The sequence below is a fragment of the Kaistella sp. genome, assembly GCF_041824135.1.
In the GTDB taxonomy this organism is placed as follows: domain Bacteria; phylum Bacteroidota; class Bacteroidia; order Flavobacteriales; family Weeksellaceae; genus Kaistella.
In genome coordinates, this window is sequence record NZ_JBGZYM010000085.1 from 1 (window position 1) to 57,671 (window position 57,671).

The 57,671-nt window shown below is 35.7% G+C and carries 59 protein-coding genes (1 of these 59 running past the window's edge); 40 read left to right on the top strand and 19 right to left on the bottom strand.

The window, feature by feature from the left end; genetic code table 11:
• The 6 genes from ACEYOS_RS10940 to ACEYOS_RS10965 all read left to right on the top strand — a co-directional run.
• The coding region (locus ACEYOS_RS10940) for an NAD(P)/FAD-dependent oxidoreductase (protein ID WP_373797574.1) at positions 1-440 on the top strand (440 nt) is incomplete at its 5' end.
• Positions 437-1,111: a tRNA (guanosine(37)-N1)-methyltransferase TrmD gene (trmD, locus tag ACEYOS_RS10945; protein WP_373707840.1), complete on the top strand. Its 675-nt coding sequence runs from the start codon at positions 437-439 to the stop codon at positions 1,109-1,111. The genes ACEYOS_RS10940 and trmD, both read left to right, overlap by 4 nt.
• 73 nt (positions 1,112-1,184) lie before the next feature.
• Positions 1,185-2,132, top strand: coding sequence for an endonuclease (locus ACEYOS_RS10950; RefSeq protein ID WP_373707839.1), 948 nt, complete (start codon positions 1,185-1,187; stop codon positions 2,130-2,132).
• Between the two features lie 42 nt (positions 2,133-2,174).
• A complete protein-coding gene (locus ACEYOS_RS10955; RefSeq protein ID WP_373707838.1) occupies positions 2,175-2,645 on the top strand; it encodes an Lrp/AsnC family transcriptional regulator in 471 nt (156 codons plus the stop codon).
• 170 nt (positions 2,646-2,815) lie between these two features.
• On the top strand, positions 2,816-3,802 hold the full coding sequence (gene deoC, locus ACEYOS_RS10960) for a deoxyribose-phosphate aldolase (RefSeq protein WP_373707837.1): 987 nt from the start codon (positions 2,816-2,818) through the stop codon (positions 3,800-3,802).
• Positions 3,803-4,080: 278 nt separating this feature from the next.
• Positions 4,081-6,474 carry an aldehyde dehydrogenase family protein gene (locus tag ACEYOS_RS10965; RefSeq protein WP_373707836.1) on the top strand — a complete coding sequence of 798 codons (2,394 nt, stop codon included), beginning with the start codon at positions 4,081-4,083 and terminating at the stop codon, positions 6,472-6,474.
• Between the two features lie 309 nt (positions 6,475-6,783).
• Here ACEYOS_RS10965 and ACEYOS_RS10970 read toward each other — a convergent pair whose 3' ends face one another.
• Positions 6,784-7,863: a PorV/PorQ family protein gene (locus ACEYOS_RS10970; protein WP_373707835.1), complete on the bottom strand. Its 1,080-nt coding sequence runs from the start codon at positions 7,861-7,863 to the stop codon at positions 6,784-6,786.
• Positions 7,863-8,723, bottom strand: coding sequence for a DMT family transporter (locus ACEYOS_RS10975; RefSeq protein ID WP_373707879.1), 861 nt, complete (start codon positions 8,721-8,723; stop codon positions 7,863-7,865). Before ACEYOS_RS10975 ends, ACEYOS_RS10970 begins: the two co-directional genes overlap by 1 nt.
• A 345-nt stretch (positions 8,724-9,068) precedes the next feature.
• On the opposite strand from ACEYOS_RS10975, the gene ACEYOS_RS10980 reads away from it, so the two are divergent.
• The 3 genes from ACEYOS_RS10980 to ACEYOS_RS10990 are packed head-to-tail and all read left to right on the top strand — an operon-like array spanning position 9,069 to position 11,802.
• Positions 9,069-10,697, top strand: coding sequence for an acyl-CoA carboxylase subunit beta (locus ACEYOS_RS10980; protein ID WP_373707834.1), 1,629 nt, complete (start codon positions 9,069-9,071; stop codon positions 10,695-10,697).
• Positions 10,698-10,718: 21 nt separating this feature from the next.
• Positions 10,719-11,168: a DUF2059 domain-containing protein gene (locus ACEYOS_RS10985; protein ID WP_373707833.1), complete on the top strand. Its 450-nt coding sequence runs from the start codon at positions 10,719-10,721 to the stop codon at positions 11,166-11,168.
• Positions 11,169-11,193: 25 nt separating this feature from the next.
• Entirely contained in the window at positions 11,194-11,802 is a 609-nt protein-coding gene (locus ACEYOS_RS10990; RefSeq protein WP_373707832.1) for a hypothetical protein, read from the top strand.
• A gap of 50 nt (positions 11,803-11,852) precedes the next feature.
• Here ACEYOS_RS10990 and ygiD read toward each other — a convergent pair whose 3' ends face one another.
• Positions 11,853-12,680, bottom strand: coding sequence for a 4,5-DOPA dioxygenase extradiol (ygiD, locus tag ACEYOS_RS10995; protein WP_305518863.1), 828 nt, complete (start codon positions 12,678-12,680; stop codon positions 11,853-11,855).
• A gap of 65 nt (positions 12,681-12,745) precedes the next feature.
• Complete coding sequence (locus tag ACEYOS_RS11000) at positions 12,746-13,255, bottom strand: YceI family protein (RefSeq protein ID WP_373707831.1); 510 nt, start codon at positions 13,253-13,255, stop codon at positions 12,746-12,748.
• Between the two features lie 113 nt (positions 13,256-13,368).
• Here ACEYOS_RS11000 and ACEYOS_RS11005 point away from each other — a divergent pair, with 113 nt between their 5' ends.
• The 3 genes from ACEYOS_RS11005 to ACEYOS_RS11015 all read left to right on the top strand — a co-directional run bounded on the left by ACEYOS_RS11005 (position 13,369) and on the right by ACEYOS_RS11015 (position 16,792).
• Entirely contained in the window at positions 13,369-14,076 is a 708-nt protein-coding gene (locus tag ACEYOS_RS11005) for a phosphatase PAP2 family protein (protein ID WP_373707830.1), read from the top strand.
• Between the two features lie 112 nt (positions 14,077-14,188).
• The gene (locus ACEYOS_RS11010; protein ID WP_373707829.1) at positions 14,189-16,330 is read left to right on the top strand and encodes a DPP IV N-terminal domain-containing protein; all 2,142 of its coding nucleotides are present in this window, start codon (positions 14,189-14,191) and stop codon (positions 16,328-16,330) included.
• 3 nt (positions 16,331-16,333) lie between these two features.
• On the top strand, positions 16,334-16,792 hold the full coding sequence (locus tag ACEYOS_RS11015; protein ID WP_373707828.1) for a DUF1801 domain-containing protein: 459 nt from the start codon (positions 16,334-16,336) through the stop codon (positions 16,790-16,792).
• 97 nt (positions 16,793-16,889) lie between these two features.
• Here the strand turns inward: ACEYOS_RS11015 and ACEYOS_RS11020 are convergent, their stop codons facing one another.
• From ACEYOS_RS11020 to sbcD, 3 genes are read right to left on the bottom strand one after another with little or no spacing between them, the layout of a single operon-like run.
• Positions 16,890-17,438 carry an L-threonylcarbamoyladenylate synthase gene (locus tag ACEYOS_RS11020; protein ID WP_373707827.1) on the bottom strand — a complete coding sequence of 183 codons (549 nt, stop codon included), beginning with the start codon at positions 17,436-17,438 and terminating at the stop codon, positions 16,890-16,892.
• A gap of 42 nt (positions 17,439-17,480) precedes the next feature.
• Complete coding sequence (locus tag ACEYOS_RS11025) at positions 17,481-20,522, bottom strand: AAA family ATPase (RefSeq protein WP_373707826.1); 3,042 nt, start codon at positions 20,520-20,522, stop codon at positions 17,481-17,483.
• Between the two features lie 3 nt (positions 20,523-20,525).
• Entirely contained in the window at positions 20,526-21,731 is a 1,206-nt protein-coding gene (gene sbcD, locus ACEYOS_RS11030; protein ID WP_373707825.1) for an exonuclease subunit SbcD, read from the bottom strand.
• Positions 21,732-21,873: 142 nt separating this feature from the next.
• Between sbcD and ACEYOS_RS11035 the strand changes: the two genes are divergently transcribed.
• Positions 21,874-22,122, top strand: a complete 249-nt coding sequence (locus tag ACEYOS_RS11035; RefSeq protein WP_373707824.1) for a VF530 family DNA-binding protein — start codon at positions 21,874-21,876, stop codon at positions 22,120-22,122.
• 195 nt (positions 22,123-22,317) lie between these two features.
• On the opposite strand, the gene ACEYOS_RS11040 is transcribed toward ACEYOS_RS11035, so the two are convergent.
• Genes ACEYOS_RS11040 through ACEYOS_RS11050 form a run of 3 tightly spaced genes read right to left on the bottom strand, consistent with a single transcriptional unit; the run spans position 22,318 to position 24,457 of the window.
• Positions 22,318-22,695 (bottom strand): YchJ family protein, encoded by a 378-nt coding sequence (locus tag ACEYOS_RS11040; RefSeq protein ID WP_373707823.1) that lies wholly within the window; start codon positions 22,693-22,695, stop codon positions 22,318-22,320.
• Positions 22,696-22,706: 11 nt separating this feature from the next.
• Positions 22,707-23,219: a DinB family protein gene (locus tag ACEYOS_RS11045; protein ID WP_373707822.1), complete on the bottom strand. Its 513-nt coding sequence runs from the start codon at positions 23,217-23,219 to the stop codon at positions 22,707-22,709.
• A 53-nt stretch (positions 23,220-23,272) separates the two neighbouring features.
• Positions 23,273-24,457 (bottom strand): cystathionine gamma-synthase, encoded by a 1,185-nt coding sequence (locus tag ACEYOS_RS11050; protein WP_373707821.1) that lies wholly within the window; start codon positions 24,455-24,457, stop codon positions 23,273-23,275.
• A 176-nt stretch (positions 24,458-24,633) separates the two neighbouring features.
• Here ACEYOS_RS11050 and ACEYOS_RS11055 point away from each other — a divergent pair, with 176 nt between their 5' ends.
• On the top strand, positions 24,634-26,094 hold the full coding sequence (locus ACEYOS_RS11055) for a T9SS type A sorting domain-containing protein (RefSeq protein WP_373707820.1): 1,461 nt from the start codon (positions 24,634-24,636) through the stop codon (positions 26,092-26,094).
• Positions 26,095-26,173: 79 nt separating this feature from the next.
• Here ACEYOS_RS11055 and gldC read toward each other — a convergent pair whose 3' ends face one another.
• Both gldC and ACEYOS_RS11065 read right to left on the bottom strand, forming a co-directional pair.
• Positions 26,174-26,500, bottom strand: coding sequence for a gliding motility protein GldC (gene gldC / locus ACEYOS_RS11060; RefSeq protein ID WP_034717117.1), 327 nt, complete (start codon positions 26,498-26,500; stop codon positions 26,174-26,176).
• Positions 26,501-26,735: 235 nt separating this feature from the next.
• Entirely contained in the window at positions 26,736-27,716 is a 981-nt protein-coding gene (locus ACEYOS_RS11065) for a gliding motility protein GldB (RefSeq protein ID WP_373707819.1), read from the bottom strand.
• 42 nt (positions 27,717-27,758) lie between these two features.
• Between ACEYOS_RS11065 and ACEYOS_RS11070 the strand changes: the two genes are divergently transcribed.
• The 4 genes from ACEYOS_RS11070 (at position 27,759) to ACEYOS_RS11085 (ending at position 30,160) form a co-directional block, all read left to right on the top strand.
• Complete coding sequence (locus tag ACEYOS_RS11070) at positions 27,759-28,307, top strand: GNAT family N-acetyltransferase (RefSeq protein ID WP_373707818.1); 549 nt, start codon at positions 27,759-27,761, stop codon at positions 28,305-28,307.
• Entirely contained in the window at positions 28,308-29,099 is a 792-nt protein-coding gene (nadE, locus tag ACEYOS_RS11075; protein ID WP_373707817.1) for an NAD(+) synthase, read from the top strand. It abuts the gene before it with no gap.
• Between the two features lie 112 nt (positions 29,100-29,211).
• Positions 29,212-29,736: a ribonuclease domain-containing protein gene (locus ACEYOS_RS11080; protein WP_373707816.1), complete on the top strand. Its 525-nt coding sequence runs from the start codon at positions 29,212-29,214 to the stop codon at positions 29,734-29,736.
• Positions 29,737-29,854: 118 nt separating this feature from the next.
• On the top strand, positions 29,855-30,160 hold the full coding sequence (locus ACEYOS_RS11085; protein WP_373707815.1) for a barstar family protein: 306 nt from the start codon (positions 29,855-29,857) through the stop codon (positions 30,158-30,160).
• A gap of 54 nt (positions 30,161-30,214) precedes the next feature.
• Here the strand turns inward: ACEYOS_RS11085 and ACEYOS_RS11090 are convergent, their stop codons facing one another.
• Both ACEYOS_RS11090 and ACEYOS_RS11095 read right to left on the bottom strand, forming a co-directional pair.
• The gene (locus ACEYOS_RS11090) at positions 30,215-31,438 is read right to left on the bottom strand and encodes a hypothetical protein (protein WP_373707814.1); all 1,224 of its coding nucleotides are present in this window, start codon (positions 31,436-31,438) and stop codon (positions 30,215-30,217) included.
• A gap of 36 nt (positions 31,439-31,474) precedes the next feature.
• On the bottom strand, positions 31,475-34,066 hold the full coding sequence (locus ACEYOS_RS11095; protein ID WP_373707813.1) for a TonB-dependent receptor plug domain-containing protein: 2,592 nt from the start codon (positions 34,064-34,066) through the stop codon (positions 31,475-31,477).
• Positions 34,067-34,258: 192 nt separating this feature from the next.
• Here ACEYOS_RS11095 and ACEYOS_RS11100 point away from each other — a divergent pair, with 192 nt between their 5' ends.
• From ACEYOS_RS11100 to ACEYOS_RS11155, 12 genes are all read left to right on the top strand, one after another.
• A complete protein-coding gene (locus tag ACEYOS_RS11100) occupies positions 34,259-34,936 on the top strand; it encodes a response regulator transcription factor (RefSeq protein ID WP_373707812.1) in 678 nt (225 codons plus the stop codon).
• Between the two features lie 26 nt (positions 34,937-34,962).
• The gene (locus tag ACEYOS_RS11105; RefSeq protein ID WP_373707811.1) at positions 34,963-35,994 is read left to right on the top strand and encodes a sensor histidine kinase; all 1,032 of its coding nucleotides are present in this window, start codon (positions 34,963-34,965) and stop codon (positions 35,992-35,994) included.
• A gap of 129 nt (positions 35,995-36,123) precedes the next feature.
• Positions 36,124-36,699 (top strand): hypothetical protein, encoded by a 576-nt coding sequence (locus ACEYOS_RS11110; RefSeq protein ID WP_373707810.1) that lies wholly within the window; start codon positions 36,124-36,126, stop codon positions 36,697-36,699.
• 246 nt (positions 36,700-36,945) lie between these two features.
• Positions 36,946-38,220 (top strand): alpha-amylase family glycosyl hydrolase, encoded by a 1,275-nt coding sequence (locus ACEYOS_RS11115; RefSeq protein WP_373707809.1) that lies wholly within the window; start codon positions 36,946-36,948, stop codon positions 38,218-38,220.
• A gap of 66 nt (positions 38,221-38,286) precedes the next feature.
• The gene (locus ACEYOS_RS11120; RefSeq protein WP_373707808.1) at positions 38,287-38,859 is read left to right on the top strand and encodes a transposase; all 573 of its coding nucleotides are present in this window, start codon (positions 38,287-38,289) and stop codon (positions 38,857-38,859) included.
• Positions 38,860-38,914: 55 nt separating this feature from the next.
• Positions 38,915-39,355: a hypothetical protein gene (locus tag ACEYOS_RS11125; protein WP_373707807.1), complete on the top strand. Its 441-nt coding sequence runs from the start codon at positions 38,915-38,917 to the stop codon at positions 39,353-39,355.
• A 22-nt stretch (positions 39,356-39,377) separates the two neighbouring features.
• Positions 39,378-40,073: a hypothetical protein gene (locus tag ACEYOS_RS11130; RefSeq protein ID WP_373707806.1), complete on the top strand. Its 696-nt coding sequence runs from the start codon at positions 39,378-39,380 to the stop codon at positions 40,071-40,073.
• Positions 40,074-40,147: 74 nt separating this feature from the next.
• Complete coding sequence (locus tag ACEYOS_RS11135) at positions 40,148-40,942, top strand: thymidylate synthase (RefSeq protein WP_373707805.1); 795 nt, start codon at positions 40,148-40,150, stop codon at positions 40,940-40,942.
• A gap of 70 nt (positions 40,943-41,012) precedes the next feature.
• Complete coding sequence (locus ACEYOS_RS11140) at positions 41,013-41,255, top strand: hypothetical protein (RefSeq protein WP_373707804.1); 243 nt, start codon at positions 41,013-41,015, stop codon at positions 41,253-41,255.
• Positions 41,252-41,557 carry a hypothetical protein gene (locus ACEYOS_RS11145; RefSeq protein WP_373707803.1) on the top strand — a complete coding sequence of 102 codons (306 nt, stop codon included), beginning with the start codon at positions 41,252-41,254 and terminating at the stop codon, positions 41,555-41,557. Before ACEYOS_RS11140 ends, ACEYOS_RS11145 begins: the two co-directional genes overlap by 4 nt.
• A 61-nt stretch (positions 41,558-41,618) precedes the next feature.
• Positions 41,619-41,843: a hypothetical protein gene (locus ACEYOS_RS11150; RefSeq protein ID WP_373707802.1), complete on the top strand. Its 225-nt coding sequence runs from the start codon at positions 41,619-41,621 to the stop codon at positions 41,841-41,843.
• A 46-nt stretch (positions 41,844-41,889) separates the two neighbouring features.
• Positions 41,890-44,400 (top strand): M1 family aminopeptidase, encoded by a 2,511-nt coding sequence (locus ACEYOS_RS11155; RefSeq protein WP_373707801.1) that lies wholly within the window; start codon positions 41,890-41,892, stop codon positions 44,398-44,400.
• 59 nt (positions 44,401-44,459) lie between these two features.
• On the opposite strand, the gene ACEYOS_RS11160 is transcribed toward ACEYOS_RS11155, so the two are convergent.
• Positions 44,460-45,689 carry a dicarboxylate/amino acid:cation symporter gene (locus ACEYOS_RS11160; protein ID WP_373707800.1) on the bottom strand — a complete coding sequence of 410 codons (1,230 nt, stop codon included), beginning with the start codon at positions 45,687-45,689 and terminating at the stop codon, positions 44,460-44,462.
• A 76-nt stretch (positions 45,690-45,765) separates the two neighbouring features.
• Positions 45,766-46,419 carry a hypothetical protein gene (locus tag ACEYOS_RS11165; protein ID WP_373707799.1) on the bottom strand — a complete coding sequence of 218 codons (654 nt, stop codon included), beginning with the start codon at positions 46,417-46,419 and terminating at the stop codon, positions 45,766-45,768.
• A gap of 123 nt (positions 46,420-46,542) precedes the next feature.
• On the opposite strand from ACEYOS_RS11165, the gene ACEYOS_RS11170 reads away from it, so the two are divergent.
• The 8 genes from ACEYOS_RS11170 (at position 46,543) to ACEYOS_RS11205 (ending at position 54,029) form a co-directional block, all read left to right on the top strand.
• Positions 46,543-47,463: a DnaJ C-terminal domain-containing protein gene (locus tag ACEYOS_RS11170; protein WP_373707798.1), complete on the top strand. Its 921-nt coding sequence runs from the start codon at positions 46,543-46,545 to the stop codon at positions 47,461-47,463.
• Positions 47,460-47,723, top strand: coding sequence for a chaperone modulator CbpM (locus ACEYOS_RS11175; protein ID WP_373707797.1), 264 nt, complete (start codon positions 47,460-47,462; stop codon positions 47,721-47,723). The genes ACEYOS_RS11170 and ACEYOS_RS11175 overlap by 4 nt, the downstream gene beginning before the upstream one ends.
• A 142-nt stretch (positions 47,724-47,865) precedes the next feature.
• Complete coding sequence (locus ACEYOS_RS11180; RefSeq protein WP_373797575.1) at positions 47,866-49,380, top strand: GEVED domain-containing protein; 1,515 nt, start codon at positions 47,866-47,868, stop codon at positions 49,378-49,380.
• Between the two features lie 260 nt (positions 49,381-49,640).
• On the top strand, positions 49,641-50,012 hold the full coding sequence (locus tag ACEYOS_RS11185) for a PadR family transcriptional regulator (protein ID WP_373707795.1): 372 nt from the start codon (positions 49,641-49,643) through the stop codon (positions 50,010-50,012).
• A 4-nt stretch (positions 50,013-50,016) separates the two neighbouring features.
• Positions 50,017-51,738 (top strand): PspC domain-containing protein, encoded by a 1,722-nt coding sequence (locus ACEYOS_RS11190; RefSeq protein WP_373707794.1) that lies wholly within the window; start codon positions 50,017-50,019, stop codon positions 51,736-51,738.
• A gap of 302 nt (positions 51,739-52,040) precedes the next feature.
• Positions 52,041-52,607 carry a 1-acyl-sn-glycerol-3-phosphate acyltransferase gene (locus ACEYOS_RS11195; protein WP_373707793.1) on the top strand — a complete coding sequence of 189 codons (567 nt, stop codon included), beginning with the start codon at positions 52,041-52,043 and terminating at the stop codon, positions 52,605-52,607.
• A gap of 21 nt (positions 52,608-52,628) precedes the next feature.
• Positions 52,629-53,048, top strand: coding sequence for a PaaI family thioesterase (locus ACEYOS_RS11200; RefSeq protein WP_373707792.1), 420 nt, complete (start codon positions 52,629-52,631; stop codon positions 53,046-53,048).
• 9 nt (positions 53,049-53,057) lie between these two features.
• Positions 53,058-54,029, top strand: coding sequence for a chorismate-binding protein (locus tag ACEYOS_RS11205; RefSeq protein WP_373707791.1), 972 nt, complete (start codon positions 53,058-53,060; stop codon positions 54,027-54,029).
• Between the two features lie 60 nt (positions 54,030-54,089).
• Here the strand turns inward: ACEYOS_RS11205 and ACEYOS_RS11210 are convergent, their stop codons facing one another.
• A complete protein-coding gene (locus ACEYOS_RS11210) occupies positions 54,090-54,467 on the bottom strand; it encodes a DUF1634 domain-containing protein (protein WP_373707790.1) in 378 nt (125 codons plus the stop codon).
• Complete coding sequence (locus tag ACEYOS_RS11215) at positions 54,468-55,298, bottom strand: sulfite exporter TauE/SafE family protein (RefSeq protein WP_373707789.1); 831 nt, start codon at positions 55,296-55,298, stop codon at positions 54,468-54,470.
• A gap of 94 nt (positions 55,299-55,392) precedes the next feature.
• On the opposite strand from ACEYOS_RS11215, the gene ACEYOS_RS11220 reads away from it, so the two are divergent.
• Together ACEYOS_RS11220 and ACEYOS_RS11225 are read left to right on the top strand one after the other, a co-directional pair.
• Complete coding sequence (locus tag ACEYOS_RS11220; RefSeq protein WP_373707788.1) at positions 55,393-55,944, top strand: DUF1543 domain-containing protein; 552 nt, start codon at positions 55,393-55,395, stop codon at positions 55,942-55,944.
• Between the two features lie 6 nt (positions 55,945-55,950).
• Entirely contained in the window at positions 55,951-57,063 is a 1,113-nt protein-coding gene (locus tag ACEYOS_RS11225) for a 5-(carboxyamino)imidazole ribonucleotide synthase (RefSeq protein ID WP_373707787.1), read from the top strand.
• Between the two features lie 69 nt (positions 57,064-57,132).
• On the opposite strand, the gene dapA is transcribed toward ACEYOS_RS11225, so the two are convergent.
• On the bottom strand, positions 57,133-57,671 hold the 3' portion of the coding sequence (dapA, locus tag ACEYOS_RS11230) for a 4-hydroxy-tetrahydrodipicolinate synthase (protein ID WP_373707786.1). 334 nt of this gene lie beyond the right edge of the window; 539 of the gene's 873 nt are visible here — the last part of the coding sequence; its start codon lies off the right edge, out of view; it ends in the stop codon at positions 57,133-57,135.

Genomic DNA, 57,671 nt, shown 5'->3' on the forward strand with positions numbered 1-57,671 from the left:
TTAGAAATAGATTTAAAACCGACCGTTATAATCGAATTCTTGGCTACGATAATATTTTCGCCATTGGAGATATCGCTTATATGGAAACTCCTAAATATCATACCGGGCATCCGCAAGTTGCGAATGTCGCTATCAATCAAGGTAAGAATGTAGGACGAAATTTCCTGAAAAAATCTGAAAAAGATTGGACGGAATACGAATACAATGACCAAGGAAGTTTAGCAACAATAGGAAAACACAGAGCAGTAGTCGATTTGCCTAATTTTAAATTCCAGGGATTATTGGCCTGGTACTTTTGGATGTTTTTACACTTAATGTTAATTTTGAGTGTTCGAAATAAATTAGCCATTTTCTTCAACTGGATGTGGAGCTATATTAACAAAGACTCGTCTCTAAGATTAATCATCATTCCTAATAAAAAGAACAATACCGAACAATGAGAATAGATATTATAAGTGTCTTGCCAGAATTGATGGAAAGTCCATTTCAAACTTCAATTCTGAAAAGAGCAATGCAGAAAGGTTTAGCAGAAGTACACTTTCACCAGTTAAGAGACTGGAGCATCGGAAAACATCGACAGATTGATGATGAGCCTTATGGTGGCGGCGCAGGAATGATTATGATGATCGAACCGATTGATAAATGCATCTCCGAATTGAAATCCCAAAGAACTTACGACGAAATCATCTACTTAACTCCTGACGGCGAAACATTGACGCAGAAAATTGCGAACACACTTTCTATTAAAGGAAATCTTATTTTTTTGTGTGGCCATTATAAAGGAATTGATCAAAGAGTTCGGGAACTTCATATTACCAAAGAAATTTCTATTGGCGACTATGTGCTCACTGGCGGAGAATTGGCAGCTTGCGTATTGGCGGACTCCATTATTCGCCTGTTACCCGGCGTTCTCAATGATGAGCAATCTGCTTTAACCGATAGTTTTCAGGACAATTTACTCTCACCACCGATTTATACAAGACCTGCGGAGTATAAGGGACTCGCAGTTCCTGAAATTTTACTCAGCGGTAATTCAAAGAAAATAGAGGAATGGCAACACGATCAGGCAGTTAAGATTACTTTAGAAAAAAGACCAGATATTTTAAATTAATTACGAACATAGCTAATTGTTTTTGCTAAGTTTACCATAATGAAAAAGCTGTTAATTTTTTTAAATGGAAAATATGAACGATAAGGAATTAGTTGCCTTCTACAATGTAGAAAATTTATTTAGTCCGGACGTTCCGCGTAAACATAAATTAGATCCAGCGTTTTCTGGAATGCAAAACTGGGACGATAGAAAGTACCAGAACAAACTTCTCAAAATTGCACAGGTTTTTCAATTAATATTGGAAAGTGAAAAGTCGTTACCCATGTTGATTGGAGTATCTGAAGTTCAGGGCAGGCAACCGCTGGAAGATTTGATTAAATTAGAACCTTTCAATGCTACTTACGGAATTGTCCATTACGAATCGATGGATGAAAGAGGCGTAGATGTAGCACTGCTTTATGACAAAAGTAAAATTGAAATTATCTCTTCTGAGCCCATCTCCTATCTTTTTGCGATAGAAAATAAAGATTCCGAATATTATGACACGACCAGAGATGTGCTTTTTTGCAAGGTGAAATATTTGGAAACCATCATGAATATTTTTGTTCTTCATTTGCCATCTAAAAGGGAAAAAGATGTTAACAAACCGAAGCGGGAATATATTCTTAAAGATTTACACCAGAAAGTAGTTGACTTAATTTCTACCAAAGATGAAGGCGTAATTATCTGTGGTGATTTTAACGAAAATCCGGATGAAGAAATGATAGCCAATTTTATCTATGATGGAGATTTCAACAAAATTCTGACTAATCCATCCGCTGATCTGTTTAAAAACGGAAAATTTTCTACATTTCATTATAAAAGTGGCTTACTTTTTGACCAAATGATTTTATCTGCAAGTTTTTTTAATGCGAATAGCCCATTAATATTTAAGGAAGCTAAAGTTTTCAATCATGAAAAATTAAGCAACTGGGATAAGAAATTTGAAGGGCGACCTTTCAGAACTTATGCTGGAACAAGATATTTGGGTGGTTATAGTGATCACTTTCCGATTTTGACCACATTTCTAAAAAAGGAGTAGCAGAGTATTGAATTAGTAATTTAACAGAAAAAATTATTTAAAATGAAAAATGCCATTAATGCCGAATACCATTTAGATAAAATAGATAAGGAGATCATTTATATGTTGATGGATAATGCAAAAACTTCTTTAGCACAAATATCCAAAAATGTGGGGATCTCAACTACAGCCGTACATCAAAGAATTAAAAAATTAGAAAATGCAGGCGTCATGGAAAATTCCATTTCGTTTTTGAATCCTCGAAAAATAGGGTACAAAGTGGTGTCTTACATCGGCGTTTTTCTGGAACAACCAAGTCATTATCAAGATGCGATAAAAGCCTTGAAAGATATTAATGAAGTGGTAGAAGCCCATTATACGACCGGTGATTATACTATTTTTCTTAAAGTATTATGTAAAGACAATGATCATTTGATGGAGATTTTAAATAAAATTCAAAAGCTAAAAGGAGTTACCAGAACCGAAACTTTTATCTCTTTAGAACAAAGCATCAGCAGACAATTGAAAGTTTAAGAAAAGACAATCATAAAGCATTTATAAAAGTACATTTCTCAGGAAGTGTACTTTTTCGCTTAAAGACATGAGTTAACAATTTCCACAAATGCACCCTTGATTCGCAGATAAATGGTTAAATTTACATTTCTTAATTTATAAATATATTTTCTAATTAAATATCGTTATTCATGCAAAAAACATTAGAAAAAGAACATACAATTCCTATGCAAAATCACAATGAACTGTTGCCTTTTAATACCAAATATTTCGACGCAATCAATATCAATCGCAGTGCAGTTGAAAAACGGGTCGCAACTTTAGGCGGACGTAGGAGTGTGAAAAAAGAATTTCAGGCAGCTTGGTTACTCAAAGCAATTTCAATGATTGACCTCACCACTTTGGCAGGCGACGACACGCGCGGCAACGTAATGCGACTTTGTGAAAAAGCGAAAAATCCCGTCCGTGCAGATCTATTGCAAATCTTAGGAATGGAAAACGCCAATTTGACAACCGGAGCAGTTTGTGTTTATCACAATTTAATTCCCTACGCCAAAGAAGCTTTGAAAGGAACTTCGATTCCAATCGCTGCAGTTTCTACAGGATTTCCCGCAGGTAAAATTTCCCTCGAAGATAAGATTACAGAGATCAAAAAATCAGTGGTTGCCGGAGCAACAGAGATCGATATCGTTATTTCCCGTGATTTGGTTTTAGAATCAAAATGGCAGGAATTGTACGATGAGATCAAATTGTGCAGACAAGCTTGTGGTGACGCTCATATGAAAACGATTCTCGCAACAGGCGAAATTCCAACATACACCAAGGTAGCAAAAGCATCTTGGGTCGCGATGATGGCAGGATCAGATTTTATTAAAACTTCTACTGGGAAAGAATCGGTGAACGCAACTTTAGCTGTGAGTTTAGTGATGATGCGTTGTATTCGTGATTATTACGAATTAACCGGCGTGAAGATCGGTTACAAGCCAGCTGGCGGAATTCAAAAAGCAAAACAGGCACTCGATTATTTGATCTTATTAAAAGAAGAATTGGGCAACGACTGGTTGACTCCCGATTTGTTCAGATTCGGTGCAAGTTCACTGTTGGGCGACATCGAACGACAGTTAGAACATTTCGTAACCGGAAGATATAGCGCCGGGTTCAGACATCCGATGGCATAATTGTCATACTGAGCTTGTCGAAGTATGGGCGCCTTTTTCCGCCCTCCGTTCCCGCTTTTTTGCTCCACTTCGTTGCGCAAAAAGAGCTCCACTCAGGTCGGGGCGCAACTGGGAGCCAAGAATTGAAACAGGATTATAAAAACAAGTAGTTAGATTTTTAACAGAGTAAATGCGCATCACTTTTTTGCTCTTTGGAAACCTTAAAAAAATAAAAACTTTTGTGACTTTTGTGGTTAATCAGCACATCACCAAATCATCACATCAACACCTCATCAAAAATGGAAATCAAAGAAATATACGACACCATGGTTTACGGTCCCGCTCCAGAAAGCGCAGCTTCTGCTGTGGAATTTTTAGAAAATCATAACAGAAATTTCGACTTATTTATTGGCGGAGAATGGGTAAAACCGCATTCCAAAACATACATGGATTCCAACAATCCTTCCAACAAAGAATTTTTAGCCAAAATTGCCGAAGCCGACGAAACCGATGTTGACAAAGCAGTGAAAGCTGCCAACAAAGCGCTAGCGGAATGGGCAGCAATCGGTGGATTCGAACGGGCGAAATATTTGTACGCCATCGCAAGACAAATTCAAAAACATTCGAGATTGTTTGCAGTTTTGGAGACATTAGACAATGGAAAACCAATTCGTGAAACCCGAGATATTGATATTCCAATTGTAGCCAGACATTTCTATCATCATGCTGGTTGGGCAAAACTGATGGATACCGAATTTAGAGATTATCAGGAAGTCGGTGTGGTCGGACAGATCATTCCGTGGAATTTCCCATTGATGATGCTTTCCTGGAAAGTCGCTCCAGCTTTAGCAATGGGAAATACGGTGGTTTTAAAACCAGCAGAATATACTTCATTGACCGCTTTGCTTTTTGCAGAGATCTGTGAGAAAGTTGGCCTTCCAAAAGGAGTTGTCAACATCGTAACCGGAAAAGGAACCGTTGCCGGAAATGCTTTGGTCAATCATAAAGACATTCAGAAAGTAGCGTTTACTGGCTCTACCAAAGTGGGTAAAATTTTAAGAACAAATATTGCCGGAACAGGTAAAAAAATATCACTGGAATTAGGAGGAAAATCGCCGTTCATCGTTTTCGAGGATGCTGATTTAGATTCCGCAGTAGAAGGAATCGTAGATGCGATCTGGTTCAATCAAGGACAGGTTTGTTGTGCCGGTTCCCGACTGTTAATTCAGGAATCAGTTTCTGAAGTGTTTTACAAAAAACTTCGCGCAAGAATGGAAACTTTACGCATCGGCGATCCAATGGACAAAGCAGTTGATATGGGTTCTATCGTTGATCCTGTTCAATTAAAAACCATTAAAGAGATGGTTCAGATCGGAATCGATGAAGGTTGTACGATCTACCAATCGAAAAATGGCGTTCCGGAAAATGGTTGGTTTTATCCACCAACATTATTTACTGATGTTCCGACAAGCGCTGTTATTGCGCAGGAAGAAATTTTCGGACCAGTTTTAGTCGCCATGACTTTCCGTTCGCATTCTGAGGCCGTGGCTTTGGCGAATAATACAAGATATGGTTTGGCTTCAAGTGTCTGGACAGAAAACATTAATTTGGCTTTAGATATTGCACCGAAAATCAAAGCAGGAAGCGTTTGGATCAACTGTACGAATCAGTTTGATGCTGCGGCAGGTTTTGGTGGTTATAGAGAATCCGGTTTCGGAAGAGAAGGCGGAAAAGAAGGTTTGTATGAATATATGAAACCAAAAGTGGAAGCCGAATTTACTTCGAAACCAATTGTACCGAAAACTGAAAAACCAAATGAGGCTAAAAAATCAAAAAATACTTTAGCAGAGATCGATCGTACCACAAAAATGTACGTTGGTGGAAAACAGGCTCGTCCAGATGGTGGTTACAGTACCGAGATCAAAAATGCTTTTGGTGAATATATCGGTGAAGTTTCAGAAGGAAACAGAAAAGATATCAGAAATGCCGTTGAAGCAGCCCACGCAGAAAAATCCTGGGGCGGAATGACTGGACATTCAAGAGCACAAGTTCTTTATTATATCGCAGAAAATTTAGCAATCCGCTCAGAAGAATTTGCACAAAGAATTGTGGAAATGACGAATCAATCTTTAGAATCTGCGCAAGATGAGGTTGAAAGATCAATCGAAAGAATTTATACGTACGCAGCTTACGCCGACAAATACGATGGTGCAGCGCATTCTACCGTTCAAAGAATGGTGACTTTGGCAATGCCGGAAGCAATTGGCGTTATGGCAATTATCTGTCCGGAAGAGAATCCTTTGTTAGGATTTATTTCTACGGTGATTCCGGCGATCGCTATGGGAAATAGAGTAGTGGTAATTCCATCTGAAAAACATCCTTTCTCGGCAACCGATTTTTATCAGATCTTAGAAACTTCCGACGTTCCTGCCGGAACGGTAAATATAGTAACGGGACCAAAAGAAGAATTAGCCAACGAACTCGCCAAACATTATAATGTAGAAGGAATTTGGTATTTCGGAACTGCTGAAGGAAGCAAGAATATCGAATTATTATCTACGGATTCGATGAAACGTTCCTGGGTAAATTTCGGTAAATACAGAAACTGGTTGAATCCAAAACATGGTGAAGGTCAGGAATTTTTGAGACATGCGACAGAAATTAAAAATATCTGGATTCCTTACGGAGCATAGAGTTTTTAATTAAAAATAAATGCAAAGCCACGGAAAATTTCGTGGCTTTTGTCAACAAGAAAATCTGCGACATCTGCAAAATCTGCGAGAAATTATTGAATAGAAGATTCGGGAAAATTTTAACCATTAAGATTTATGAAGAAATTAAGATCATTAAGATTTCCTTCGGAAATTGCGTTACGCTAAACGAATATGAACTCTTTACTGAAAAAATTTTAATCAGTATGGCTAATGTGCAAGGAAACATATTGATAAGACACAAATAAACCTTTGTGACTTTGTGGTTTACATCAAGTTTTAAGACAAATATTAATTCCTGAAATCACCCATATCCAATTTCAAAGAAAAGAAATTAGAGTAAAAATTAGAGCCACCGATTCCAGAATTGGTAATCGCGTAATCCAATGTTAAGCCTTGGTATTTGACTCCAATTCCTGCACTGGGCTGAAAAGAAACTTTACGTTTTAAATTTTCTATATCAGTGATATTTTGAAATCTATTTAAACCAACTCTGACAAAAATCATATCCTGAAATTTAAGTTCGGCGCCTGCGTAAGGCGTGATACTTGCAAAATCGGTAGAAATAAGTGCAGCCGTTTTTGCAAAATCAACATTGATCCCAACTTCTGGCATCAATTCTAAATCACGATTAATTTCGAAATTACGACTCATGCCTAAATTTAATTTAGGCATCGTTAGCTCCAGTTTATCTTTCGGAGCGGGATTGAATTCCTCGCCATTCACCACCGCCGAAAGTTCTTTTTGATTGACGGTCCAGAAGTTAACTGTTGTTGTCACATCTTTCATCACCGCACCGTAATTCCAGCCATTGTCTGAGTGATAAATCGCTCCGATGTCAAATCCAAAACCGTAACCACTTGCAAACTTTCCTACATTTCGGTAAACAAGTTTCGCGTTGACCCCAACGTCTAATTTCTGATTTCCACCCGGATTAAAGGCGTACGAAATCAAAGCGGCATAATCGGATTGAGAAAAACTGGTAATTTTATCGTAATCAATATTTCCTTCAGGATCTATTAATTGCGTCGTATTTAAAATATTATCAACACCAAGTCGAACGATAGAAATTGCAAAAACGCCACTGCCGTCCAAAGGTTTTGCATAAGCAATATAGTCATATTTTGCAATCGATTCAAAATATTCAGCATGCATCGCAGCGCCTTGCCAGTCACGGTCAACACCGATTAATCCTGCAGGATTCCACATGGGCGAATACACATCATTTTGATTAGAAATTACCGCGCCACCCATTGCAAGACCTCTTGCGCCAGCTCCGATGCTAAGGAATTCATTGGAGTATTTACGTACAATTTGAGCTTCAGAAAAAACTCCTGAAGTTATTAAAGCGGCAAAGAATAATTTTTTCATCAAATGTTTACTTTTTTCGCAGCTGCGTTTTTCCGTGATTTCAGAATTCCATTAACGATAATTGCCAAAATCATAATTAAAGATGCGCCATAAAAAATGGGACTCATCTGCTCTGATTCTCCAAAGATAAAAAAAGCCAGGATAATCCCATAAACTGGTTCTAAATTTACAGTTAGGATCAAAGTAAATGGCGAAATATACTTCATCAAATTGACTGATTCTAACATAGGGAAAGCCGTAAAAACACTAGCTAATAAGATAACTAACGTTAAATCACGAGTACTTATTTCATTGATCTGAAAAATTTGACCACTCAATAATAAAAAAGCCGTTAAAATAAGAAAGCCTGAGAATATTTCGTAAAAAATAATGTTTCCTGAACTGGTTTTTCCAAATATTTTTCCATTAAAAACAGAGAAAATAGTTCCGAAAAGCGCGGTGAGTATTCCGTAAAAGATTCCCTCTTTATATTGAAATTCAGTTTTGAAAATTAAGCCCATACAAATTACAATCACAACGCCCATGACTACCTCTGAAATATCGACTTTTCTTTTAAAAATAATAGGTTCCAAAATGGAAGCAAATAGAGTAGAAAGCGAAAGACAACTTAAAGCAATTGAAACGTTAGAAACTTTGATGGAATAAAAGAAACAAAGCCAGTGAAAAGCCATAAATCCACCAATCGCAGACAACTGAATAAAAAGTTTTTTAGAAACTTTAATACTTTCTTTTTTTACAAAACGAATGAAAATAAATAAGAAAATGGCAGCAAAAAGCATTCGATAGAATGTTAGCGCTTGCGCATTGGACTCGATCAATTTCCCTAAAATTGCGGTAAATCCCCAAAGGAAGACGATCATATGAAGTCGGAAAAGAGCAGAGTTTTTTACCACTATTTATGTTTTTTAACTTTTGCAAATTTACAAATCCAATTTGTATTTTCAGGATAATTTACGGTCGGTTTTCCCAATAAAAAAAACCCTGAAAACTGTTGTAACTTTCAGGGTCTCCAAATAATAAACTACTAAAAAAATAAACTAGGAATAATTTCCTTCGAATTGTAACGTGGTTATCGTCCTTTTATTTTGACTGATTCTATTTAATATAAATAAATAATTTTCTGTCTTTCAAATCATTAATGCTAATGCATCGCGCTGAAGGTATTATTTGAAAAAATCTTACCTTTAAGAAAATTTTTTTCACGTATGGATTTAGAATTTAATAAAAGAGAAGATCAAAATAAATTAAAGCTTGGCGCAATCAACAGTGTACTTTCTGAAATCAAGAAAGGAGGTGGTGAGCAACGTTTGCAGAAACAAAGAGATGAAGGGAAGTTAACGGCTCGTGAACGAATTGATTATCTTCTTGATAAAAATTCTGATGCTATTGAAATTGGTGCTTTTGCGGGGTATGAAATGTATGAAGAACACGGCGGTTGCCCAAGTGCAGGAGTCGTAGTGAAGATGGGTTATGTTTCTGGTAAGCAATGTTTGGTCGTTGCCAATGATGCCTCTGTGAAAGCAGGTGCTTGGTTTCCGATCACTGCTAAAAAGAATCTTCGTGCGCAGGAAATCTCCATGGAAAATAGATTACCAATTATTTATCTGGTTGATTCTGCAGGTGTTTTTTTACCGATGCAGGACGAGATTTTTCCGGATAAAGAACACTTCGGACGTATTTTCCGTAACAATGCGAAAATGAGTTCTATGGGAATTATTCAGATTTCAGCGGTGATGGGAAGTTGTGTTGCCGGTGGTGCCTATTTGCCAATTATGAGTGACGAAGCGATGATTGTGGATAAAACAGGATCAATCTTTTTAGCTGGAAGTTATTTGGTAAAAGCTGCCATTGGAGAAACCATTGATAATGAAAGTTTAGGTGGTGCGACGATGCATTGTGAAATTTCAGGCGTTACTGATTATAAAGCCAAAGATGATAAAGATGCTTTAGATCGAATTAAAAACATTATGAAATCGATCGGTGATTACGAGAAAGCCGGTTTCGATAGAACTGAAAGTTTCCCACCAAAACAGAAAATAGAAGATATTTTCGGATACATGCCTATTTCGAGAGCGGAGCAATATGATACTTTTGATATTATTAAATCTTTGGTTGATAATTCTGAATTCGAAGAATACAAAGGAGATTACGGCAAAACCATTATTTGCGCGACCGCCCGAATTGATGGATGGAGCGTCGGAATTGTAGCTAATCAAAGAAAATTAGTGAAAAACGGAAAAGGTGAGATGCAGTTTGGTGGCGTTATTTATTCTGACTCCGCTGATAAATCGACCAGATTTATTGCAAACTGTAATCAAAGGAAAATCCCACTGCTATTTTTACAGGATGTTACCGGATTTATGGTCGGTTCAAAATCGGAGCAGGGTGGAATTATCAAAGACGGAGCGAAAATGGTGAATGCCGTTTCTAATTCCGTAGTGCCGAAATTTACTGTCATAACAGGGAATTCTTATGGTGCTGGAAATTATGCCATGTGCGGAAAAGCGTATGATCCACGATTAATTGTTGCCTGGCCCTGGGCTGATTTAGCCGTAATGGGTGGAAGTCAGGCTGCGAAAGTCTTGGCTCAGATTCAAACTTCTACATTAAAGAAACAAGGAAAGGAAATCTCGGCAGAAGAAGAGCAGGACATTTTAGATACCATTTCGAAAAAATATCAGAAACAAACCCAACCCACTTATGCTGCTGCGAGATTATGGACCGATGCTATCATCAATCCAATAGACACCAGAAAATGGATTTCTATGGGAATCGAAGCAGCGAATCATGCGCCAATTACAGAGAAATTTAATTTAGGAGTGATTCAGGTTTAATTTTAAGTTTTAAAAAATAAAATGAAAAATATATTAACTGCGTCTTTATTTCTTTTCTCAGTTTTGGGATTTTCTCAAAGCAAGAGTGAAAATGTTAAAGAAATTATTAGTTTAAGCGGACTGAGTTTCATGTCTACCGATATGAAAAGTCAGTTTTTAAATCAGTTTAAAAAATCATATCCAAAAGTAAAGGATTCATTTTGGAAAAAAATGGAAGCTGAAATTAATACCCATAGTCTTATTGAACAGACTGCTACCTTGTTTGAAAAGTTTTATACAGAAGACGAAATTAAGGAACTTTTATTATTTTACAAATCTCCTCTAGGTAAAAAAATGATTTCAAATATGCCTTTGATTGTGAAGGAAAGTCAAGCTATTGGACAGAAATGGGGCTTTGAGATCGCAAAGAAAATTACTGATCAACTGGAAAAAGAAGGATTTACACAGTCGCCACCTCCACTATCAAATTAATAATAAAACAAAAATAATATTCGATATGAAGAAACTTTTATTACTGCTCGCAGTTCTGAATTTCAGTTTTGGAATTTCCCAATGCACGATTATTGGAGCTGATCAAGTTCAAGTTGGAGAAAGGCAAACTTACAGTGGGGAAGTTTCGAAAGATTTTGCGGCTAGTAATTATGAATGGATTTATTTGGATCAAAAAATGATTCCTCAAAGTGAACTCCATCAAAATTCTCTTACCGTACGAGGTTCAGTTCCCGGAAAATCTGTTTTGTTATTAGAAATAAAAACCGCAGCCGGAACTTTTAAGTGTGAAAAATCGATTGAAATTATTGCGCCATTATCAGTAGCTACGGATGCCAATGCGCAGAAATGTACCATTGAAATCGATTCGTTTAAGGAAGTTAGAGTTTCTGATAAATCGGTGGCTTTTGAAGCAATTGCGCCCGTAAATAATTTTAATTACCAATGGACGGTTCACTACAGAAATGGATTTAAAAAATTTTCAAATGAAAAAGCAGGTACTTTCGATTTTTCCATGGAACAGGTGATCGATTTGGTAGAGTTAACCGTTACAGATAAAAAATGCACTAAAAAAATATTAAAAATGTACAATCCTAATTTCTGGTATTTTTTCTGAATTTCCTAAAATAAGAATGTTCAGAACTAATTTTATGTATTTTTTTTATTTTAACCAATCCTTACACTCGTCATACTCAGGCTTCCGCCAATTAATTCATCATTGAATAATGACAGGTTTTCTGATTTTTCCTTTAAACCTAAAGAATAAATTAAAGGCAGATAATGATCGGGGGTTGGTACAGCAGTTTGCAAAAATGTTCCCTTTTTTTGGTAATGGATTAAATTCTGAAAATTACCGTCGAGAATCCAATTATTGGTTTTTTCGCGTGCTTCAATTGCCCAATCATAACCGTAACCTACGGTATCAATATTCCTGAAATCTACCAATCTTAGATTATGGATGATATTTCCACTTCCGATAATTAAAATCCCTTTTTCTCTTAATTTTGAAAGTTTTTGCGCCAGGTCAAAATGATATTGTGGAGGTTTTGTATAATCAATACTTAATTGAATCACGGGAATATCTGCATTGGGGTAAAGGTGTTTGATCACGCTCCATGCGCCGTGATCTAATCCCCAGTTATGGTCTTCTTCTGCTACATTTTGACCCAGTAATTCTACCGTTTTCTTTGCCAACTCCGGACTTCCTTTTGCCGGGTATTGTACCTCAAAAAGTTCTTTGGGGAAACCGCCAAAGTCATGTATGGTTCTCGGCATATTCATCGCGGTAACAAAAGTTCCGTGGGTCAACCAATGGGCTGAAATGCAGAGAATGGCGTTGGGTGTCGGGATTTCTTTAGAAATGTTTCGAAAGCCGTTTACAAACTCGTTTTCTTCAATAGCATTCATGGGCGAGCCATGTCCTAGAAAAAGAACCGGCATTTTTTCGGTTCGTTGAAAGCTATCGGAAATCTTAGATAAGTCGTTGATATTCATTTAATTTTTTTTAAGAAAAAAGTTCACCGTATAAGGTGAACTCTACTTTTTTATTGGAAGCGAAATTATGCTTTCACAAACTGCAGTTCTCCTGCGATTTTTACGTCGTCGGAAACCATAACGCCACCTGTTTCGAGAGCTGCGTTCCAGTTTAAACCGAACTCACTTCTTTTAATTTTTCCTTCAAAAGAAAAACCTGCTTTGGTTTGTCCCCACGGATCAACATTGATTCCACCGAAATCAACATCAAGTTGAATTGGTTTTGTAAAGCCATTCATCGTCAAGTGACCAGTGATTTCGTTATTTAAAGAATCAGTTTCAAAAGTAATTTGCGGATTTGCTTCTACATTGAAAAATTCTTCTCCTTTCAAATGTGCATCTCGATCTGCACTGTTCGTACTGATAGAATCAGTTTGAATGGTTGCATTAATTTTTGCGTTTTTAAAAGTGTCATCTTCTGCCTGCATTTCTGCTGTGAAGTTGGTGAACGATCCTTTAACATTAGAAATCATCATGTGTCTTACTTTAAAAGTAATTTCGCTGTGACTTTGATCTAAATTCCATTGTGTTGCCATAAGTATAAATTTAATGTTTTTTATTATTTTAATACTACAAAGGTATTGCAGGACAAATAGATAAACATTGATGTAGGTTAAGAAAGGATTAATTTTTATATTTGTTACGCCCTATGAAAAATTTTATTGCCTTCCTATGGTCCTTCTTTTTTATGAGTCTGAATTTTGCTCAACAAAAAGATTCGCTAAAAATTGAAAATCAGCAGTTCGATTTTCAATATAAAAAATTGTATGTTCCTGCTGGATTATTGATTTCCGGAATTATTGTAGATGGAAGCGGAAAAGAATCTCTGAAAAATGAAATTGCAGAAGAGCGAAACGAACATCTTTTCGGTTTTGAAAATCACTTGGACGATTACGCTCAGTTTTTTCCATTTGTGGCAATTTATGGATTTGAAATCGCTGGCATGAAACCTAGAACGGATTATAAAAATCGAACTGCAATTTTAGTTAAAGGGCAATTGGTCAATCTGGGTTTGGTTTATATTCTAAAAAAATCTTTAAAGGAAACGCGTCCAGATGGAACTGCCTATTCTTTTCCGTCTGGTCACACGGCTAATGTTTTTGCGGGGGCAACGATGCTTGCTATCGAATATGGTGAACATCACAAATGGGTGCCGTACGTTGCTTATGGCGTTGCGACTACTGTTGGTGCAATGAGAATGGTCAATAACAAACATTACATTTCAGATGTACTTTTTGGTGCAGGTTTAGGGGTTTTGTCGATGAAAGCTGCGTACTGGACGCATCAATACAAATGGAATCAACCAAAATCTGATCTAGATCCATTCAATAATTTGTACACTTTACCAGAAAATTAATCGGTTTAAAAGAAATCAATTTTATTTATTAATTTTAGCCATCTTTTAATACAGGTTAGAACCTCTGATTTAAAGGATTCTTTTTCTATCTTAAAATATTTATTTATATCTAATGAAAATATCTAAACTCTCTTTTCTATTCCTTTTTTCAGGAAGTTTTTTCTTTGCTCAAACTCAAAAATTTACGATTGCTGAAGCGGTAAACGGTTTAAGAAGCAATCTTGCGATCAAAAATATTTCTCAATTTTCTTGGGCTGATGATGGCAAATCCTACTATCAAGCTACAAAAAATGGTTATTTGGTAACCGAACTTTCAACTCAGAAACAAGATACTTTGGTTTCTTTGCATCAATTGAATACGACGTTATCTTTAGATAAAAAATTAAAATCTTTTCCGAGAATTACTTTCGTAAATAAAGACAAAGGCTATTTCACTCAGAATTCACAAAACTTTTGGATCGAACGTTCTGGTAAAGAATGGAAAATTAAAGAAGGAATAGTTTTAGTTAAAGAAGCTGAAAACACGGAAGCGTTCAGTGATAATCAAGGTTTTGCTTATACCATTAAAAATAATCTTTACTTTAATAAAAACGGAAAAGTAACTCAAATTACCAATGATTCCAACGAAGATATTCTGAACGGTCAAGCAGTTCATCAGCGGGAGTTTGGGATTACAAAAGGAATTTTTATTTCCCCAGATAACTCTAAAATTGCGTTCTACAGAATGGATCAGTCGATGGTGAAGGATTATCCGATCATCGATTGGAGCGTTGTGCCAGCTGTCAATAAAAACATCAAATATCCGATGGCGGGAACGCCTTCTCATCATGTGACATTAGGCGTTTATGATATTAAAACCAATAAGACCACTTTTCTTAATATCGAAGGTGATCCAGAACAATATCTGACTGTCATTACTTGGAATCCAGATTCTAAATCAGTTTTTGTTGGCGTTTTAAATCGTGATCAGAATGATTTAAAAATGAATCAATACAATGCTTCTAGTGGAAGTTTTATGAAAATGTTGTTTGAGGAAAAATCTGATAAATATGTAGAGCCGCAACAGCAATTATTATTTTTTCCGAATTCAACAACGGATTTTATTTGGCAAAGTCAGCGAACAGGATATAATCATCTGTTCCATTATAATGTTGACAAAGGTTTGATTGCGCAGTTGACCAAAGGAGATTGGTTGGTAACGGATATTCTCGGTTTTAATGAAAAGAAAAAAGAGATTTTCTACACTTCTACGCAGGTTTCACCGATGGAAAGACATCTTTATAAAGTGGATTGGACGAATTTTAAAACCCAAAGGTTAGATCAAGGTTCTGGAATGCACTCAGGTATTTTGAGTAAAGATGGAAATCATTTGTACGATACCTACAGCAATGCAACTACACCAAGAACCGTGAATCTCATCAATACAAATACTTCAAAAGTGAAAAACGTATTGACTTCAGAAAATCCTTTAAAAACCTATCAGCGACCGGAAATTAAAAATGTGACTTTAAAAGCCGATGATGGAACACCATTATTTGGGAAAATAATTTTGCCAACTGATTTCGATGCGAACAAAAAATATCCGGTGATCGTTTATTTGTACAACGGTCCACATGCCCAGTTGGTGACGGACAGTTTCCCAGCTTCGGGGAATTTGTGGTATGAGTTTATGGCGCAAAAAGGATATATCGTTTTCACCATGGATGGAAGAGGTTCATCGAATCGAGGATTGAAATTTGAACAAGCTATTTTCAGAAATGCAGGAGAAACTGAAATGAAAGATCAGTTGCAAGGCGTTGCTTATTTGAAGTCGTTGCCTTATGTTGATGGCGACCGATTAGGAATTCACGGTTGGAGTTACGGTGGATTTATGACGACCAGTTTCATGTTGAAAAATCCAGAAGTTTTTAAAGTAGGAGTTGCAGGTGGACCAGTAATCGACTGGAATATGTATGAAATTATGTACACCGAAAGATACATGGATTCGCCACAAAATAATCCTGAAGGTTACAAACAAGCTAATCTTTTAGACAAAGTTCAAAACTTGAAAGGGAATCTATTAATGATTCACGGAGCGCAAGATAATGTTGTGGTTTGGCAACATTCCATGAACTTTTTAAAAGCTGCGGTAGATCACGGTGTTCAAATGGATTATTTTGTTTATCCAGGACATGAACACAATGTTTTAGGGAAAGATAGAGTGCATTTGATGCAGAAAGTAACCGACTATTTCGATGAATATTTAAAAAAATAGCTGATGAAAATCGATGCAAATTCTGTTGAAGATTATCTTAATCAAGTTCCTGAAGAAAGAAGTCTTTCTTTTAGAAAATTGTATGAAACTATTTCACAAAATTTGCCTCAGGGTTTTCAGGAGCAACTCAGCTATGGAATGATTGGCTGGAGTATTCCTTTGGAAACTTATCCAGCCGGTTATCATTGCACTCCAAATACGCCCTTACCTTTTATTAATTTGGCTTCTCAGAAGAATTTTATCGCATTGTACCACATGGGAATTTACGCCGAACCGAATCTGCTCAATTGGTTTGTAGCAGAGTATGCGAAATATTGTTCCCGAAAATTAGATATGGGAAAGTCATGCATTCGTTTTAAAAAAGCTGACGATATTCCGTTTGAATTAATCGCTGAGCTGTGTCAAAAAATAACTCCGCAAGATTGGATTTCTTTGTATGAACGAGAATTTAAAAAAAAGTAGAGTAATTCCTTTTTAAATTTTTCAGAGAAGCAATTTTCACTTTAATAATCATAAAACTTTTGTGACTTTTGTGGTTTTAAAAACTTATCAGTAAAACTTATTCCCGAAGAACTTTAATTCGTCCATCATTCCAAATTCTTATTACAGAAGATCCGGAATATTCCGAAACTTTATCATGGTTTTCTTCGGCTACGAAATCTACAGCGTCGATAATTTCCTGAGAGATATCTGAAAATTTCATTGGCGATTTTTCTCCGCTAAAATTTGCTGAGGTAGATACTAAAGGCTTATTTAATTTGGTGATTATTTTCTTTAAAAATAAATCATCGACCAAGCGAATTCCAATACTTCCGTCTTCAGCTAATATCTCTTTCGGTAAACCTTTCGGATTATCATAAATTAAAGTCACTGGTTTTTCCGATAGATCCATAATTTCCCAAGCCATTTCGGGAACATCAACCAAGTCCTCGAGGCGTTTTGCAGATTCTACCAAGATAATCATCGATTTGTTTTTCTCGCGATTTTTGATTTCGAAAATTTTATTGATGGCGTCAATATTGGTCGCATCGCAACCGATTCCCCAGATCGTGTCGGTTGGATAGAGGATTGTTCCGCCGGATTTTAAAGTTTCTATGATTTTTTCCATGTATTATTTTGGTAGATTTTTTTATTTTATTGACTAGGAAATTTACTGCATTACCTCAATCAAACTTCCTCGTTCTTCGTCTTTCGTAATATTGAGCGACACCGGCATTTTCTCTTTCAACTCTTCCACATGGGAAATAATGCCGACAATTCTATTCTCTTTTTGAAGATTGGTTAAGGTTTCAAAAACCACGTTGACCGATTCTAAATCCTGGGTTCCGAATCCTTCATCGATGAAGAAAAAGTTCTTGGTTGCTTTTGCATTCGATTGTACACTTTCGGCCAGCGCCAAAGCCAAACTTAGCGAAACTTGAAACGCTTGTCCACCAGAAAGCGTTTTTACACTTCTGCATTTTCCTTCATTCAAATAATCGATGATCTCAAAATCATTATTTTCATTCAGCTGCAAACTTAGCTGATTTCTGGTCATGCGATGAAAACGAATATTAGCATGATCACACAATTGTCGCAAGTAAATAGATGAAACGAATTGCACAAATCCCGCTGCTTTAAATAGATTAAACATCACTTTTAGATGGTCTGATCTTTTTTGAAGTTTTGCCAATTCCTTTAATAGAGTTTCTTTTTTCCTAAACTCTTTTTCCAATCTTTCGATTTCAGAATTAGTTTTTACGACGCTTTCATTGGCTAAATTCAATTCCTTTTCAGCAGTTTGAAATTGAGTTTCAACGATCGTAAATTCTTGTGGATAAAAAGAGAAATATTTTAGTTTCAATGTCAATTCGGCAATGCTGTTTTTCAAAGTTTCAAATTCAATTCTAAATTTTTGAATTTCAATTCTGGATTCTGAGACGTTAATTTCTTGACCTAAAATTAGTTCCACCTCGTTGAAATGAATGAAATTTTGAACTGATAACGATTCTGTTAAAGCTTTTTCATTTTCAAATATTTCCTTTTCTAATTCAATGATTCGCTTTTCTAGATGGTTTACGCTCGATTTTTGAGCAGCTAATTTGGGCGAAATCTCTTTCTCTTTTGCGATTAATTGCTGGTAATTCTTTTCTGTTTCAAGATTAACTTTCGATAATTCTTGCAAATACTCATAAACTTCTTTGATGGGTTTTTCCTGAAATGAAGTCCAGTTTAAAACTTTCAGATTAGAAAGATTGGATCTTATTTGGGTTCCTTTTTGCGCTTCGTCCAGTTTAAATTCTTCCAAAGCTTTGTTGTATTTATCCAAATGCTCTCGCTCTTTTTCCAGGTTTTTCTGTTCACTTGAAATAGATTGTCTAAGGTCTTCAAGCTGCTTCTCCAGGGTAAAAGACTGTTCTCGCTTTTGTATAAATTCAGTTTCGTTTTCGGCTTTAAATTCTTGCCAGCTAAAATTCTGCTGATGATTTTCAAGTTGAATTTTTACGTGATTGAATGTTTCCTGTTCCGATTTTAACTGTTCTTCAAAAGTTTTTTTACGGTAGAGAATTTTCTCTATTTCAGTCGATTGCTTCTGAAATTCTTTCTGTTGATTTTCCGTATTTTCAACTTGTTTTAAAATCGAATGCAGTTCTAATTCAACATCTTCAAAAGCCACTATGTTCGGATGTTCCAAAGCGCCACAAAGCGGACAGGATTCGCCGTCGTGCAAGTCATTGGAGAAATGAGCTAATTTTTGTTGAACTTCGAGATGAGTTCTTTTTTCGGAAAGTTCCTTTTTTTGAATTTCTAAAACATCGTTCTTCGCTTTATAATCTTCATTAAAGGTTTCAATATCAATTTCAAAAAGTTTCAATTCAGGTAAAATATCGCTGATTTTTAAATTTAATTCTTCAATTTTCTTGAGTTGAATTTGTTCAACTTCTTTTAATTTTTTGTTTTCGGAAAACCAGTTTCCAACAGTAACCAAAAGATTCGAATCTAATTTTTGTGGTTTCAGTAAATCTGATTTTTCGGAAAGATCTTTAATTTTTTGTTGACGTGCTTTAATTTTTTCTTCAACTTCTTTTACCTTTTCTGAACCATCTTTAGTACGACTTTTCAGTAATTTTATTTCTTCAGAAAACTGCAACATCTGCAAAATCAACCTCAAATCATTTTCCTGAATTTTAGATTCATTTAAAGCTTCGAATTTTGGTAATAAAATTTTCAACTGTTCATTAATCGTTTTGAACTGATTTTCAATTTCTTTTAAAAGATGATTTTGATTTTCCTTATCTTTCTTTTGTGCAGCAATTTCTTTTTGGAGTTTATTTTTCTCTGAAACAATGGGATTGAAAATTCTAAAAACTGTATCAAACAATTCAGTTCTTGCTTCCATATTATCGATTATGGGTTTTCTCTCTGATAATTTTTTAAAGTCTTGTTTTTTCTGCTGGACAACTTCAAGGTCTGATTTTAAGTTTTTGAACTGTTGATAATGTTGGTTTATTTTTTTATAATTGATTTCAGCTTCATTAAATTGCGCTTTCTCTGCTTTTAATTTTTCGGTTTGAGTTAAGATCTGTTCTTCATTAACTTCTTCGAAACCTTTTAACTGACCTTCTAAGTGATCGAGTTCAGATCGGTTTTTAGCATTTAAAGTCGAAACATTATTTTGCAGATCAAAACGCTGGAGACCAAAAATTTCCTTCATCATATTGGTTCGCTCCGTGGCGCCAAGCTCGATGAATTCTTTGAACTGACCTTGCGGAATAATGATTGTCCGTTTGAAATTGGCGTAACTCAACCCAATAATTTCTTCTGTATTGGATCGTTCGAGCGGAATCCATTTCTCATCTTTCCATTCATAGAAAGTAACAAGTGGAGCTTTTACATCTTCGAAATTTTTTGAATTACGTTTAAATTCACGCGTTGCGCGAAATTTTTTGTTTTCGAAATTCATGAAATCAAACGCAATAAAAGACTTGTTCGATTTCAGGTTCATCATATTATAGGCACGTTTGTCCCGCGAATTCAAACGCTCGGTTTCACCATACAAGGCAAAAGTGATCGCTTCCAGAATAGAAGATTTCCCTGAACCCACAGAACCGAAAATTCCAAATAAGCCAGCATCGGTCAATGTTGTAAAATCGATGGTCTGGCGCTCCTGATAAGAATACAAACCTTCTAAAGTCAATTGAATAGGAATCATTTCTTAGGGATTTAAAATTTCATTAAACAAGTCGAGCAGCTCTTCATTCGGTTCCTGAGCGTTATGTTTAGATTTAAAATAATCTTTAAACAAACTTTGAATATCCTGATTGAGATTAATTTCGTGTAATTGATTTTGATTGATTTCTTGATTTTTAACTTTTGGGATAAGATGCACAATTCCGTGATGCGCGTTATAAATCAATTTCCGTTCTTCCGCTTTTAAATACGTTTCGCTTTCTAAAGTGAGCTCAACTAAAGTATTCTGATTTTCTGTCAACCATGCAATTGCTTTTTCAACATCATCAAAAGTTTTTCGTACCAAAGCTTTTCCGTTTTTCAAGGCAATCTTTTCGTAGGTAACCTGTTTATTAGGATTCGCTTCGATAATAGAAACATATTTCGTTTGTCCGGCTTCACTAAAACTATAGCACAAAGGCGACGAAGAGTAAATGACAGGTTTCTCCTTAGTTCCAATATTTTGAAAAGCGTGTAAATGTCCTAACGCCGTGTATTGAATTTGTTTCGGAATGATATCGGAATAAATCAAATCAGCATTTCCAATTTTAATCGGTTTTTCACCCTCAGGTTCTTCCAGAATTGGCGCCCCTTTTTTATTCATATATAAATGAGTCATCAGAATATTGACGCCATTTTCATCACAGAATTCATCAGCAATATCTTTCCAGTTTTCGGCTAAAACTTGATTGAGGGCGTCTTCTTTATTTTCTCCAAAATATTCTTTTAATCGAACTTCGTTTGCAAATGAGGTATGGACAATTCGAATCGGGTAATCGTGGTTTTTCAATTTCAACTCAATCATCCCTTCCACGGAATTTGAGATTTCGAAATTTTCCAGTTCAAAAGGAGTTACTTTTGTCTTCGGATGACCGATTAAAATAATTCCACATTCGCGCGCCAAAGGATTCGGAGCATCGATTAAACTTGGAGAATCATGGTTTCCAGAAATAGCAATGACCGGACGTTTTCCATTTAAAGACAACCTTTTTAAAGTTTTATAAAAAAGCTCGATCGCCTCCACACTCGGATTGAAATTATCGAACAGATCTCCTGCGATCAAAATAAGATCAACGTTTTGTTCATCGGCAATCTGAACGATTTCGTCCATGACCAGAATTTGTTCTTCTAAGCGTGAAAAACGGTCTAAACGTTTACCGAGATGCCAATCGGCGGTATGCAGAATTTTCATATCTCAAATGTAAGAAACAAAAAGAGGATTTGAAATTGGTACTTGAAGTTTTAATGAATTTAAACTGTATTTCTCGAAGTTGAATGTGGAGGAGTTGTTTTTAAAATTGTCAACTGTAAAATCCTTATTTTTACCAATAATTATGGAACAAAAATCGAAAGATCCTTTACACGGAAAACGTCTTGATGCTATTTTGGAAGAATTGGTAGACTATTATGGTGGCTTTGAAAAACTCGGAGAGCAGATTAATATCAGATGCTTCACTGAAAAGCCGAGCATTAATTCGTCGTTGAAGTTTTTGCGAAGAACAGATTGGGCAAGAACGAAAGTGGAAAGTTTATACCTCTACGTTTTAAGACAGAAAAAGAAGCAGGAAAGATCAAAAGAATAACAAATTCTTTTTTTTAACGCAATGACGCGAAGGTTTAAAAATAATTAACGTTTTAAAATTACGTCCGTAAATCGAAGATTCATCGTTTCGATTAAATTCAATAGATAACTGAGATAAAGATGTTTCACTTAGCAAAGGGAAATATTTTTTTGATCAGTTTATCAATCAATTTTTTTGAATTTAACTGTTAAAAATCTAATCTAAAAATTCACCGGAAAGATAATACCAACGATCATTCAGTTTTTGAAATAATGAAAGTTCATGATGAAGTTGCGGATTTCCTTTTTCGTCGATATAAAAAGCTCTGAATTCTACTTCGTTCGCCGAAGGTGCTCGCACAATTTCCAATTTGGTCCATTGATTAATTTCTCCCCATTCCTGTAGATCTTCTTTATTGTGAAGTTTTCTCTTTGTGGGTAAAGTAGTTTCCATTAAATAATCGCCATTTGGAATTGCAAATGCAGAGAATCTTGAACGCATTAAAGTTTCAGCAGTTGGAGCATGTCGTTGGCCGAGGTGAAAAGGTTTGCAACATTCATAGTATGATTTTCCGGAACAGCAGGGACAGTTCATTTTTTTTGTATTTAATTTAAAATAAGATTGGGCAAATATCTTTCTCGAATTATATTTAAATGATGGATATTATGACCAATAATTAATTTCCCGATCGTTTCTACAGAAATTTCATTGCCGTTTGCAACGCCTTTTCTGGAAAGGATTTCTTCTTTTAAATTTCCGAAAAAAAGAATATTTGACTTCCGCAAAAAGTCGAATTCTTCCAATAAAGTTTTTAAAGAAACATCATTCAGAAAATACTCTTTCGCATATAATTCTTCATCCCAACCAGCCAATTCCGTTTGATCATTTCTGGAAAATCGTAAGGCGCGATAAATGAAAATACGTTCTGCATCGATGAGATGTTGTAATAATTCTTTCAAATTCCATTTTCCTTCTTCATAAGCGAAATTGGATTGTTGTTCTGAAAGTTGCTGATAGATTTCTAAAGTGTGACTTGCGGAAATTTTAAGTTCTTCCAGCCAGTTTTCACTTGGAATGAGATTGAGATATCTTTGAATATATTTTTGAAATTCTGTCATCTTTAAAAGTATAAAAAAACCTCCAAGCATTTGGTACTTGAAGGTTAATTATTTTATTTACCAAAAGCTCTTTCTAAATCTGCGATCAGATCTTCTTGATCTTCAATCCCAACACTTAAACGAACTAAATCATCGGTAATCCCAAGTTCTGCGCGTTTTTCGGCGGGAATAGAAGCGTGCGTCATCAAAGCTGGATGATTTGCCAAAGATTCAACGCCACCTAAAGATTCAGCCAAAGTGAAGACTTTTAAATGTTCTAAGAACTTAATTGAATCTTCTTTTTTTCCTGATTTAAAAGTGAAAGATACCATTCCTCCCGGTTCTCTCATCTGTCTTTTTGCCAGTTCGTATTGTGGATGAGACTCTAAACCTGGATAAAAAACTTGATCTACGGCAGGATGACTTTCCAAATATTTAGCTACGGCAATACCATTTTCAGAATGTCTTTGCATTCTTAAAGCCAATGTTTTAATTCCTCTTAAAACTAAGTAAGAATCGTGTGGTCCTAAAATTCCGCCACTTGCAAACTGAATGAAATGAAGTTTCTCACCAAGCTCTGCAGTGTTTGCAACTAAAGCTCCGGCGATCGCATCGGAATGTCCGCCTAAATATTTGGTCGCTGAGTGCATCACGATGTCCGCACCTAAATCGATGGGTCTTTGAATATAAGGTGTTGCAAAAGTATTATCAACTGCAACTAAAATATCTTTTCCTTTTACTAAATCGGTTACGGCTTTGATATCTACCAATTTCATTAACGGATTGGTCGGTGTTTCCAGCCAGATCAATTTTGTTTTATCAGTAATAACATCCGCTATTTTTGAAACATCATCGAAATTAACGAAGGTAAATTTCAACTGGTATTTTTCAAACAACCTGGTGAACATTCTGTAACTCCCGCCATATAAATCATCTACGGAAATAATTTCATCACCAGGATTCAATAATTTTAAAACACAGTCGATCGCTGCCAGACCTGACCCGAAAGCCAATCCTCTCGCGCCGTTTTCGATAGAAGCCAAACTGTCTTCTAAAGCTTGACGTGTTGGATTTGCGGCACGGGAATATTCGTAACCCGAATGAATTCCGGGTGATTTTTGCGCGAATGTTGAAGTTAAAAATACAGGAACATTTACAGAACCTGTTGCTGATTCGTGGTGTTGGCCACCGTGGATTACTTTGGTATTGAAGTTCATCTGCTGATATTTAAATGAATGATTATAATTAGAAAGATACAAAGATAATTCTTTCTGTAATTTAAGACGACTAATTTAGAATACCCTACTAATTTGGTAGATTTGTAATTAGTGATATTTCAAGTAAATTAGCAAATCTTTGTTCATATTTTCTTAATTATTGTTTTTTTTTACGGAAAAATTAGTATTTTCGCGTCAAATCTAAATAAAAGTATATTATGAAAAGAACATTTACTATCGCGGCAATTGCAATTGCCAGTGTAGGATTTTTAAACGCTCAGGAGGCTAAGTCTCCAAATCAACTTCCACAGGGAGCTGTGGTTAAAGAAGTTTTGAAACCAGGTTTCGTTGCCGCTTTTCCGAGTTCAAACTGGAGAGATTTTGCAGACACCAGTTGGTACAATACAGTTGATACTAATTTTGAGATTTCAACTGCAGCAGAATTAGCCGGTTTAGCGAAATTGGTGAAGGCAGGAGATAAAATGGTAGGTAAAAATTTCAAATTGATGCAGAATGTAGATATTCAGTCTCATCAGTGGGATCCAATTGGTTATAATAATACCAACCCATTCTCAGGTAATTTTGACGGTAACTTTAAAACGATCTCAAATCTTCAGATCGATAGAGCAGGTGGCGACTGGATGGGATTATTCGGACAGTTCATTACGGCGACTGTTAAAAACTTAACTCTCGATGGTTCTAAAATGTATGGTAAAGATACTTCTGGTGGGTTTATCGGAAATATGGCGATGAACAGTAGAGCAGACAACTGTCACGTAAAGAATGTTGATCTGGTATTTACTTCTTATAATGTTGGTGGATTTACCGGCGGTGTTCTTTCGGGGTCAGAAGCAACCAACTGTTCCGCTTCGGGTAGTGTGGTAGGAGTTAATCAGATCGGTGGGTTCGCCGGAACTTCGTGGAGCAATTCTCTAATTTCAAAATCGTATTGTGAAGGAACTGTAGCAGGTCAATATATCGTAGGTGGTTTTTCTGGATTTGTAACCTTTGCATTCGGTCCAGCTACCGTAAATAGAATCGAAGATTCTTACAGCCGTTCCAATGTAACCGCTGAAATAGAGACCGTAGGTGGATTTTATGGATTTGCCCAAACGACTGGGAATTTCAAAAATGTATATTCAACCGGTACCGTAACTTTAGTTACTGATACAGGAGGTTTTGTTGGTTCTGTTGGAAATCTTACCGTAGCAAATGCACACTATGATTCTACCAATGCACCTTATGATGCGGTGGGAAGGTTTCTAGGAACACCTGCAACTTTGGATATTACAGGTCATGCAACAGCAGATATGAAAACTGAAGCTTTTAAAATGACGATGAACGGTGGACTTTCAACTGGAGTTTGGTCTATCGATCCAGCGATTAACGACGGTTATCCTTACTTAAATACCCAACCGTTACTAGCGACAAATAATGTAACTGCTGCTAAAGTAGATGTTCAGATTACACCTACACAAGTGGATTCATCTTTAAGAATTATTACACCTGAAGCTAAGGTTTCTTACGAAATTATCGATTTCTCTGGCAGAGTTTCCCGTCAAGGAAATGCAGCTGGAACTCAGAAAGAAATTAATGTTTCTTCATTATTAAAAGGAGTTTACATCATCAATGTAAAAACTGAAAAAGGAAATAAAAGCATCAAATTTATCAAGAAATAGAGGTTAGTTTTTAGCAATAATAAAGCGTCGTTTCCGAGTGGGAACGACGCTTTTCTTTTTCATGATGTTGAAATTGAAATTACATTTTAATCGCAGCTTTTTGCGCAAATTCTTCGGCCATTTGTTCCAGCCAAAATGCAACATCTTCTTCACCAGTCGCTCTTTCATAAGTGTTTCCCATCGAAATTAAAATTTGATGAAGGAACATTTTCATTTGATCCACTGGCATATCTTTCGTCCAAAGATCAATTCTTAAAGCTTCCTTTTTTTCATCATCCCAAACCGAGATCATGGTGGCTTTCGTTTCCTGTTTTTCTACGCCGCCATCTTCCGCATTCCAGGTCATTTTTTCTGGCACGTGATTGTCGTCCAGTTCGATATCTATGGTGATTTGAGTCTTTTTCATAATTTTTTAAATGATATTATTTATATTGAAAATTGATTTATTGATATTTTTTATAACGGCAAAATTGAATTTACAAGCAGATTTTAGTAAGCACACTTTTCAAATGAGAGTATTCGTATTCTTCGCTTTCTTCAGATAAAATATAAATGATTGCAAAACCTTGCGTTTAAAAAAAAGTCACCTCTCAGCTCTATCATCTATCAGCGAAGCGATCTATTATCTATTATCTTTCGTCTTAATTTTTCGGTTTATAATTACTTTGATTAAAAATTTCCTGAGCGCTAATTTTTAGAAAATCTGCTAATTTGGTTTCAGGTTTTTCCTGATAGAATTTTTTACAAATTTGCCAACCGGTATAAATTCCAATTTGTGGTGAAGATTCGTTGTCGATCTCGGTGTAGAATTTTGAAAACGGCGCAGGATTGATAAAACGTTCAGCCAGTCTTTGATCGTCACTGAAAACCAGGTTATTTTCTACGAAGAAATTCCAGACATTCGCTTCATTTGCTTTTGCCCATTCGTATTGTTCGGGCGTGTAATTCATTTTCAAAGCCTCAGTTTCTTGCGGTAAAAAGGCATCTTGCAAAGTCATCAGTTTTCCGTAATAAACGATTTGGTCAATAAATTTCTGCGAATCGCCCGTTGGAGTGATAAAATATTCAGCTAAGATCAAAGAAACTTTCGGCAAGATATTTTTTGGATTCATGCTTTTCTGGAAGTATTGTTCCATTCCTTTATAATTCGGATTATTTTCACCCATAAATGCGGTGATATCTATAAAAAGCATATTCTCTTTAGCGTGATAAAAAATTGGATCAGTGGCGCCTTGTAACGCAGATGAATAGATGAAAACGGTTGGTTCGCTGAAGTCGGGAAAATAATTTTTAATATGTGAAAATAAAGACGACAACTCTTTATTTAATTTAATTAGATCAATTTTGGAAATCGCTTCCTGATAGACTTTGATTTCCTCGGCATCTTTTCTTCGTTCCGCAAAATCCTCATTCGGAACAGTTCCCTGAAAGAAAGGATATATCTGAGTGAAACTTTCCAAAGGAATATTGGGATCGTAAAATTCTTTAGAAATGTCTATCAGTTCAACTTTGTCAACTGGATTTTTAACATCTACTTTCCAAATATTTTCGGAATCTTTTTTACACGAACTCATTCCCATCAGGAATACTACAGAAAATAAGAGATATCTAAAAAACTTCATTATTTTTACATCGATTTTGAAATGCAAAAATAAGTAAAATTAATGGCAAAAATATTCATTGAAACTCCAAGACTTATTCTAAGAGAAATTATTTCTGAAGATCTGGACAGAATGTTTTTATTGGACAGCGATCCTGACGTTATGAAATATATTGGCGTAAAGCCAGTCAAAGCGATTGAAGAGTCGGTAGAAACCATTAAGAAAATCCAAAAACAATATAAAGAAAACGGAATTGCGCGATGGGCAGTTGTTGAAAAAGAATCAAATCTCCTGATCGGTTGGAGCGGTTTGAAATTTTTAACCGAACCAATCAACGGTTTTAAAAATGTATATGAATTAGGCTATCGATTTTTACCGGAATTTTGGGGAAAAGGTTATGCCACAGAATCTGGCAAAGCAGTTTTGGAATATGGTTTTAAAGAAATGAATTTAGATACGATTTATGCTTGTGTCGATGTTGAAAACTTTAATTCTGATAAAATTTTGAAAGATAAATTAGGCTTTGAATTAAAAGGAACTTTCATTGATCCGCTTGATGATGCAACTTGTAATTGGTACGAATTAGAGAAAGAAAAATTTAATAAAAATTAAATGCAAACAGATAAAATAACAGATAAAATAGTTGATTGGCTGAAAGATTATGCCACCAAAGCAAACGTAAAAGGATATGTTGTCGGAGTTTCAGGTGGAGTTGATTCTGCCGTAGTTTCTACACTCTGTGCAATGACAGGTTTAAAAACGTTGTTGATCGAAATGCCGATTCGTCAAAATCAGGATGAGGTGAATCGTGCTTGGGAACACATGGAACATTTGAAAAAACGCTTTACCAATGTCGAAGCAATTTCAGTAAATCTAAGTCCAGCCTTCGAAGAATTATATAAAACGTTTGATGTAAAAGATGAAGATTTTCCAGCAGAAAAATTGGCGTTTGCGAATACCAGAAGCCGATTAAGGATGTTGACTTTATACTATTACGGACAAATCAATAGTCTTCTCGTTTGCGGAACAGGAAATAAAGTTGAAGATTTCGGCGTAGGATTTTTCACTAAATATGGCGACGGTGGAGTAGATGTTTCCCCAATTGCAGACTTGTATAAAACCGAAGTTTATGCTCTGGCAAAATCGTTGGATCTCGTTGAATCGATTCAAAATGCAATTCCGGCAGATGGATTATGGGATGAAGTCAGAACCGATGAACAGCAGATTGGTGCAACGTATCCGGAACTGGAGAAAATTCAAAAAGAATGGGGCACGAAAACAGAAGCATATTATTCGGGTAGAGATTTAGAAGTTTTCAAAATTTTCCAGAGAATGAATCGTGCAGCTCAACATAAAATTCAACCAATTCCTGTTTGTGATATTCCGGAAGAGTGGCGGAATTAATTTAAGAAATTGAGCGTTCTGTAGGAACGTTATCTCTGTAGAATTTAAATAAAACGGAAAGTTGCGTTCCATAGGAACGCTATCTAAAAATAAGAAGAAACATTTGCAAAACATGGACAAAGAAAAAATAAAACTCATTCTCATCTTTATCATCGGATTACTCACCGCTTTTTTGGCAATGCATTTTTTCAACACTTATAAAATTGAAAAGAAAAATAAAGAAGTAACTCCAGCTGAGGTTTCCATTAATGAATATAGAGATGGAGAGTTTAAAGAAAATAAAAATCCGAAATCAGCCAATTTCTCTGCAAACATTGATGAACTGACCAATGAAAACACCATTATTAATTACGTCAAAACCAATCGCCGACTTCCTGATTATTATCTAACAAAAGCTGAAGCGCGCAAAAAAGGTTGGGTTGCTTCCAAAGGAAATCTTTGTGATGTTCTTCCAGGAAAAGCCATTGGTGGTGATCATTTCAGCAACCGAGAAAAAACACTTCCAAAAGGAAATAAATATTATGAAGCCGATGTGAATTACAATTGCGGAAACCGAAATGCTGACCGAATTGTCTTTACAAAAAATGGGGAAGTCTGGCTTACCAAAAATCATTATAAAACATTTGACAAACAGTAAGACAAGCCAAGTGAAAAGTAGAAAGAGCCAAGTGAATTCAGATCAGTTCAAAATTTTAATCTTAAGAAATTTAGAGTTTAAAACCTACCAGCTACCAACTAAAAAATAACCTAAAAATATGAATACTGTATATATTGACTTTATAGAAATCGGCGATATGGAAGATTTCTTCGATCAGTTAAAAGAAAAATTAAAACTGCCGGAAACCTTTGGTGATAATTTAGATGCGCTTTACGATTCGATTACTGGATTTTCAGAACTGCCACTTCATCTTGAGTTCGTGAATATGAGTGTAGAACAACTCGAAAATTTTGAAGATCTGCTGACAACACTGGAAGATGCCGACGAAGAACTTCAAGATTTTTCATTTTCCTACTATCTCGAACAGTACGAAGATGAAGAGGAAGACGAGGATTCGGAATAAAAAAAGGCTTTTCAATATTTTGAAAAGCCTTCTAATTTGATAGGAATGAAAAAATTATTTTAAAGGAGAGAGCAGATTAACTCCGTTTACGGTTACCCAAGCGCCGCCAACCATAGAAACTTTGGTTACAGTTGCAGCATTGGTGTAGGTTAGTGGATTTGTTGAGGTAAATCCATAACCAAACTTCAACTGATTATCATTGTTCACAGTCGCATAGATTGGTTCTACTTTTATCTTACCCGTTTTCAACTGGCTGGTTTCTGTCGCCAGATCCTGGATCAGTACTGAATAAGCATTTTTTCCACCCGTATTTTTGTAACCATCGATATAGACGTTTGAGAAAATTCCTGTTCCTTGTTTTTTAAACTGGATCGCTGAAACTTCGGCAGAACCTGATGCTTCTGGTAACGTTCCTGCGGCTCTTATCAAAGTAATATTACTGACTTTCGGTGCGATATTATCTGCGTTTGAAGAGGCTTCGATCTCCATTCCAAAGTTTCCGATTCCCGTTTGATAGGCGAACCAGTTAGAATTGTTTTGTCCGCTCCAGGCATCCTGCCAGTCGAAAGCGTCATCATAATTCCCGTAAGAAACCAGGTTTTTTGTGCTCACCGTTCCACCGAAGAATTCAAAACCATCATCAGTCCCTTTGTAAGCCACTAAATTTTCTAAAGTGGTGCCAGCTCCAACGGCGTAGAAAGTCATCGAGTTGGTTTCAGAAGTTCCGTCACCAATTTTACGTCCGCCGTATTCTACTCTTACAAATTTCATCGTTCCAGAATTGGAGTTGGCATCAGCACCTCCATAGTATTGGTTATTTCCATCTTCTGAAAGTGCGGTCGTTGCTCCGTTTAATGCTTTAATAGGAGCGTCACCGTATAAAGTAATTCCGCCCCAATCTCCTGGAGTTTTATTGTCTGAAGTGAAAATGATCGGTAAATCACCGGTTCCAACCGCATTTATTTTGGCTCCTTTTAAAATAACCAATCCGCTCACATCGCTTGTCGTTGCGGTGAAAATCGCGCCTGGTTCGATTGTAATCGTTGCGCCAGACCCTACTTTTACAATTCCTTTCAGCGTATAATTTCCTTTTTTTATCAAAAGGTCTTTAAAGATTTCTCCGGTTAAAGTTCCGGAACCATCCATTACATTTCCTGGTGTTTGCTGATTCCCGCCATTGTTTGTTGGAGTGTCATTGTCTTCACGAATGTCAACAGTACAAGAGGTTACAGACAGAACCAATGCCAGCGCTACTAAAGTTAAAATGTTCTTTTTCATTTCTTTTTTACTTTTTTATGAGATTTTATTTTTGATTTAGAAAGTATAACCAACGGTCATATTAAATGAAGTTCCCTTTTTGTAATTTTCCATCATCAGCGAACTTTCCTGAACCTGAACTAAACTGTTGTTGCCCAATTTCAATTGATATTGGGAATTCAACATATTTTGAATAGCCAGTTTCACGTTCCAGTTTTTAGAGATTTGATTATTGTAAACGAAATCCAGTTGATGGAAAGGCATTTCGAAAATATTATCGAGTTTTGAAAAACCAACACCGTAGATTTTTTTGCCGGAAACATTGTAAATTAAGGAGAATGTTTTGGCGAAATTCTGAGCATTTTTGTACTCATATTTCAGGTCTGCATTCACGGTCCACGGCGCTGCACCTTGCAAAGCGCGATCTCTGTTGGCTTCAACATCTGTTTCCTGTCCTTGGTCTGCGCTCCGTTTCACGTCCGAGTACATGAGGGTCGTATTGGCGCCTAAAGTCCAGCGTGATAATGATTCGCTGATTCTGCTTAGAGATAAAATTCCTTCCAGTTCAACTCCGGCCAACGTTGCAGTTTTAGCATTGAAAAAGGTAATGGTTTGTCCGTTTGAATTTCCGGATGCGATGTAAGAGCGCTCGATGGCGTTGTCAATTTTCTTGGCGAAAAGGTTAATGGCAAACATTTCTTTGTTGCTTGGAAAAAACTCGTATTTTAAATCGATATTGTAATTTTCACTGTTCGTTAAATCTTTATTTCCGAAGATGTTTTCGTTGTCCGGATTGATATAGGTGATCGGCATATATTCAATAAGGATCGGTCTTGTAATGGTTTTACTGGCTGCGAAACGGATATTGGATTTATCATTCAAAACTCTTTTCACCGATAAAGAGGGAAGGATATAATATTGGTTTTTGGTCAGGGTTACAAAGTCATCATTAATTCCGACACTGATCGGTTTGTAGCGTGTAATATTGATGTTGTTTTCAACTCTTCCACCAATTAAGATGTCCCACAATTCCGACGGTTTATAATTAATGTTGAGGTAACCGGCATTCACAAACTGATACAAATTGTTTTTATATTCCGATGTTGAACCTTCCCGATAATGATAAGTTCCATTTAAAATAGATTGATCAAACATCGCTTGCGGCGTGTCTCTGTCAATAGTAATCTGTGATTGCGCTGGATTGTCTAAAACAGAATAAATAAATCGGTAAGACGTATTTCGTACATCCGCGAAACCATTATAACCAATCGCTAATTGCCAGGGAAACTCTCTTTTGCCGCCTTTTTCTCCCAGGTCTAAAGCGTATTCTGCAAAGGCAGAAAAGTAGTTTTTTCCATTAACATCTAAATATTGTCGGAGTAAATTATTTCCACCAAAAGATAAATTAATATTATTTCCGTTTCCCGGTTGTCCGTACATGATTTTTCGGTCGGGTTGCTGGTAAAAATTATTCACCCAACTTGCGCCGGCTTTTACAGAATGCCTTTCATTGATTTTTTGTGACGCCGTTAATTGCAGATCGGTAAACCTGGAAATATCCTGTTGATTCACGCGGATAAATTGTTCGTTATTGGTTTCTCCATTTCTAAAACCCACATAATCCTGTATAAGATTTTCTGAATTTTGAAGAAAGAATCCATTTAAATTAATGGCAGTTCCTTTATTTTTAAAACCCAAGCCCAGCAAAACGGATGATTCGGTTTCGTAGGTGTACTCTTTTCGGTTAAGATTGTTGTTATAATCGATCGAATTTCCATTTAAGCGAAACTGATTTTTAATACCCTCTCTGTATTCATAGGTATTACCTTGATTTAAGGAGAACAAAAATCCTAAGTTAGAAGTCTCACCAATTTTAAATTTTTGAGCAGTTGTAAAACCAATGCTCGTATTCGGTAATGATTTGATATTATCAACATTCCAGCCTTCACCAAAAGAATTTTGGGACTGAACATTATTAAAATTAAAACTTGAAGGTCGGTAACCATTTACTTCAGTTGGCAATTGTTTATCTCTTGAATTTAAACCAACATAACCTTCGATGGAATTAGCGTTCGGATTAATTTTAAAGTTATTGCGAAACGTACTCAAGGTATTAATTCCGATCCCGAATTCAATTTTAGAAAATGGTTTGTCGTAAGTTAAAGTTTCAATATCGAAAGTCGCTCCGGCAAAATCTGCATATAGATTAGAATTAAAGGTTTTATAGATATTCAGTTTTCCCACTACATCAGTCGGGAATTGTTTCAACGCAATAATTTTCTGAAACGGATTATTAGACGGCGAACCCAAACCATTAATTAATAAAGTATTGTATCGATCTTCCAGACCTCTTACAAATAAACCACGTCCTTCAACGCTGGTAATTCCGGTTACTTTTACCAATGCCTGTTCGATATTCGAAATTCCTTTCCGCGAAATTTCTTCAGAACCCATCGATTGTTTTTGGATGATGGCTTTTTTCTGATCGAGTAACAATGCAGATTCAGATTTTTTATTCCCGACTCCACGAATGATCACTCCTTCGATGATTTTTTCTTTCTGTATCGAATCTTTATTAACCTCTTGTCCATAAATAACGCTTGTTGAGATTAAAAAAAACACCCCGATACTCAGTTTTCTGATCTTCATTTCTTCTTTTTAATTAAATTTCTTTCGGGGCAAAGGAAGAAACAAAACCTTGATTTGAGGTTGCGTCAGTTTTAACTTTAGTTTACCATTCCTTTAACAAAATCGGGGTCATATTAATTAATTATGAATTCTTAAAAGGATGGGTTTTGGAACCTTTAATTTGAGTAATTTTGAAAGAATAAAAAGTTTACAATGCACAAGAAAAAGATTCTTCTGATCGATGACGAGGTTGATATTTTAGAGATCATGTCCTATAATCTTGAGAAAGAAGGATATTTGGTTACCACTGCAACCAACGGAAATGAAGGAATTCAGAAAGCAAAAGAAATGATTCCCGACTTGATTCTCCTGGATGTAATGATGCCGGAAAAAGATGGGATCGAAACGTGTCAGGAACTTCGTCAGATCAAAGAATTACAAAATACGCTCATCGTGTTTCTTTCTGCCAGAAGTGAAGAGTTTTCTCAATTAGCGGGTTTTCAGGCTGGAGCAAATGATTACGTCGTGAAACTGATTAAGCCGCGGATTTTAATCTCAAAAATAAATGCACTTTTACAACTAACGTCCAACGTCGGTAAAAATGCGAATGTTATCGAAATTGGAGATCTAAAAATTGATAAAGACAATGTGAAAGTAACCAAAAGCGGACAACACTTTTTACTGCCTAAAAAAGAATTTGATTTACTTTATCTGCTTGCTTCTAACACTGAAAAGGTTTTTAAGAGAGAAGAGATTTTAGAAAAAGTTTGGGGAAATGATGTCGTTGTGGGCGAAAGAACCATCGATGTGCATATCCGTAGATTGCGTGAAAAGCTTGGAATCAACATGATTCAAACCTTAAAAGGAATCGGTTATAAATTAGTTGTGTAACTTTGGTCAATAACCATTCTTAACAAATGAAGTTTTATCGACTTACCTTTCTGGCATCTTTGTTCCTCACTGCCGTTATGCTTTTACTCATCTACGTTTTTGATGAGGTAAAACATTATTTTTCAGATACCAATTTGCAGTTTTTTACGACTATGCTCATCAGCAGTTTGACGCTTTTGGTTATCAATTATTTAGTCGTTGATTTTCTATTTAATTTTTATGGAAAAAGACAGATCCGTAAAATTTCAACCATCTTACCCGACGAAATCAGAGATGAAGAAACCGATCTGAATTTCAAAGAATTAAGTCAACGATTCACCGATCTTAATTTGAAAAACACGACTGAGATCGATACCATGAAAGGCATGGAAACGTATCGTAAAGAATACATGGGCAATATTTCACATGAGATGAAAACACCGCTCTTTACGATTCAGGGTTATGTAGATACTTTATTAGAAGGTGGTGTTGAAAACTTGGCTATTCGTGATAAATACCTGGAAAGAATTGATAAATCGGTCGAAAGACTATTGAATATTGTCAAGGATCTGGATATGATCAATCAGTTTGAAAGTGGTATTATTACTTTAAATAAAAGCCGCTTTGATCTCAATCATCTTATTCGTGAGTTAATCGACATCCTAGATTTAGAAGCGCAGAAAAAAAATACGAAGATCATTCTTCAAACGACGTCCAATCAAATGATGGTTGTGGCAGATAAACAAAAAATATCGCAGGTTTTACTCAATTTAATTTCCAATGCGATTTATTACTCCAATCGTGAAAGTGCGACTGTTACGGTCACAACGAAAGTTCAGAATCAAAAAGTTTTCGTCGAAATTGAAGATAATGGAATGGGCATCAAGCCTGAAATGTTGCCTCGGATCTTCGAACGGTTTTATAGAATAGAATCCAGTAGAAACAGGAATGATGGCGGATCTGGTCTTGGTCTGGCGATTGTAAAACACATATTAGAAGCGCATCAGGAAAATATTGCGGTCGAAAGTGTGTATTTAGAAGGTACAAAATTTAGTTTTTCTTTGGAAAAAACAACTTAGAGCGCGGGGAAATTTAAGCAAAACTTTTTAATAAATACTCGGTAATAATTTTTTTGCCAAATTGCATTTGTTTTATATTTGCAGTCGAAGAATAAAACTAATAATTAATCGTAAAAATTTAAAGTACTAATGGTCTATAAACTCCGAATTATTTTAGACACCAAGGAGGATATTTTCAGAGATGTTGAAATCAGAGACAAGCAAAGTCTGTGGAATCTGCACTTAGGAATCAAAAGTGCCTTTTCACTAATGGGCGACGATTTGTCTATTTTTAATATCTTAGATGAAGATGGAATCATTGTGAAATCGGTCCCGTTGGAAGATATGAGCGATGATGGTGACGGCGAAATTATGTCTGATGTTTACATTAGCGAAGTATTTGAAAAGCCAGGAGATAAAATTCATTTCCAATATGGATTTATGGATCTATGGGAATTTTTCTGTGAATTGGTAGAGATTGTTGATGAAAAATCAGTGGTTAATTATCCAATTACCGTTTTCCGTTTTGGTAAAATCCCTTTGAAAGCGCCAAGTAAAACCGGTGCAAAACCAAAGAAAAATGGAATAGTACCATTATTAGATGACGATTTCCCAAGTTTTGAAGACGAGTATAAATCAACCAGTTTTGAAGGTGAAGACGATGATGATTTTGATGATGACGAAAGCTTCGATGACGAAGAAGATTTCGATGATGACGAAGACTAATCAATCAAAGAACAGATATAACCTCGAAATAATCGGGGTTTTTTTATGGCCAAAAATGAATTGTTTTTAAAGAGAATATTTTGCTGTTTAAATCATCAATTACTAATTTGACCACTGTGTAAACTCGGAAATTTCAATAATAAACAATATATTTGTCCTAAATCTTTACCTATGAAAAGACTGATTCTACTAGCAATATTAAGCTTGGGAGTAATTTCCTGCAGCACGCAATCAAATACAAAAAAAATGGATTTACCCACCGAGTGGAAACATACAACCAACATTTACGAAGTTAACGTTCGACAATATACCAAGGAAGGAACTTTTCGCGCTTTCGAAAAAGAGATGCCGCGTCTGAAAGAAATGGGTGTGAAAACTTTGTGGTTCATGCCGATTACTCCGATTTCTCAGGAAGTAAAAAAAGGAACCATGGGAAGTCAATATGCAGCACACGATTACACCGCCATTAATCCTGAATTTGGGACGATGGAAGATTTTAAACATTTGGTTGATGAAGCGCACAAAATGGGTTTCAAAGTCATCATCGACTGGGTCGCAAATCATACGGGTTGGGATCACGTTTGGACCAAATCTCATCCTGAATATTATCTTCACGATACCGACGGAAAATTCCATATTGCTTCTGGCATGGATGATATCATAGAACTGGATTATTCAAATCCTGATATGAGAAATGCTATGATTGATGCAATGAAGTTTTGGGTGAAGGAAGCCAATATCGATGGATTCCGTTGTGACCTGGCAAGTTGGGTTGAAGTTGATTTCTGGGAACAGGCAAGACCTGAAGTGGAGAAAATAAAACCACTTTTCTTTTTAGGAGAATTTGATGAACTCGACAACCCCGAATATGGAAAAGTATTCGACGCCAGTTACGTTTGGACGTGGATGCATAAAACCCAGGAATATAACGAAGGAAAAATCTCATTCGCAGATCTAAAAAACTTACTGACCAAATATTCCAATATCGGTGATTCTTCAATGAGAGCTTGGTTTACGAGCAACCACGACGAAAATACCTGGAACGGAACGGAGTATGAAAAGTACGGTGACTTAGCCATGCCTTTAGCTGTGTTTTCTGTAACCTGGAATGGTGTTCCACTTATTTATAATGGTCAGGAATTACCGTTAAAAACTAAACGTCTGGAATTTTTCGAGAAAGATCCAATTCCATGGAACGGTAAATATGAACTTGCCGATTTCTATAAAACCCTATTGACTTTAAAAACCAACAATTCTGCCTTGCGGGGAGGCGATGCTGCGGCCTCAACTCATATTTTAAAAACATCTGCTGATGATAAAGTCATGGCGTATGTTCGTAAGAATGGAAAAGATGAAGTGTTAACGGTTTTAAATTTTTCTAGGGAAAATGTGTCATTTACCATTGACGATGTAAATGTTTCTGGGACTTTTAAAAATGTTTTTTCTGGTCCCGTCAAAGATTTTTCAAAAGATAAAAGTTTTTACTTGCCTGTTGGTGGCTATGCGGTGATGGAGAAATAAGTTTAGAACCCTTTCAGCCTTTTAAAGGCTGAAAGGGTTTAGTGAAAAAAATTAAAATTAAAAGTGATGCAAATTGAAAAAATTGAATTTGGGAGATTTTATCACATCTTTAATAGAGGGAATAACAGGCAGGATATTTTCTTTGAAGAAGAGAATTACAGTTATTTCTTAAAACTTTTGGCAAAATATATTATTCCTATTTCAGAAGTTTACTGTTATTGTCTTTTAAGAAATCATTTTCATATATTGATTAGAATCAGGGAAGCTGAGGAATTGGTATTTTCTGATTTCCAATTTTCAACAGTCGAAAAACCTAAAAGTTTTGATCCATCGAGACAGTTTTCTCATTTTTTCAACGCTTATACGTTGGCGATAAATAAAAGATATAGCAGATCAGGCAGTTTGTTTGAGAAACCATTTGAGCGAAAAATAATCGAGGACGAAAACTACTTAAAACAATTAATTTTATATATCCATAATAATCCCAAGCATCATGGAATTGTTGACAATATCGAAGAGTATAAATGGAGTTCGTATCTCACGATGCTTTCAGATGCACCAACTAAAATTCAGAGAGATAAAGTATTAGAATATTTTGAAGACAGAGAGAGTTTCACCTTATGTCATCAAAATTATTAGATTAAAACAACCCTTTCAGCCTTCTGAAGGCTGAAAGGGTTTCGCAAAAATTAAAATGAACAAATCCGAAATCCTTAAAATCATACAGGATAAACTTTCAGCAAAAATTGAAAATTTAGAACGGCTGATTGCCGAAACCAGAGCATCAAACAACGAAACCAAAAGTTCGATGGGCGATAAATTTGAAACATCGCGGGAAATGGTTCAGCAGGAAATTAATACGCTACAGATTCAATTAAATGAAAATAGGAATGCCCGAAATTCTTTAAAACAGATCAATACGAATCTTCATCAGACAATTGGTTTGGGAAGTTTGGTTGAAACGGATAAAGGATTGTTTTATATCGCTGTTTCTTTAGGTGAAATTATTTTTAATGAGAAGAAAGTTTTCGTTATTTCCACCGAAAGCCCTTTGGGTAAAATATTATTTGGCATGAAAAAAGGGGAAGAGATTTCATTGAACAACATGAAGCAAACTATTAAGGCTGTTTGGTAATATTTTTTTTAAACATTTAAGTATGAAAATAAAACTATTCTTATTTCTTTTTTTGTCATTCAGTTTTATCAGTTCTAAAGCACAAAATATTCAGAGAATTGTTGCTTCAATGGATGGGGAAAATTTAACTTCTATTGAAATTTATACCGAAGAATATATTTTCGTTTTGAACGAAAATGGTTATGTCGGAACGGTTTCTTCCATACAGTTAAATGGAACACTGGATTACTTTGACAATGAACAGTTTGAAAAAGAAAAATACGGAAAAGTGAAGAGTTTCGGAGATATTAAAATCGAATATTGGCTGACCTCAAATGAGCGTGATGCGAGGAATGGCAAGATTAAAAAAATTGGGTCTGTTGAACTGGATTATTATGACAGTTTTAATTACGAGCCAGAAAAATTCGGAAAACTAAAAAGCATCGGTCTCATTCTAATTGATTATTGGAAAAAAGATGGATTTGATATCCAAAGATCCGGAAAACTAAAAAGCATCGGTAATATATTCATCGATTATTACGATTATGAACCAATGAATAACAGTAAGTACGGCAAAATTAAAGATTTCGGACCTGTAACTTTTGAATATTGGGGCGATTATTACAGTGATAAAGGTAAACTCGGAAAGCTAAAATCCATCACTGGGAATTCTGAAAAAATCCTAATCAAATTTATTATGAATGATAGCGGTGGAAATGGTAGATACGTTCCTTATTAAATTAAGTTTATTATTTTTGTAAATTAACAAGTTTTTATTACTCATTATTGATTGCTCATTACTTATAACACCACATGCAAAATTACCTCGACTTACTTCAATATATAAAAGATAACGGAACAGATAAAACCGACCGAACAGGAACCGGAACCAGAAGTGTTTTTGGGTACCAGTTGCGTTACGACCTTTCAAAAGGTTTCCCAATGATGACGACCAAAAAAGTCCATTTGAAATCGATTATTTATGAATTACTTTGGTTTTTAAAAGGCGATACCAATATCAAATATCTGAATGATAACGGCGTTTCGATCTGGAATGAATGGGCGGATGAAAATGGCGACCTCGGTCCTGTTTACGGCGCACAATGGAGAAGTTGGACAGGAGCCGACGGAAAGGTTGTTGATCAGATTACAGAAGTGATCGATCAAATTAAAAAAAATCCAGATTCCCGACGATTAATTGTGTCTGCCTGGAATGCTTCGGAAATTCCAAATATGGCTTTAGCGCCTTGTCACGCTTTGTTTCAGTTTTATGTAGCCGATGGGAAATTATCGCTGCAACTTTATCAAAGAAGTGCAGATGTCTTTTTAGGTGTTCCTTTTAATATTGCAAGTTATGCGTTGCTATTAATGATGGTTGCTCAGGTTTGTGATCTAGAAGTCGGAGATTATGTACACACTTTCGGTGATGTTCATATTTATAACAATCATTTTGATCAAGTTCATAAACAACTTTCGCGCACGCCGAAAGATTTACCAACCATGAAACTAAATCCAAAAATCAAAAATATTTTCGATTTTGATTTTGAAGATTTTACATTAGAAAATTATAATCCAGAGCCAGTAATAAAAGCGCCGGTTGCGATATAATTCAATTCATTAAAGTTTAAATCTTTGATAAATTTTAAAATTAATCTTTAACTTTGATAAAAATTCAACGATGGAAATTACCATAAAACTAGACGATAAAACCGATGTTTCCTTTTTCAAAAAAATGCTTTTGCAATTGAAAGGGGTAAAAAGTGTGGAGGTTTCTGACGAGGGAAAAACATATTCCTGGGACGAGATTGAAAGTTCTGAAGACTTTAAAAAAGTTTTAGAGGAAAGTCATAAAGATTTTGAAGAAGGTCGGTATGAAAAATATTCAGAAGAATTAATGGATTCAATATTCAATAAGAAATGAAAATTGTTTTTTCACAAATTGCGTTGACTTCGTTGGAAGATGTAACTGATTTTATTCGTGAACGTTGGACTGATAGAGAAATGAATGTGTTACGAACTGATATTAAAAAGTTTAAACAAACTTTGCATGATGGCATTATAGAACATCAAAGATTTTCAGATTCCCCAAATTTGCGTTTTACCCTTATCGGAAAAAGACAGGTAAAATTAATTTATGAATTAATAGGTGAAGATGTAATTATTAAACTCTTCTGGCATTGTAAGAAAGATCCAAAAAAAATAAAACATTTTTTGAAAAGATAAAGTGAAGTTGATCCTTCACTTTTTTTGTAACTTTTCTTTTAAAATAGCTACCAATCATTCAATGAAATCTTTAAAAATAAACCTCGAAGATAACGCCGACCTTGGCAAATTGACAGAACTTTTAATTCAAATTAAAGGTATAAAATCTGTGGAACTTATCAATCATGAAAATGACGAAAGCGATTTGAAAAAAGCCGTTAACAAAAGCAAAGAGCAATTGAAAAGTGGCGACTATGAATCGTTTGTGAATGATCTATTCGAAACCTTTGTCAATAAGAAATCTTAGATTTTAGAAAAGATTATTCTTTAAAATTAAAAAGCAATTTAAATAAATGAAAAAGCTGATCATCTCCATTAGTTTACTCGGAATGTTCTTTTCGGGAAATGTTTTTGCCCAAACTGAAACTTCCGGCAGAACTGAAGTTTACCGACAGTCGCACACCAAAATGACGGAATTGAAACACACGAAATTAAAAGTGAATTTCGATTACCAGAAAGAACAAATGGGTGGTGAAGAATGGTTAACCGCTTCGCCGTATTTCTACCCGACCGATTCTTTGGTTTTGAATGCAAAGGCGATGCTGATTCATGAAGTTGCTTTAGATAAAAACGGAACTAAAAGTCCTTTGAAATATGAGTATAAAGATGATATGCTCAAAATTAATCTGGATAAAACTTACAATAGGAATCAGGATTATACGGTTTATATTAAATACACCGCGCGTCCGAATGAAGTAACTCAAAAAGGGAGCGCTGCAATTTCTGATGCGAAAGGACTTTATTTCATCAATGCTCAAGGAACAGATCCCGATAAACCAACTCAGATCTGGACACAAGGAGAAACGGAGGCAAGTTCTGCCTGGTTTCCAACAATCGATAAAACTAATCAGAAAACTACGCAGGAAATTTATATGACCGTTCCTGACAAATACGTGACTTTATCGAATGGTTTAATGAAATCTTCTACCAAAGGAAATGGTGGTTTGCGCACTGATCATTGGGTAATGGATAAAAAACATGCGCCGTATTTATTCTTCATGGGAGTTGGTGATTATGCCGTGGTGAAAGACAAATGGCGAAATGTTCGCGTCGATTATTATGTAGAAAAGGAATATGAACCGTATGCAAAACAGATTTTCGGAAATACGCCAGAAATGATGGAGTTCTTTTCTAAAAGATTGAATTATGATTATCCGTGGTCAAAATACGCTCAAATTACCGGTAGAGATTACGTTTCTGGTGCGATGGAAAATACCACCGCAACGCTTCACCAAGAATCTGCTCAACAAAAACCTGGCGATCTGATCGATGAAAACCGTTGGGAAGAAACCATTGCACACGAATTATTTCACCATTGGTTTGGCGATTTAGTTACCGCCGAAAGTTGGAGTAATTTGACGGTCAATGAATCTTTTGCTAATTATTCACAGTATTTGTGGAACGAACATAAATACGGAAAAGATGTGGCTGATTACGGTTTGATGAAAGAAAGCAAAGGCTATATGATGGATCCTTCGAACATTTCTAAAGACTTGGTTCGGTTTAATTATCATTCCCGCGAAGATATGTTTGATGGCGTTTCTTATAATAAAGGTGGGGCGATTCTTCACATGTTGCGGAATTACTTAGGTGATGATGCATTTTTTGCAGGGCTAACTGACTATTTGAAAACCAATGAATATGGTACTGGCGAAGCACATCAACTTCGGTTGTCTTTGGAAAAAATTTCGGGGAAAGATTTAAACTGGTTTTTCAATCAGTGGTTTTACGGAAGCGGACATCCAAAATTATCCTATACCACGAGTTTTGAACCGGTAAAAAAGCAAGTTACCGTAACCATTAACCAAACTCAGGTAGGTCAAAATTACCAATTCCCGCTAGCGATTGATTTATATGAAAATGGAAAACCTGCGCGTAAAAATGTTTGGGTGAATGCGAAAGAAAAAAATAATTTTACTTTCACCGTTTCCAAAAATCCGGAGTTGGTTAATATTAATGCAGACGGAGTTTTACTTGGTGAGTTTACCGATACTAAAACGGCAGATCAGTATTTCACGCAATATCAAAATTCCAAAGAATTCTTAAGCAGGTATCTGGCGGTTGAAAATGCGGCAGAGAACGTTGCTAAAGATCCTGCTTTTTTAAAGATATTAGTAGCAGGCTTGAAAGATTCGAATTTTAGAATCAGAATAAAAGCGGTGAGCGGTTTCGATTTATCAAAACCTGATCAGGTTAAAGCAGCCCTTTCCGAAGTGGAGAAGATAGCTTCTAATGATCCGAAAACTTTGGTGCAGGGAGCGGCAATTTCTACGCTGGCAAAAACAAAGGATAAAAATTATCTTCCTCTTTTTGAAAAAGGATTGAACGCAGTTTCTAATTCTGTTAAGGCAAATTCACTTACCGGAATTGCAGCCATCGATCCAGCAAGAGTTGCGGCTTTGGCAGAAAATATCGATTTAGAAGGAGCAAGTGATGATTTAATTGCAGAGCTTCTTCCGGTTATTGTTAAAAATAAAATTATAAAACAAATGCCAGCAATCGCTACAACAGCAGCGTTTTATCCGTTTTTAAAATTCCAGAATCCCGAATTAGGAGCGTCTGCAGAAGAAGGCTTTAACTGGATTATGAGTTCTGATAACTTGAAAGCTACTGAAAACTTGACCAAAATTTTAGGTCAGGCAAAAGGTCAAATCGGAAACAATCCTCAAGCGAAAATGATGATCGTTCAAATCTTACAAGATGGACTTTTGAAAAAGATGCAGGTTTTAAAAGCGAATCCTTCCAGTAAAACCATTAATGCGCAGATTGATTTAATTAATAAAACAATTGAGGCGTATAAATAATTTTTAAATATTTGATTTGAAAAAGGATTTCCAAATTTGGAAGTCCTTTTTATTGAATTTTAAGGAGCGAATTCTTTCGGTTCTTCAAATTTTTCGCTAGACAACTTTGTTACGAACATTGCCGCCACGGTATCACCAGTTGAATTTAGAACCGTTGCTAAAGGATCTACCAAAGTCCCGATGATCATCACTGCTGGGATCGCTTCTACGGGTAATTGATACACCGATATCATCAACATTTCACCAATATATCCACCATTAGGAATTCCACCAGCGACGATACTTACAAAAACGGTAATTCCTAAAGCGAGTAGAAGATTCATTGGATCAAAGAAGTCCTTACCGATAATTAAAAATGCAACATAAATTTTAATAATCGAAGACATGGAAGATCCGTTTTTATGAAGCGTACTTCCAATCGGAATCACAATATTGGCGATTGCGTCGGGAACTCCAATTTTTGCGGCTGCCTGTAAATTAGCAGGCATTGTTGCAAAACTGCTGCACGTGGAAATAGCTGTTATACTAGGGTAAATATTATTGGTCCAAAATTGTCTTACGCCGATTTTACCTTTAGCGACAAAGGCATAAAGCGTGAAGAATACTAGGAAATAAACAACTCCTGAGATATAATATAAGCCAAGTGGTTTTGCATAAAAACCAAAAAGTTGCGGCCCGATTGTGGCGACTTGAAAAGCAAAATAGGCTCCTAAACCAACTGGTGCAACTTTCATTACGAGCAATAAAAGCTCTTTCATTACTTCGTAACCTGATGCTAAAAAGGATCGGAAAACTTGGCCAGCTTCACCCGCTTTTCTCGCAGCTGTTCCGGTTAAAAAAGCGAATATCAATAAGGCAAGCATATTTTGTCTGGAAAATAACTGAGAAAATTCACCAACTGTAAAGAAGCCTACGATCCGATTGCCCCAGCTTTCATCGCCAGAATCATCTAAGAGGTCGCTGCCTGTAGAGGGTAAAGCTTCGGTTGGGAAAAAGTATACGACCGTAATAGTGAAAAGTGCAGCAATGAGAATGAAGAGTAAAAAAGTGATGATCATTGCGAAAATAATTTTGCCAAATTTTCCGCCTTGTTCTACACTGGCAATGGAATTGGCAACTGCGAAATAAACCAAGGGAACAACACTTACGAAAAGTAAATTTAGAAAAATATCGCCTAGCGGTTTTAGATAACTGACGACTTGTGGGAAAAATATTCCGATAAGACTTCCGATCGTAATACCGGTTAAAAGTAAAATGATACCAGAATAATTTCTCAAAACTTCCTTCATAAATTGATGTTTCGTCAAAGATAAGCGTAAATTTTAAAAATGGTATTTTATAATTTAAATGAGAAAGATCATATTTCTAAATCGTCCATTCATCATTGATCACAGCCACTAAATAATAAGTTCCATATACTTCTTCGAAAACAAAACGAACGCAATTCCAATCCATCCCGCCATATTCTTCTGAACCGCCAATGTAATTTTCAGTGAAATAGTTATTGGGATATATTTCTTTTAGATTGTTCAAAGAATTTCCAGTTCCTTTAAACGTGTTAAAATGAAATTCTCCTTTCGTAAAATCTTTTTTAAAAACCCATTGATTTAAATAATCTTTGATTGAAAGTATGAGTGGATCGCCAGTTCCATCTTTCTCGCCCCAAGTAAACTTAATATTGGTTGCGACATATTTATTGAAATCTTCTTTTGTGAAATGTTTGTCCTTTTTGGCGTTTACATAAGCATACATCGAAAATTGAAATCCTTTTTCGGGATGAATATAGTTCGCGAGTTTTGCGTAATCTTTCGATTTTAAAATGGATAGAATTTCATTATTCATCGTTTTTAAAGTTTCTTCTTTATTTAATGTTCCATTATCCAAATTGTTATTTGTTTCTTTCAGTGAATCATTTGTAATTAAAGTAGAATCTTTCTTTAAACTTTCCGATTGGGTTGTGCTTTCTTTGGAGCAATAAGTCAAAGATAAAAGTAGGAGTATGAAGAGATGCTTTTTCATAGTGTTGGAATTTGGAAATGAAATATTTTACTTAAAAATAAGAAAATTTAAACAGAAAGATTTAACAGAACTTTAGAACGTCGTTCGTTTTAGTTTTTTTAAATTTGAGTAAATCATTATTTTATGGCATATATCGATTATTACAAAGTTTTAGGCATTGATAAAAAAGCGACTGCCGACGAAATAAAAAAAGCCTACCGAAAATTAGCCCGAAAATATCATCCAGATGTTAATCCAGGCGACAAAGAATCAGAGCGGAAATTCAAAGAACTTAATGAAGCCAACGAGGTTTTGAGCAATGCCGCCAACAGAACGAAGTACGACCAATACGGCGAACACTGGAAACACGGTGAGCAATATGAACAGGCTCACCAACAACAAAGATCACAACAATCACGACAAGCAGGAGGTTATGGTGGATTTTCTGAATCGGACTTTGGTGAAGGTGCAGATTTTTCAGATTTCTTTCAAAGTATGTTTGGCGGCGGTGGTGGTTTTTCTGGCGGTTCCAGAGGTAGCGCATCGGGGAAATTTAAAGGCCAGGATGTGGAAGCAAATTTGACCTTACAGTTGCGCGATGCCGCGAAAACCCATCAGCAAACTTTTGATATCAATGGCAAGAAAGTTCGAATTACGATTCCGGCCGGTATTGCAAATGGTCAGAAAATTAGATTAAAAGGTCATGGAAATCCTGGTCATAATGGCGGTCCAAGTGGGGATTTATTTATTACTTTTAATATTATGGAAGATCATCAGTTTAAAAGAGTGGGAAATGATTTGAGTACGGATCTGGAGATTGATTTATACACCGCTATTCTGGGTGGAGAAACTTTGGTGAAAACGTTAGATGGAACCGTCAATTTAAAAGTAAAACCAGAAACACAAAATGGAACCAGAGTAAAATTAAAAGGCAAAGGATTCCCGGTCTATAAAAAAGAAGGCGAATTTGGAGATTTATATGTCACTTATGTGGTAAAAACTCCAACCAACTTGACCGATAAGGAAAAAGATTTATTTCTTCAACTTAAAAATTTAGCGATATGAACGAAAGAATATCACGCGAAGAGCTAGTGAGAATCTACAATGTTGAAATCACTTTTTTTGATTCATTGGAAGAAGCCGGACTTTTAAAAACAGAAACTGAAAATAATATTAAATATTTAATGTTTGATGAATTATCCACTTTTGAGAAATTTACCAATTGGCATTATGACCTGGAAGTCAACCTCGCAGGATTGGAGGTGATTAAACATCTTTTAGATCAACTTGAAAGATTGAGAGAGGAAAATTTAACATTGCGATAAATATAGAATTTGTAACAATACAAGGTATAATTTTATGTAAGTTTAATGATTACCTCATATTTTTGCATTTAATTTTCATGTTTTTATTTTTTTATGTGGATATGTTTTGTTTTATTTGTATAACATTTAACAAATTATTTACATGAAAAAATTTCTACTCTCGTGCTTTTTAGCACTCGGTATTGGTGCTAGTGCCCAGTACAACATTCTTGAAAATTTTGATACCCCGTCTGACGGTCGTATCTTTTTTGGAAATGGTAGCGCAAATACCACAGTATTTTGTAGCGGTACTACTTCTTGGGCAGCAAATATAGCTTCTACAGCGGGTACTACCCAGGTTGGATATGCGATTAGTTTTGCAGACAAGGCAGTTCCACAAACAACGACCGGTCAAAAAGTTTCTGTTTCTGTAAATTACAGAAAAACAGACGGAGCAGGAACATTGTACTTAGCTTATTTTGTTTTTGATCCATTAACGGGACCTTCTGGACAATGGTCAGTTACTACTTTTGCAACTAAATCACTTGCTGCAGCGCCAGTCACAACTTGTACACCTTTATCAGGTACCATCCCAGCAGGAGTACTTGATGAAGCTAATTTAGCACCAGGTTCAAAGTTTGCGATTGGGACATTTTTCGTAAGAAGTTCAGGTGCCGGAGTTCTTTATATTGATGATTTGTCAATAGTTGAAGATGTTGTAGTTTCTCCACCAGCATGTACTACTGTTACAAATCCTGCTCAAGGAGCAACTGTTCCATATGGTCAGTATATAATGACTTGGACTGCAGTTCCGACTGCTACAAAGTATCAAGTTAACGTTGGTACAACTTCTGGTGGTAATGATGTATTTACTGGTTTTGTTTCTGGCACTTCAAAAGCAATTCCTTTAGCTGCTTCTAGCAATTATTTTGCGACAGTAATCCCAGTTAACGGAAATGGCCCTGCAACAGGTTGTACTGAAGTCGCTTTTAGTACTAGTAATGTACTAGGTTATTGTTCTGCCGGAGCTACAAGTACATCTTATGAGAAAATAAGCAAAGTTTTATTTGCGGGAATCAACAACGCATCTACTTCAACGGCTGGATACGAAGATTTTACTGCACTTGCTCCTGCACTTGTTGAAAGAGATGGGATCTATCCTGTTATAGTGGATATTAGTGGTTTTGATAGTGATACAACAGTAGTATGGATTGACTATAATCAAGACGGAGCTTTTGATGACGCAACAGAAAAAGTAACACTTACTTCAGCAGCATCTGCTACCGGGAATATTACAATTCCTAGTGCTGCAAAATTAGGAAATACGCGTATGAGAGTTAAAATGTATTATGGTACTGCGAATCCTACGGCTTGTGGAACGTTCACTTTTGGGCAAGTAGAAGATTATACAGTTACAATTAAAGAGCCTACGATGGCAACATCAAATGTAGTTAAATCATCAGTTTCAATTTACCCTAACCCATTCCAGGATGTATTAAAAATCTCTGAAGTGAAAGGAGTGAAATCAATTTCTGTAAGCGATGTTTCAGGAAGACAGGTTAAAAACTTGAAACCTTCTGCAGAACTGAACCTTTCAGATTTGAAAACTGGATTGTATATCGTTACTCTTCAAATGGAAGACGGAACAATTCAATCGTTCAAAGCGATCAAAAAATAGTAATTAGTTACTTGATATAAGAACCGCCTCAGTTTGAGGCGGTTTTTTTTGAACCGAACTTTTCAGTATTAAAGGGACTCTACAACATTATTTAAAACTTTAACTAAAAATAAATTAAAATATTTACTACTTTGTATTGCATAATACTAAAATAATTACATATCTTTGTATAGTAAGATTGGTTAAGAATATTCTTTTACAGATTAATTCTTCATCAAATTTTATTTTTAACAGTTGAACTAATTAATAACCTATAAACAATGAACACAGAAAACACCAAAGCGCAAATGCGAAAAGGCATTCTGGAATTCTGTATTTTGAGTTTAATTAATGAAAGAGAAATGTATGTTTCAGATCTCATTGATGAACTTAAAAATGGAAAACTGGATGTGGTTGAAGGAACTCTTTATCCACTGCTTACCCGATTGAAAAACGGCGAATTTCTTTCCTACCGTTGGGAAGAATCTACCGGCGGACCACCCAGAAAATATTACCAGTTGACAGAGAAAGGAAAATTATTTCTCGCCGAACTGCTCAATACCTGGAACGAACTAACAGACTCTGTCAATCAAATTACTAAAAACCATAACCCTACGAACGCTCCTGAAAACTCGTTCGAACCTAAAAACTAAAACGATGAATAAGACACTCTCAATAGGACTTGCCGGTTTCTCTTTCACCATAGAGGAACACGCCTACATCAAACTCAGCGATTATCTTGCAGCTCTTAGAAGTTCTTTGGATGTTTCCGAAGCCGATGAGGTGATGCACGATATCGAGATTAGAATGGTCGAGATTTTCAAAGACGCACTCGGAAAACGCGAAGTCATTAACGACACTGACGTTGAAAGGGTAATTGCTCAAATTGGATCTCCCGAAAAAATTGAAGAACAGGAAGAAGCGTATTTCTCCGAAAAAACTTCAACCAATAAAAAAGAGCAGAGATCTTCTGCAAACTTTAACGGACAAAAACAATTGTTCCGCGATCCTGAACGTGCAAAATTAGCCGGTGTTTGTGCAGGATTAGCACATTATGTTGGAATGGATATTACGGCAATGCGCGCAATTTGGTTGGGAATTGCAATCATCGGAATGTTTACTGCAATCTCTACCATTATCGTCGTAGTGATTTATATCATTCTTTGGATTGTACTTCCCAGAGCAGAAACTGCAACAGATTTTTTAAAAATGAAAGGGAAACCGATGAACTTCGATAACCTTAAAGAAGAATCGACTAAAATTGTACAGTTTGCGAATGAATCTACGCAGAAAGTCGGAGAACTTTACAACGAAAACAAACCGTACATCAATAAAGCTGGAAACGGGATCTGGAACTTAGTAAGATATGTTTTAGGAATTATTCTTGCGATGATGGGACTTTCATTAATTATAGGATCTTTTGCAATCCTAGGGTTCGGTTTTTCAGGAGCGAGCAATATCAACTTTTTCAGCAATTTAGGATTTTATCTGCAAGACAGTAATCTTGGTTTTATCGTGATCGCTTTGTCATTTCTTACAGCCTTTATTCCAGGATTGATTTTTTCTTACTTAGCTATAAAATTATTTTCACCTAAAGCTCAATTTAATAATACAGGATACGTTATTGGTGGTTTGGTTTTACTTTGGATCGGTTTGGTTGCAGCAACTGGCTTTAGTGCTATAAAATTTAAAAGTCAATACAGTGGAACCAATGATGACACGGCCAATGTAGCCATCAATACGACTTCGGATTCTATTCTTATTGATTTGAAAAAAGTGGTGATTCCTCAAAACTTTAAATCCTATTGGGATGATGTTTACTCTGATGGGCAAACCATTTACAAACAAGATTATCCCAGACTTGATGTGATTAGAAAAGATGTGAAAGCACCTTACCTTGAAATTAAAAAGAGAGCAGATGGTTATAATTTGCCAATGAAGGTGAATGTTCCTTTAGAAATAGTTGGCAACAAGATCACACTTCCTAATTATTTCTCTTATCCTTATAACGATCGTTTCAGGGATTATAGAGTTGATTACGAGTTGATTATTCCAAAAAATATGAAAGTAATTTCTTTAAATGATGAACGCGGGTTTTCGGTAGATGATGATGATTACAATGACGACAATAACGACAATAACCAGATGAATACCACAACGGTCAATCAAAATGAGGATTCTGTAACCGTAAATTCGGGATCTAATTCGATTGTCGTACCTTCTAACAATGGAGATTCAATTATCATCAATGGAAAGAAAGTAGGAAAGAAAGAAGCTGAATTGATGATCAAAAAAATGAGATTTAATTCTGATGATGTAGAGAATGTTGATATTTCCATTAAAAACGGAAAGAAAGAAATCTCTATCAAAACAAAATAAGTAGAAGATTTCAAATTTGAAACTTTATTAAAAATTAACATCCCCGAAATTCTTTTTATGAATTATTATTCCTAATTTCGTACAGTTAATTTTATATACCAATTAATTAACAATCAAAATCACAATATTATGGTACAGTTTGTTTTAGAAATCGCAATTAAGATAATAGATTTCGTAAGTAATTTATTATAACAAGAACAATATTTCAATATCTTTGTAAAGTATAACCAGTTGAGTTGGTTATACTTTTTTGTTTAATGCTTTCTAAAAACACTGGTTTTCAATACCCAATTTTCAACTTTATGAAAAAACTATTCGGTAAATTAATGCTCAAGCTTGTCGGCTGGAAAGTAGTTCTGGAAGGCGATGTCGATAACCTCGACCGTTGCATTCTGGTTGTTGCACCGCATACCGCCAATGAAGAATATATGTTGGGCAACTTTGCCTATTGGTCTCTTGGTAAACCGTTGAAAGTGATCATAAAAGATCAGCATACCAAAGCGTGGTACGGCTTTTTGATCAAAGCGATGGGCGGTGTTGGGATCGATCGGTCTCAGAAAAATGATTTGGTGAAGTTCGTTACCAATCTATTTAAAAAAGAAGATTTCTCTTTGGTCATTACGCCCGAAGGAACTAGAAGTTGGGTACCGAAATGGCGCAAAGGATTTTATCATATGGCGTTGGCTGCGAAAGTTCCTATCGTAATTGCCTCTGGTGATTTTAGAGAGAAGATTATCTATTTAGGTAAAAAAATCTCTATTGAAGATTTAGAAACCAGAAGCTATGAAGATATCATGGCGGAACTCGAAGAATATTACACCCACAGAACTCCAAAAGTTCCTGAAAATTGGAACCCAAAAATTTATTAGCTTTAAGATTAAAGTAGAAGAATGGAAAACAAAGAACAGATATTAGAAAAATTAAATACTTGGGGTGGCGAAACCTTAGGCAAAACTTTAGATATTATTTTTACAGATGTTACCGATGATACGTTGACGGCGACCATGCCTGTAACTGCAAAAGTTCATCAGCCTTATGGTATTTTGCATGGTGGCGCAAGTTGCGTTTTGGCAGAAACCTTAGGATCTTCTTTATCGGTTCTGCATGTTGATACCGAGAAATATGCACCGGTTGGAACCAATATCAACTCTAATCATTTACGCAGTGTAAAGAAAGGAATCGTTACTGGAACCGCTAGGTTCATTCGCAAAGGAAATACCATGCATGTCTCTGAAATAGAGATTCGCGATGAAAAAGGAACGCTCATCAATCATACGACGATGACCAATAATATTATTCCACGCAAATAAGTAGAATTCATGTTGTATTTCAGATATCCTTTTTCTGACCAGATCTATACAACTGATAATAGAGTAGGACAAAGTTCTATTCGCTTCGTTTCTTTTGATCAGCTGGAAAAAATTGATTTTAAAGGGAATATAAAAGCTGTTTCTCTAGCTGAATTTTTAGAAAATGAAATTCCTTCCAATCGAATTCCTTTAAAATTATCAAATTTTACAGAGGAAGCTGAAAAAGATTATTTAAATAAAATTCATCAAGTCATTGATTTTATTAAAGAAAATGAGCTTTCTAAACTGGTTATTTCTCGACTTAAATTGGTTGATTTTGAATCTCAAGAAATAAATTTAACTCATACTTTTTTAAATCTATGCGAAGCGTATCCAAACGCTTTTGTGTATGTTTTTATTCAAAATGAGAAATGTTGGATAGGCGCATTTTCGGAAGTTCTGGGAAAATTTAACAAGAAAACTTCTGAATTTGAAACCATGAGTTTAGCCGGAACGACTTCTGTTGAAGAAGACTGGACCAGGAAAGAACTGGAAGAGCAACAACCTGTTACCGACTATATTTCTGCGATCCTAAAAGACTATTCAACGGAGGTACAGCAATCTGAAACTTACGATCATCCATCAGGGAATATCAAACATTTACGAACGGATTTTAAAGCTCAAATTCAGCGAAGCGACTTAGAGAAAGTAATTTCAGAATTGCATCCCACTCCCGCGGTTTGTGGATTTCCAAAAGAATTTTGCAAGAAAGCTATTTCAGAATTTGAAGATCATCCGCGAAATTTCTATGCCGGTTATATTAAAGTTGAAACCGATGAAACCATTCAATATTTTGTCAACTTAAGATGTGCTGAAATTTTTCAGGATGCCGCCTTACTGTATGTTGGAGGAGGAATAACCGCAGACAGTTCACCTGAAAAAGAATGGCAGGAAACGGAATTAAAAGCCGGAGCTGTTTTAAAGAATTTATCTTTTAATTAATTTAAATCTGAATTTTCTGTAGCAATTAAATAGACGATTTTTTGATAGGAATTTCGAGTTTTAATGTGCAAATCCCATCAGGAAACTCACCAGCATAATCCCCAGAACAATTAACGAAACGACGACATAAGTATAATCTTTCTCTTTAATATATCCAGCGAGCGCAAAAATAATTCGAACCAAAGGCGTGAGAATTAATAATAAAATTCCCAACTGAATAATCGCCATTCCTTCAAATTTCATCAAAGAAGTCCAGAAACTTTGCCAAATATTATCATCTGTAATTTCTAAGGAAGCATAATCTTTCGGCATTTCAAAACCTTCCAGCGATAGTTTGATGAAGCCGAAAAACGAAGTGATCACCGATAATAGTACACCGATTCGAAGAAGATTTCCCACGGAACGGTTCAGGTCGATATCTGTAAAATGCTTCTTCATCTATTTAAAATTATGGTTAATGCCATTGTACATCATATAAATCGATAGAATCCCAACGACCACGGCAAATACGACTTTCAATTTTTTAGTTTGGGAAACAATCAAAGTTTTCGAACCGATGAAACTTCCTACAACAACACCGATTAAAACGGGAGCTACAATGACCGGAATAATTTCTCCACGCTGAAAATAAATCAGAGAACTTGCTACCGCAGTTACGCCAATCATAAAATTACTCGTCGTGGTAGAAACTTTAAAGGGCAGTTTCATCATGTTATCCATGGCCAAAACTTTCAAAGCTCCCGATCCGATTCCTAAAAGTCCGGACATCACTCCAGCAAATACCATCATAAAAAAACCTGAAACTGTATTTCTGGCGGAATATTCTTTGACCACTCCTTTGTCCGGAAAAGTTCCGAATAATTGAAGCCTATGTTCTAAACTGCCTTCGATTAAAGGTTCCTGGTGATCTGGCTTTTTTCGTAAATTTAAAACAACGGTCATTATTAAAATGCTCGCAAAAATAATCCCAATGGTATTAGGATTTAAAATTCCGGAAATTAAAGCACCGACAATTGCGCCAGTTGTAGTGGCGATCTCTAAGAACATGCCGATCCTGACATTGGTAAAGCCTTCTTTTACAAAAGCGACCGCAGATCCAGAAGAAGTTCCGATCACCGAAATCAGTGATGCGCCAATAGCATAATGCATTGGTACGCCGAAGCCAAGAGTGAGTAATGGAATGATGACAACACCGCCGCCTAATCCAGTTAAGGATCCCAGTAATCCAGCAGCAATAGCTCCGAAGAACAGAATTAGTATTTCTGACATTTTACAAATGTAAGAATTTGCAATCTTTTACGAAAAATTGAAACATAAAATTTTATAGAATTTATTTAAACCGTATTTTTGTTTTTTCCAAACGATGAAACTATTTTATATCATTCTTGGTGCTACACCAGCAGGCAGAAATACTGAGCAACACGATATTTTTTTCGGTATTGCAGAAACGTTGAAGGATTTAATTCCGGCAATGAAAAAGTTTTGGCCAGAAGCAAAAGGTAAAATTCATATCGATGGCTATCAGGAAGTGAAGTTTGTCGATGGTTTTGAATTGAAAATTGTAGAGAAGAATTCAGCAATTTCTGACCAACACCTTTTTTTTATTAATCTTGGTGGATACGAGAAAGGACGGTTTGAGGAACTTCATCATCAGTATTTAATGGTTGGCAAATCAATGGCGGAAATTATCAAAAAAGCAAAGAAAACTGAATTCTATAAAACCATGGGATTTAAAAATGCGGAAAGCCATATCGATGATAAATATGGCGTTGACATTGATGATATTTTTAAAGTAAACGATATTCTACCTCAGGAAATGAAAGAAAAGTATTCAATGGTTTTAGAAAAAACAGAGGTCGAGAATCAGGAGAATCACACATTTATCGGCTACTTAGCGATGAGTAAAATAAAGTAAATAAAAATGAAAATAGGAATTTTAGGAGGCGGACAGCTTGGACGAATGTTGATTCAAGACGCCTTAAAATATGATGATGAAATTCACGTACTCGATCCGAATGCAGATTGCTCTTGTGCAAATATTTCTGTTTTTACGAAGGGAAATTTTAATGACAAGCAAGATGTTTTAAATTTCGGAAAAGACAAAGACGTCGTCTCTATTGAAATTGAGCATGTAAATGCAGAAGCATTGGAAGAATTAGAGCAGCAAGGAATCAAAGTCATTCCGAATTCTAGTATTATTAAAATTATTCAGCAGAAAATTTTACAGAAGGAATTTTATAAACATCATCAAATCCCAAGTCCTGATTTTCAGATTATTCAGTCGTTAAAAGAGGAAATTAGAATAGGTTTTCCTTTCGTCCAGAAATTAAATACGGGCGGGTACGATGGGAAAGGCGTTCAGGTCATTCAATCTGAAAGTGATGTCGCTAAAATGTGGGACGAACCTTCCGTTTTAGAGAATTTGGTTGAAATTGACAAGGAACTTTCTTTAATTATCGCTAAAAATGAACGAGGTGAAATCAAAAGTTTTCCTGTTACGGAAATGGTCGCTGATCCGAAATTGAATTTGCTGGATTTCAATATTTGTCCAACTAAGATTTCTGCTGAGGTGCAAGATCAAATTGATGTTATTGCTGAGAAATTCATGAAAGCGGCAAATTCTGAAGGTTTATTCGCTATCGAATTATTCCTGGATAAAAACGGAAAAGTTTGGGTGAATGAAACTGCACCTCGTTTGCATAACTCGGGACATCAAACCCAAGAAGGAAATGCCAATTCTCAGTTTGAGCAATTCTATCGTGTTTTGAAAAATCTTCCTTTGGCAGAAACTTCTTCCTTCCGTTTTTCTGGAATGTTAAATTTGGTTGGTGAGGAAAACCATACCGGAAAAGTAAAATACGAAGGTTTAGAAAATGTCTTGAAATTACCAAATGCTTACGTTCATTTATACGGAAAAACGGAAACAAAACCTGGTAGAAAAATGGGACATATCAATGTTTTAGCTGATTCTCGTGAAGACCTTTTGGAACAGTTAATTCAGATAAAATCTTTGGTGAAGGTGGTTGCTGATTAGCTCCTTAATTCATCTAACAAAAAAGGACTCTTTCGAAAAGAGTCCTTTTTTTTATTTTAGAAAGTGCAATTATATTTTTGCCATTTCAGCTTTAATTTTATCCTGCAATCCTTCAGTTGCAACTACTAATGGCAATCTTACATAATTTTTCAGAATTCCCATTTCAGCTAGAATCGTTTTAATTCCCGCTGGATTTCCTTCTGCAAAAATCAGTCTTGTGATCTCGACCATTTTATTGTGAATTTCGTAAGCTTCTTTTACTTTTCCATCAAACGCCAACTGACACATGGTCGAAAATTCTTTTGGATATCCTTGTCCAATAACAGAAATAACTCCATTTCCGCCTGCTAAAGTTACAGGTAGCGTATATTCATCATCGCCAGAAACTAAGTTGAAGTTTTCGGGTTTCTGACGTAAAATATCAAAATACTGGTTGATGTTCGGTCCAGCTTCTTTAATCATAAATAAAGTCGGAAAATCTTTGGCGAGTCTTAAAGTAGTCGACGCTTCTAAGTTTTGTCCGGTTCTTGAAGGAACGTTGTAAATGATTATTTTTTTGCCCGTTTCTGCCAGCATTTTATAGTGCTGATAAAGTCCTTCCTGACTTG

Bases quoted from the DNA above. Each gene is read 5' to 3' on its own strand.
- trmD (WP_373707840.1), top strand. From the start codon at position 437: ATGAGAATAGATATTATAAGTGTCTTGCCAGAATTGATGGAAAGTCCA.
- ACEYOS_RS10950 (WP_373707839.1), top strand. From the start codon at position 1,185: ATGAACGATAAGGAATTAGTTGCCTTCTACAATGTAGAAAATTTATTT.
- ACEYOS_RS10955 (WP_373707838.1), top strand. From the start codon at position 2,175: ATGAAAAATGCCATTAATGCCGAATACCATTTAGATAAAATAGATAAG.
- deoC (WP_373707837.1), top strand. From the start codon at position 2,816: ATGCAAAAAACATTAGAAAAAGAACATACAATTCCTATGCAAAATCAC.
- ACEYOS_RS10965 (WP_373707836.1), top strand. From the start codon at position 4,081: ATGGAAATCAAAGAAATATACGACACCATGGTTTACGGTCCCGCTCCA.
- ACEYOS_RS10970 (WP_373707835.1), bottom strand. From the start codon at position 7,863: ATGAAAAAATTATTCTTTGCCGCTTTAATAACTTCAGGAGTTTTTTCT.
- ACEYOS_RS10975 (WP_373707879.1), bottom strand. From the start codon at position 8,723: ATGATCGTCTTCCTTTGGGGATTTACCGCAATTTTAGGGAAATTGATC.
- ACEYOS_RS10980 (WP_373707834.1), top strand. From the start codon at position 9,069: ATGGATTTAGAATTTAATAAAAGAGAAGATCAAAATAAATTAAAGCTT.
- ACEYOS_RS10985 (WP_373707833.1), top strand. From the start codon at position 10,719: ATGAAAAATATATTAACTGCGTCTTTATTTCTTTTCTCAGTTTTGGGA.
- ACEYOS_RS10990 (WP_373707832.1), top strand. From the start codon at position 11,194: ATGAAGAAACTTTTATTACTGCTCGCAGTTCTGAATTTCAGTTTTGGA.
- ygiD (WP_305518863.1), bottom strand. From the start codon at position 12,680: ATGAATATCAACGACTTATCTAAGATTTCCGATAGCTTTCAACGAACC.
- ACEYOS_RS11000 (WP_373707831.1), bottom strand. From the start codon at position 13,255: ATGGCAACACAATGGAATTTAGATCAAAGTCACAGCGAAATTACTTTT.
- ACEYOS_RS11005 (WP_373707830.1), top strand. From the start codon at position 13,369: ATGAAAAATTTTATTGCCTTCCTATGGTCCTTCTTTTTTATGAGTCTG.
- ACEYOS_RS11010 (WP_373707829.1), top strand. From the start codon at position 14,189: ATGAAAATATCTAAACTCTCTTTTCTATTCCTTTTTTCAGGAAGTTTT.
- ACEYOS_RS11015 (WP_373707828.1), top strand. From the start codon at position 16,334: ATGAAAATCGATGCAAATTCTGTTGAAGATTATCTTAATCAAGTTCCT.
- ACEYOS_RS11020 (WP_373707827.1), bottom strand. From the start codon at position 17,438: ATGGAAAAAATCATAGAAACTTTAAAATCCGGCGGAACAATCCTCTAT.
- ACEYOS_RS11025 (WP_373707826.1), bottom strand. From the start codon at position 20,522: ATGATTCCTATTCAATTGACTTTAGAAGGTTTGTATTCTTATCAGGAG.
- sbcD (WP_373707825.1), bottom strand. From the start codon at position 21,731: ATGAAAATTCTGCATACCGCCGATTGGCATCTCGGTAAACGTTTAGAC.
- ACEYOS_RS11035 (WP_373707824.1), top strand. From the start codon at position 21,874: ATGGAACAAAAATCGAAAGATCCTTTACACGGAAAACGTCTTGATGCT.
- ACEYOS_RS11040 (WP_373707823.1), bottom strand. From the start codon at position 22,695: ATGAACTGTCCCTGCTGTTCCGGAAAATCATACTATGAATGTTGCAAA.
- ACEYOS_RS11045 (WP_373707822.1), bottom strand. From the start codon at position 23,219: ATGACAGAATTTCAAAAATATATTCAAAGATATCTCAATCTCATTCCA.
- ACEYOS_RS11055 (WP_373707820.1), top strand. From the start codon at position 24,634: ATGAAAAGAACATTTACTATCGCGGCAATTGCAATTGCCAGTGTAGGA.
- gldC (WP_034717117.1), bottom strand. From the start codon at position 26,500: ATGAAAAAGACTCAAATCACCATAGATATCGAACTGGACGACAATCAC.
- ACEYOS_RS11065 (WP_373707819.1), bottom strand. From the start codon at position 27,716: ATGAAGTTTTTTAGATATCTCTTATTTTCTGTAGTATTCCTGATGGGA.
- ACEYOS_RS11070 (WP_373707818.1), top strand. From the start codon at position 27,759: ATGGCAAAAATATTCATTGAAACTCCAAGACTTATTCTAAGAGAAATT.
- nadE (WP_373707817.1), top strand. From the start codon at position 28,308: ATGCAAACAGATAAAATAACAGATAAAATAGTTGATTGGCTGAAAGAT.
- ACEYOS_RS11080 (WP_373707816.1), top strand. From the start codon at position 29,212: ATGGACAAAGAAAAAATAAAACTCATTCTCATCTTTATCATCGGATTA.
- ACEYOS_RS11085 (WP_373707815.1), top strand. From the start codon at position 29,855: ATGAATACTGTATATATTGACTTTATAGAAATCGGCGATATGGAAGAT.
- ACEYOS_RS11090 (WP_373707814.1), bottom strand. From the start codon at position 31,438: ATGAAAAAGAACATTTTAACTTTAGTAGCGCTGGCATTGGTTCTGTCT.
- ACEYOS_RS11095 (WP_373707813.1), bottom strand. From the start codon at position 34,066: ATGAAGATCAGAAAACTGAGTATCGGGGTGTTTTTTTTAATCTCAACA.
- ACEYOS_RS11100 (WP_373707812.1), top strand. From the start codon at position 34,259: ATGCACAAGAAAAAGATTCTTCTGATCGATGACGAGGTTGATATTTTA.
- ACEYOS_RS11105 (WP_373707811.1), top strand. From the start codon at position 34,963: ATGAAGTTTTATCGACTTACCTTTCTGGCATCTTTGTTCCTCACTGCC.
- ACEYOS_RS11110 (WP_373707810.1), top strand. From the start codon at position 36,124: ATGGTCTATAAACTCCGAATTATTTTAGACACCAAGGAGGATATTTTC.
- ACEYOS_RS11115 (WP_373707809.1), top strand. From the start codon at position 36,946: ATGGATTTACCCACCGAGTGGAAACATACAACCAACATTTACGAAGTT.
- ACEYOS_RS11120 (WP_373707808.1), top strand. From the start codon at position 38,287: ATGCAAATTGAAAAAATTGAATTTGGGAGATTTTATCACATCTTTAAT.
- ACEYOS_RS11125 (WP_373707807.1), top strand. From the start codon at position 38,915: ATGAACAAATCCGAAATCCTTAAAATCATACAGGATAAACTTTCAGCA.
- ACEYOS_RS11130 (WP_373707806.1), top strand. From the start codon at position 39,378: ATGAAAATAAAACTATTCTTATTTCTTTTTTTGTCATTCAGTTTTATC.
- ACEYOS_RS11135 (WP_373707805.1), top strand. From the start codon at position 40,148: ATGCAAAATTACCTCGACTTACTTCAATATATAAAAGATAACGGAACA.
- ACEYOS_RS11140 (WP_373707804.1), top strand. From the start codon at position 41,013: ATGGAAATTACCATAAAACTAGACGATAAAACCGATGTTTCCTTTTTC.
- ACEYOS_RS11145 (WP_373707803.1), top strand. From the start codon at position 41,252: ATGAAAATTGTTTTTTCACAAATTGCGTTGACTTCGTTGGAAGATGTA.
- ACEYOS_RS11150 (WP_373707802.1), top strand. From the start codon at position 41,619: ATGAAATCTTTAAAAATAAACCTCGAAGATAACGCCGACCTTGGCAAA.
- ACEYOS_RS11155 (WP_373707801.1), top strand. From the start codon at position 41,890: ATGAAAAAGCTGATCATCTCCATTAGTTTACTCGGAATGTTCTTTTCG.
- ACEYOS_RS11160 (WP_373707800.1), bottom strand. From the start codon at position 45,689: ATGAAGGAAGTTTTGAGAAATTATTCTGGTATCATTTTACTTTTAACC.
- ACEYOS_RS11165 (WP_373707799.1), bottom strand. From the start codon at position 46,419: ATGAAAAAGCATCTCTTCATACTCCTACTTTTATCTTTGACTTATTGC.
- ACEYOS_RS11170 (WP_373707798.1), top strand. From the start codon at position 46,543: ATGGCATATATCGATTATTACAAAGTTTTAGGCATTGATAAAAAAGCG.
- ACEYOS_RS11175 (WP_373707797.1), top strand. From the start codon at position 47,460: ATGAACGAAAGAATATCACGCGAAGAGCTAGTGAGAATCTACAATGTT.
- ACEYOS_RS11180 (WP_373797575.1), top strand. From the start codon at position 47,866: ATGAAAAAATTTCTACTCTCGTGCTTTTTAGCACTCGGTATTGGTGCT.
- ACEYOS_RS11185 (WP_373707795.1), top strand. From the start codon at position 49,641: ATGAACACAGAAAACACCAAAGCGCAAATGCGAAAAGGCATTCTGGAA.
- ACEYOS_RS11190 (WP_373707794.1), top strand. From the start codon at position 50,017: ATGAATAAGACACTCTCAATAGGACTTGCCGGTTTCTCTTTCACCATA.
- ACEYOS_RS11195 (WP_373707793.1), top strand. From the start codon at position 52,041: ATGAAAAAACTATTCGGTAAATTAATGCTCAAGCTTGTCGGCTGGAAA.
- ACEYOS_RS11200 (WP_373707792.1), top strand. From the start codon at position 52,629: ATGGAAAACAAAGAACAGATATTAGAAAAATTAAATACTTGGGGTGGC.
- ACEYOS_RS11205 (WP_373707791.1), top strand. From the start codon at position 53,058: ATGTTGTATTTCAGATATCCTTTTTCTGACCAGATCTATACAACTGAT.
- ACEYOS_RS11210 (WP_373707790.1), bottom strand. From the start codon at position 54,467: ATGAAGAAGCATTTTACAGATATCGACCTGAACCGTTCCGTGGGAAAT.
- ACEYOS_RS11215 (WP_373707789.1), bottom strand. From the start codon at position 55,298: ATGTCAGAAATACTAATTCTGTTCTTCGGAGCTATTGCTGCTGGATTA.
- ACEYOS_RS11220 (WP_373707788.1), top strand. From the start codon at position 55,393: ATGAAACTATTTTATATCATTCTTGGTGCTACACCAGCAGGCAGAAAT.
- ACEYOS_RS11225 (WP_373707787.1), top strand. From the start codon at position 55,951: ATGAAAATAGGAATTTTAGGAGGCGGACAGCTTGGACGAATGTTGATT.